Consider the following 57,671-nt stretch of genomic DNA (forward strand, 5'->3'; position numbering starts at 1 on the left):
GTCGGGCGCATCCGGCCGGTAACGGGCCCGCACCGGCCCGAGCACGACCGCAGCACCAGTTGCTTCCGCCGTCGCCACCAGTTCGGCAAGCCAGCCGGCGGTGGCCGTCTCGTCGTCGTCGATGAAAGCAACCAAATCCGATGCGCTGGCATCGAGGCAAGCGTTGCGGGCGATCGAGATGTTGCGGGCCGGGGCGTGTCGGTAGGTGACTGGCAGTTTCAACTCCCCAGCCAGGGTCGTCACCAGCGGTTCGGCCGTCGGCGTATCGTCGTTGTCGGCAATGATGATACCGACGTCGAATCCCGCAGGCATATCCATGGCCGCTATGGAGCGAAGCGTGTCGGCAAGCTCCGGCCGGCGAAATGTGCAGACGCAGATATCGATGTTTCGATTTTTCTTGACCGGGTCCATCACGCTACCCCGCGCTGCGGTCGCGGTGCGAGCAGTTGCAGCCAGAAACCGACCGACCAGCCGAAATGCATGACCATCGCCGAGATCCCGGCAAGCGCAATGTCGGGTTTTCGCTGGCTGACGGCGGTCCAGAGGCCGTAGAAGAGGCAGACCGACGCCCACAGCAGAAGCGGCACGGCCGCCAGCCAGTGGACGAAGGAGAAGGCGGCGAGAAGAACCACGGGAAACACTAGAAGCGGCACCATCTGCCGGATCTTCGGGATCATGCGGTGCTTGAGAACGTTCTTTGCCCGACCACGGCCATAGCCAAGATATTGGAAATAGAGGCCCTTCAGCGAGGAGCGCGGATAGTAGACCATTTGCGTCTTGCCGGTCAGCCGAATGCGGTAGCCGGCCTGGCGGAGCCGATAGTCGAGTTCGGCATCCTCATTGTGGCTGAACGTCTCGTCATAGCCGCCGACCGCCGTGAAGGCCGATATCCGCATCAGTGCATGATGGCCATGATCGACCCATTCCCCCGCCGAAAGGTGCCGGTGCTTGGAGCCGCCGGTGCCGAGCCTGGAGTTCTGCGCCGCTGCCGCCGCTTTCTGCACCATGCCGCTGCCGCTGGTCAGCATCGAGACGACGACCGAATCCGCGCCGGTGGCCTGCGCTTCTTCGACCAGCCGGTCGCAATAGTCCGTGGGATAGCCGCCATGCGCATCGATGCGAATGAGATAGTCGACGCCATCCCCGAATCTGGCGACGGCGAGATTGATCGCCGCGCTCTGCAAGCGCTTTTCATTGTGAAGCAGGATCACCTGCTGATCTTTTGCGGCGATGTCTGCGACGATCGTCCTGGTGCCGTCCGTGCTGCCGCCATCGGCAACGATGATCGCGGCGCCCAGTCTCTCGGCCGCAGGCCGAAGCTGCTGAAGCAACGCGCCGATATGGGCCGCTTCGTTCAGGCACGGAACGATGATCATACAGGATGGAAGGGTCTCGGTTTGCGTCATCGGCAGTCCTTCTATGCCAATGCTTCGGCAGCATATGGACCGGGTGCCGCGGCCAGGCCGCGGAGCTTTTCGACGAACGCCCGGCAATCGGCGCGATCGTGGTTCCAGGTGCGCGGATTGCGGGCGAGAACGCGCGCCCTCAATGTTTCGAACCGATGCTGCTGCATCGTGCCGACGGCAGCTTCGAGCGCCTCGGGCGTGGCTTCGGCCAAAAGAACGCCGATGCCTTGCCGGTCGAGGAACCGGCCGGTTTCGGTGTTGTCCATCGAAATCGGAACGGCTCCGAAGCGGCAGCCCTCATATAGCCGGTTGGGCAGCAGCCATTCGGAGTTCAGGCCTTGCTCAAAAAAGTCGATGGCCCAGGAAAAGTGAACCTGGCGGTAGATCGCCGCCATATCCTCGGGATTGCGGTAGGGCCCGCCAAACGAGAGCCAGGGTTCGGACTCGACGAAACCGTGGAAATCGGGAAATTCGGACAGGGCCGGCCGGCCCCTGAGGACGATTTCGAAGCGGCCGTCGAGACGGCGCGAAAATGCGGCCAGAAGCTCCAGGGATCGGCGGCAGCGGAGCGCCCCGAACCAGCCGATCCGCCAAGGCGGCGCAACGGGATTCTCCGCCGTCATGCGGTCATCCAGCGAAGCCGCGGCTGGCTCGAAATACTTGTTTTCGAGCAGCTCGACCGGCGCGGCAATCTGCCCGAACGGCTTGAAATAGTTGGCGATGAAAGCCGGCGAGCTGGTCACCAGAAGCTTCACATCTCTGGCCAGGAAGCGTTCCGCACCGCGCATCGCCCAGCCCAGCGGGTCATCGCGAAGCAGCAGGCGATGGATGTCGAGGCACTCGTAGACGATCGGCACCGTAGCCTGGAAAGCCGACGTGGCGCGCCGGGCAAGCGCCAGCATTTCCAGGTTGCGCGCGATAATGAGGTCCGGCCGTTGCATCGAGCCCAGCTTCGAGCCAGTCGAGACTGCTGCCTTCACGACCGCCGCCAGGCGCTGGCCGAACCGGCCATCACGCGTCGGGCCGAGATCGATCGGCCGCAAGCCCTCCACCTCAGCGACCGGGCTCGCGGTTCGACGAAAGCCCGCCAGCGTAACCTGGGCGCCGCCTGCCTTGAGCATTATGATCCGCCGGCGCACTGCCGGGTCGGAGACGTCGTGTACCAAGTACAAGACATGCAGCATGAAAACTCGACCGCTGTTGGCCCGCCCGTGACAATGCTAGTACAGCTCTTGCTGCATCGCAACATTTTTGGTTGCAGCGTAGCAAAGATCCACATTTTTTGTTGCGCTGCAAAATCGATAGGTTAATCTCGCTCTGCTTGGGCCGCATGGACCGCGCGTTGCCTACCAATGGGCTGCGCGTCAATAATCATGACGCGAGGACCATCCTTGGCGTGCAGCATTTTCGGCCAATCCGCCCGCAATCCGCCCCCTTTGGCACCCGTCGATGGAATCACGGGACCTACTCACGAAATGAGGTCATTCCATGAAGATCGCGGTTGAAAACACTGTCTGCCTGAATACCGGGGATGCAGCGATTCTCCTGGCGATCCGCCATGTTTTCAAGACGATCGTGCAAGACGATATCCAGTTCTACGTCTTCGACAGCCAGCCGGAGGTGGCGGCAAGGCTCTACACGAAGAAAGAGTATCCTGATCTCGAATTCCACAAGCTGCTGTCGGAATCGCTGTTCCGCTACAAATACGGCAGCGGGCTGAAGAACCTGTTCAAGCCGATCTACAATCGGCTCGTACTCAATGCCCTGCGCCGGTTCGGCACCGGCGGCGTTCTCCGGAGTTTTTTCAGCTCAAGCAATCGCCGTGGTCTCGAGATCTACAAAGACGCCGACCTCGTGGTCACGACAGGCGGAACCTATCTCGTCGAGACCTACAATCTGGAGCGGCGGCTCAATCAATTCCGGATCGACGCGATTCTGGGCAAGGACCCGGTCTTCTTCACGCAATCGCTTGGCCCGTTCAACAAAAGTTACAATCGCCAGGAGTTGAGCCCGATCTTCGACCGGAGCCCGCTCATCCTGCTGCGCGACGAGCGTTCGAGAGGTCACATTGTGGACATGGTGAAAGACCCCGGCAAATGCCACGTCGTGGCCGACGCCGTCTTTGCCCTGGCCGATACCGACAGGATCGGAAATTTTCTGGCCTCCGGCCAGTCGGCGGCGGTCACCGGCCGCGTCGCCATTTCCGTCCGTCACTGGAACTATGTCAGCGACGGCGAGGGCGGTATGCGCCGCTATATCGACTCAATCCGCGAGATCGCGACTATCCTCGTCAGGGACCACGCCAAGGAGGTCACCTTCGTCTCCACCTGCCAGGGAGTGCCGGAATACGCCCACGACGATTCCAAGACGGCGCGAGCGATCGTTGCCGAGCTCGATCCGGAGATCGCCAAGCACGTCAGCGTGGACGCTTCGTTCCACACGCCGGAGCAACTGATGGCGCTGGTGAAAGGCTTCGACTTCGTCGTCGCAACGCGCATGCACATGATGATCATGTCGCTCTGCGTCGGCACGCCGGTGTTGCCGATCGCCTATGAATTCAAGACCAAGGAACTCGCCAAGCGGATCGGCGTCGCCGACCTGCTGCTCGATATCGACACGGTGACGCCTGAGGAAGCGAGCGAGAAGCTCGGCAGACTTACCGCGAATCTCGACCTCTATCGCAGGACGAGCCTTCAGGCAGTGCTTGAGGAGCATGCGTCGGCGATGTCGGCAGGTGAGCTTTTGAGACCGGTGCTCGCTCGCCTAGCGGGCGTTGCGCATGGCGCTGGAAAGCGTGGTGAACAGGGCGCTGCGCGACTGGCGAAGGGCAAGCATGAGGATCAGGCCGATCGAATAGTTGAGGGCAACCGCCAAGACCACCGCGAGCAGGTCTGACTGGCCGGTCAGCGATGCCGGCAGCCACCGGTACACGGACCAGGCAAGCAGCGACGACACGATGAAAAGCCCCTGCATGATCAGGAAGTCGGCTGCGGTCACCGGGCCGACCCGGTGGACCAGGACGGCAAGCACCGGGACGCGCAGCACGTAGCCGCTGATTGCATAGGCCGCCGCAACGCCGACGGCGCCCCAGTGCAATCCGATGATGAAGGCGGCGACCGTCGTCAGCGACGAGTAGATGCCCCAGTGGAACATGGTCTTCGTCTTGCCCTGGCAGATGAAGATCCATCCGGTGGTGCTTGAGACGGACTGGATCAGGCTGGCGATGCCCAGCCAGGCGAAAATCGGCGCCACCGCTGTCCAGCGCTCGCCGAAGAGAAGCCCCACCACCTGGTCCGACGTCAGTGTCAGCGCCGCGATGCCGGGCATGGTGACGGCCGCCAGCATCCAGTTGGTTCGCACATAGATGGCGCGAAACCGCGCCTTGTCCTCATGGATGCGGCTCAGCAGCGGCACCATCACGCGTGTCAGCGGCTGGTTGATGTTCTGCAGCGGGAACAGCAGGAGCTTGTAAGCGCGGTCATAATAACCGAGCTCGATCGGGCCCGAATATTTTCCGATCAGGATGTTGTCGAGATTGCGCGAGAAGAAGTTGGCCAGGTTGAAGCCGGTCAGATTGGCGCCGAAGGACAATATGTCGGTATCGACCTTCAGGTCCGGCCGCGACGGCGTCCAGCGCGCCACCTGCCATGCCGCCGCCAGCGCGACAACGGCAGAAACCGCCGGGCCGATGACCAGCGACCAATAGCCCAGCCCCGCATAGGCTGCGACTGCGGTAGTCGCAAGTCCGGCTGCGGCGGTAATCACGTCGTTCAGCGCGAGCTGGCCAAAGCGCAAATGACGGTTCATCAACGCCAGCGGCACCGCGGCGAGGCTACCAAGAAGCAGCGGCAAGGCAGAGCCGATGGTAATCCCGACCATACGTTGATCGCCATAGAAGGCAGCGATGGCGGGCGCCAGGCATGCCACCACCACGGCACTGCCCAGCCCAACCAACGCACTGATCCAGAATACCTGGTTGAGCTGCTCTGCGCTGATATCCTTGCGCTGGACCACAGCCTGCTGGAGGCCAAGGTTCTGAAGCAGCCCGACAAAGGCCACGATCGGCCCGACGGAAGCCACCAGACCGAAATCCTCGGGGACGAGCAGACGGGCAAGCAGGATCACCGAGAGAAACTGGATCGCCATCTTGAAGCCTTGCGCGCCGATCGTCACCACGCCGCCGCGCAGGGCGACGCGACCGAACTGGGGGGGCGGGTTGGCGTTCATGCAGGGTGCCTGGCTTCGGCCAGCTGCGCGACGATCTGCGCAAAACGTTCGTTAAGCGCGTCCGCGTTGAAATCCTGCTCGATCTTGCGCCGCGCCGCACGTGCGATGCGCTCGCATTTCTCCGGGTTCTCGGCCACCCAGACAAGCTTGCGGGCCAACGCCGCAACGTCTCGCTCCGGTGCGAGGAAGCCTGTCTCCTGATCCTCGATCAGCTCGGGGATGCCCGAGTGATAGGTGCTGACCACGATCAGCCCGGCGGCCATAGCTTCCATCAGCGCCACCGGAATACCCTCGAGATCGCCGTCCTGCGCAGCAACGCTGGGCAGCAGGAATACATGGGCATCGCGCAGGCGCTGCTTGACCTCGGCGTGCGGGCGCGGCCCGAGGAAAGTCACCCGGTCGGCAATGCCGAGATTTAAGGCGAGCTTCTTCAACTCCTCCAGCAATTCGCCGCCGCCAATCACCGTATAGACCCAGTCGCGCCGCGGCAGGTTGGCGAGCGCGCGAAGGGCGAATTCGATGCCCTTCTTTTCGGTCAGCCGACAGACGGAGATGAAGGACAGCCCGTCCCGGTCCCAGGAGCGCCAGTGGTAGTCGATCTCACCCGGCCGCACGCCCATATGGTGGACCCTAACCTGCGCGGGCGGCGCGCCGACCCCGATCAGGGCGTCGCGGAAAAACGCATTCACCGGCAGCTGGAGAACGCCCTTTTCGAAGACGACCTTGTAGCGCGTGAGCGTGTTGTCATGCAGCGGTTCGCCGACATCGCGGCCGTGGAATATGGTCACCAGCGGAGCTGAAATCCTGCCTCGTTTCATGGCGCGGGCGACGCGCATGCCATTATTGCCGAAATGCGCGATGATCACGTCGGCGTTCTGCAATTTGCGCGCGAAGGCGATGTCGATGGCGGTCGAGAGTTTATCCCAGAACCTGCCGGACCATCTCCTGAGCGTCGGGCGAAAGCGCCCTAGTCCGCCCCACCAGCAGACGACCTTCCCAGGCAGCGCCTGCCAGCGGTGATCGTCGATGTTGCGATCCTTGCCGAAGGACGTCTCGTTGCAGACGACGCCCACTTGCATCCCGCGCTCGAGGCACCCGGCTATCTGGTCGAGGACGAAGGTCTCCGACAATGACGGAAACTTATCAACTACGAAGCAAATCTTCATCGAGGGGACGATCTTTCGTGGCCGGTCAGAGATCTGCTCGCGCGGATAGAGATTGAAGCCCGTCGCCGTCGTGCGAGGCGCTTCAAGCGTCTGCTGTTGTGCGTGTCGTTGTCCCAAAGCCGCTCGCACCCCTGGGTCAGGCGCAAAGGCAGGCATTTGGGCGACATGCATGCTCTTGGGCGAAATGCATCAGGCGGCATGCTCCAGCGCGCCTTGCCTGGCGTTGTCGAGAACGCCGAGGAAGGTCGCGAACTGAATGTCGGGGTTCATCTGCGGCCGCTCCGAAAACAGCTGCGCCGCCGCCGACAGCCGGTCGTACTCGGCCTTGTCGCTCCATAGCCGCCTGACCGCGGCGACCCAGTCGTCGAGCGGTGCGTCATAATCGAGGACCACGCCGCCGGCGCCAATCGCTTCCGGCAGGCCGCCGCGCCGGGACCCGACGACCGGAATGCCGCTGCAATGGGCCTCGGATGCCACCCGCCCCCAGGCCTCTTCCCATTTGCTGGGCGCCAGCAGGATTTTGGTGCGGCCATAGACCGTCTTCATATCGCTGGTGCGGCTTTCCAGCCTGACGTTGCGCAGCGGCGCGATAACCTGTTCGATCTGCGCCCGGTGGTCGTCGTCGAGCTTCCAGCTTTCGACGAACAGGAACGGAATTTCGGGGCATTGGCCGGCGATGCGCACGGCGAGTTCGAACCCTTTTTCATTGTAAGGATTGATCAGTGTGACGAATTCACCGGTCGTCGGCGTGCTGTAGAGCCCGGGATTGATGGTCGGCGGGATTACGGTCGAATCGATGCCGAACTTTTCCTTATAGGTGCGCGCGGTGAATTCGGAGTTGGCGATATAGAGCGCAGAATGCAATTCGCGCAGGTCACCGGCCAATTCGTGGAATTCGACATTCCGCAGGTAGACCACCAGCGGCACGCCGAGCGCCTGCAGCGCTTTTCCGATCGGCACCGATTTGTGGCACTGCACGACAGCGACATCGGGATCGAGCCGTTCGACCGCGAAGCGCGCCGCCTCCCAGGGAAACCATGCCCGCACGACCGGATAGCCGGGATAGCTGTCGATGACCGCACGCTGGCGAAGCAGCTTCATCTTGGCGCGCGCCTTGAAACCGAACATGCCATCACCGAACAGCGCCGCCAGAACGGAGGCGTCATGACCGTGCTCGCGCAGCTGCTCGACCAGATGGTGCGTGCTCGACTGAACGCCACCGCTGAACTGCGGCGTGTAGCCGTTGCCGCCTGCAAACAGAACTTTCATGGACCTGGCTCCTTGCTGGACCGCCCTATCGTCACGCCGCCATTCTGCCGATGCTGTGGTATTCGATGCCGTGGCGGGCGATGACCTTGGGGTCGTAGATGTTGCGGCCGTCGAAGATGACGGGCGTGGTCAGCGCGTCCTTCAACGCATCGAAGGACGGCGCGCTGAAGCTCTTCCACTCGGTCACGATCAAGAGCGCGTCGGCTCCTCGTACCGCAGCCTCCTTGGTCCCGCACAGCTGCAGGTCGTCGCGCAACCCGTAGATCGCTTGGCATTCCTGCATCGCCTCCGGATCGTAGGCCTGCACATTGGCACCGGCGGCCCAGAGCGCTTCCATCAGCGTACGGGCCGGGGCCTCGCGCATGTCGTCGGTATTGGGCTTGAAGGCCAGGCCCCACAGCGCAAAGGTCTTGCCCTTGAGATTGCCCTTGAAATAGCTATCCACCTTCTCGAACAGGACCGACTTCTGCTGGTTGTTGCGCTCCTCGACAGCGCGCAGCAGCTTGGCGTCGAATTTGACGGCTTCGGCGGCCCTGATCAGGGCGCGCACGTCCTTCGGGAAGCACGAGCCGCCATAGCCGAGGCCCGGATAGATGAAGTGGTAGCCGATGCGCGGGTCGCTGCCGATGCCCTTGCGGACCTCCTCGATGTCGGCGCCCAGCTGCTCGGCCAGATTGGCCATTTCGTTCATGAAGCTGATCTTGGTCGCCAGCATGCAATTGGCCGCGTATTTGGTGAACTCGGCACTGCGCACGTCCATCACGATCATCTTTTCGTGGTTGCGGTTGAACGGGGCGTAGAGCTCGCGCATCACCGCCTCGGTGTCCTCGTTGCTGGTGCCGACGATGATGCGGTCGGGCTTCATGCAGTCGCTCACAGCGGACCCTTCCTTGAGGAATTCCGGATTGGAGGCGACGTCGAAAGCCAGATCCTCGCGCCCGCGCGCCTTCAGCGTCTCGGCGATCCTGGCCTTTATCCTTTCGCAGGTGCCGACCGGCACGGTCGACTTGCCGACGACGATCTTGGGCGCGTCCATCTCACGACCGATGGCCTCGGCGACGGCCAGCACATATTTGAGGTCAGCCGAACCATCCTCGCCAGGAGGCGTGCCAACGGCGATCATCTGGATCTGGCCATGCCTGATCGCCGCGGCGGCGTCGGTGGTGAACGTGATGCGGCCGGCGGCATGGTTCTCCTTGACCATGTTTTCGAGCCCGGGCTCGAAGATCGGGATATGGCCCTGGTTGAGCCGCTCGACCTTTTTCGCATCGATATCGACGCAGACCACCTGATGGCCGACTTCGGCAAGCACCGCCGCCTGTACAAGACCGACATAGCCAATTCCAAAGACAGTCAAATTCATTCGATTTCATTCCTGTTCAAAGCTTCGGACCGCCTTCGGCTCGGCCGGTTCAGATGCGTTTTTAGTTCGTCTTGCATGCCAGCGATTCCGGGAACTGGCAGGGCTGGCCAAGTGCGGTGAATGCGACGCGGTCCACCTGCATGGTGAGCTTGCGGCCCGGATCCGAGAACGGCCCCATCCAGCCCTTCAGCGTATCGGTGCCCCACAGGCTGAAATAGATTCTTTGCGAATGAGTGGGCAGCTTCGCGGGATCGGTGATCTCGTGGACAAGCTTGCCGTTGACGTACCAGCGCAGCCGGTCCTTTTCCCAAACGAAGGCGTAGTCGTTGAAGGCCTTGTCGGTGCCGCCGGCGACGTCGACCAGCTTCTCGTTCTTGCCCTTGCCGGCTATGTAGGCGTTGACCTGGACCTTGGACGTGTCCTTGGTCAGCACCTCGAAGTCGATCTCATCATGCGGCTGTTTGTCGGCATCGCCGACGAAGCTGAAGAATGCCGCGTTGACGCCTGAGCCCGTGTCGGTCTTCATCCGCGCCTCGTAGGTGCCGTAGCCGAAGCGCTGCTTGGTCTGGATCTCGGCGCAGGCGAATTCGCGATCCTTCAGCTTGCGCTTCTCGAAACCGAGCGTCAGCATGCCGTCGGAAAGCCCGATCAGGCTCTTGGACCAGGTGCAGTTCTGATGCTTGCCATTCGTCCAGCCGTCGGAAATATACCAGCGCGCGCGACTGATGCTGGTGAAATCATCGACAAAAGACGGCGCGGTCGGGAGATCCTGGGAACGGGCGGGCGCCAAGCCCACAATCAGGCTGCCGAGAACGACCAGCAGAAACGCCCTGTCTGGACAGAGTCGCCGCAGTTTGCCTCGCATCTGGCGTGTGAACGAGGTGCCGCTGGTTGGCGGGGTGGACGTGCTTTTAGGATCTGCGTTCATATCAAACTCACCTTTGTGCTGTGCACCCCCAAAGCGATCGTTCGAACCATTGCGAAACAAGCTGATCTTGACCTCTGTCGCCCCTAAGCTCCTTGTCGCGTGCCCAAAACCATTGCGTATGGCGCCGACCCAGGATGTTCGCTCAACCTGTGCCGGGACCGGCGGGTTTGGCAAAATCGATCCTTATGTTTGGAGCGTTCTGCCGATTCTCATCGAAGATTGCATCCAGCGAATGACGGAGCTCGTTCATCATCTGCTTCTGGCGCGAGAGCGCCGCGATGCGCCGCTCGCAATTCAAGATCGACTTGGTCAGTTCGCCGACTTCGGAGGACCTGCGGGAGGAGACCGCTCCGTTCTCCATTGCCTCGACCAGGAAGGCGGCATTCGTGGCCGTTGTCCTGTAGCGGTTCTCTAGTCCGCTCTTCTCCGCCTCGACCTCGGCGGCGATCTGGTCGAGCAGCTTTGCCAGACGATCAAGGCGCGAGGTGTCGGTCTGCCTGTCGCGCGCCGGATCTCTCGATTTGAAGCCGAAGATCGAGGCCATGTAGTCAGCGCCCCTTCATCGTCGAGCTGGTGACCGGCCTTGGCGCCCGTCCACGTTCAAAAGACATTTCTTGCATCGTCCAGCTCCTCTGACAGGGGATGTGTCTGGCCCGTTCGGTTGGCCGTCCAAAATTGCTGCACCGCAACATAGATTGCCATTCCCCGAGCGCATAGGCAACCACCTAGATCGTAAACTCATAAATCTCGTCGAAATGGGGCGAGCCGACCGAAGGGTAAGGGCATGGCTACCGGGATCGCCACGTTGACGAGCCTAGCGTTCGCTGGCCGTGCTGCTTCCGGCCATGAGGAAGCGCAGCGGCGGCACATGCTGACGCTTCGCGGCTAGGCCGGCGCGGCGAAACAACGCATCCAGCTTGTCGGCGGCAACGCCGCGGACGACGGCCATGAGGTTGGACGGACCGGCCAAGGCGTAGGCCGCAGCCGGTGCCAGCCCGCGCTCGGCCTTCACATCGAGGAATTTCCGCAACCGGTATTTGTCGCGTATGTGCCGCTCGTGCCGTTTCAGCGCAGCCTTCGATCCCTCCGGCAAACTGTCGATCGCAAGTAGTGCCAGATCCGCATCGGCCAGATGCTTCAGGTCCTGGGTCTTGTGCCGTCCACTCAGCGAATCGGCGCGCACGATCGCGCCGTAGCCACAGGATTTGATGACCTTGAAGCGCGCGCCATGCGCAACCGCACGCGCGTAGAGTTCGTAGTCTTCACCTAGGCGCAGCTTCTCGTCGTAGCGCAGCCCATGCCGATCGAGGAAGGCGCGGCTGATCACGGGTTTGAGGAAGCCCAGTTCCCCTCGTTGCACACGGCGCCTGGAGATGTTGGCGTCGATGAAACCTTCGAAATCGAGGAATTCCGGCTCGGGCGAAAACGGTGGAGCGACGATTTTCGAGACGTCGGTTGCCGCGTCATCCCTGACAAGCATGATGTTGTCTGCCGCGAAATCCCAATCGGTGCTGGCGAACAGTCTGTGAAACCTGCCTTCGAAAAAGAAATCATCAGCGTCCAGAATGCTGATGAACGGCGACCTGGAGCCGGCTATCGCGGCGTTGCGGGCAAAGGAGGGGCCGCGATTGACGTCGAAGCGGATGACCGAAAGGCGGCCCGTGCCGTCGTCGGCTGCGTGGGCGACTTTCGCGGTATCGTCGGTGGACGCGTCGTCGACGACGACGACTTCCGCAACCTCCGGCTCGCGCAAGGCCGATGCAATGGCAGCCGGGATTGTCCGCGCCGCATTGCGGGCGGCGATGATCACGCAGACCTGGGATGATGTCATGGACATGCCTCTCGATTGCAGAAGTCGTTGCGGATTTCTTCGCCCTCCCCGCTCAATGCCTCACCACCCGTCTGACATGCATCGGCCAAATGCCTATGCTGCAAGTGCGAAGCAAGCATCGCCAAAATCATCGGCGCCGTCCAGTTTTTCATTTGCTGGGTGTCATGGCGCGGTTGGGCAGGCGGCGAGCCTCAATCGGGATGGCTCCCGAAATGCGCCGCTTGGCAGAGCCGTTCCTACACGCTCCATCAGAGCGCTCGACCGGCGGGAACCAGTTGCTGATCCTCGCCGACTGGACGGCGGCGACGGAGAGCGAGCGCGTCGAGGCCCGGAGTATCAAGGAATTGAAAGAACAGGGATGCCGACGCCGGTGTTGTTGAGGCGAGCAGTTCGTCAGAGGGCTGGCCAGCGTAACCGCAGGTTACATCGACATCGCTGACCGCGGCCAAGGCCCGAAATCAGTGAAGGCCTCTCCTGGCGCTGAATTTCTCGCCTTCGGCCGCTTCGTTCGAACTCAGCTTTCGTTCTGCGTCGCGAATTTTGTCGGCCGGGGTCGGGGCATTTCTTGCGACCATGGCAAAGATCAGCAGAAAATAACCGAGTTGGATGACTATGGCGCAGCCGATGACGCGAAAAAGCGTCGTGCCGAGCGAGGCGCCGCCCAAATAGGACCAGACGACCACGATCGCCAGTGCAAAAACCATGCCGATAATGAACTTTGGCAGTGACATACCCGATAGCCCGTCAACCGGCTCGGGAAAAATTGTCGATAAGCCCACCCCGAGCACCTCCCTTAAACTCTGCGAGCTTATTAAGGTTGCCCGCTTGTGGCCGGTTGCTTCCGACCTTGCCCAATCTGTCCATACTCCGACAGAAACAATTTGCAACTCTATTAAGGTGTGCAATAGGCGGCAAGGGCAGCCACGAATAATTTTAAGCGAATCCTCGGGATCGACTCCGCCATGGTGCAATGCACACATAGCTGTCACCAATGATTGCCGGATATGGACTCGCTCCAGTAAGATTAATAGTATTATCTAGTATTTTACCATAATGTCAGGCCATATCGGGCGATTCTAAATGACGTCAAAGCTCGATAACAGGGTCTCAAGAGCGAATCGCCTAAAAGGCGCCTCAAAAATGGACTAGTTTTTTCAAAGTTGCCCATCGTCGGTCTCTTTTGTGACATAAAGGCGAAATTTTGTGCAGGATGCGTTTATTATTTAGTCAGTTCATGACGCGACTATTACAGCCGGCTGGGAAATTGTGTGTTGCGCTGCAACATTTTTTTGGTATCGTGCGGTAAACCATCCGTTCAACGTATGGAGTTTACGCATGAGGGACGTAGCCAAGCCGGCCGACGCGGATTTTTCGCAGGCCGGCATCGATTTTCCGCCACCGATCGGCGGCCTGCTCAAACGCAGCTTCGATATTGCCGGTTCACTGATCGGTCTGGTTGCTCTCAGCCCGCTGTTCGTGATGATAGCGCTGCTTGTCAGGTTTTCCGATGGCGGGCCGATTTTCTATGGTCATAGCCGGATCGGCCGCGGAGGACGGATTTTCCCGTGCCTCAAGTTCCGCACCATGGTTCCGGACGGCGAGCGGGTGCTTGCTGCCTATCTTGCCGCGAATCCGGAGGCCAACGCCGAATGGATGGCGACCCGCAAGTTGAAGAACGATCCGCGGATCACGCGCGTCGGAGCGGTGCTGAGGAAGCTCAGCCTCGATGAGTTGCCGCAGATCATCAACATCCTGCAGGGAGATATGAGCCTGGTCGGGCCTCGTCCCGTGGTGCGTGATGAGCTGGAGATCTATGGCAGTTCGGCTGTCTATTACCTGAAATCGCGCCCCGGCCTGACCGGACTCTGGCAGGTCAGCGGACGCAACGATGTTTCCTACGACAGCCGCGTCGCGTTCGATCGGCACTATGTCGAGAACTGGTCGATGTTCGAAGACATTCGCATCATCATCAAGACAGTACCTGCGGTCTGGATGTCGCGAGGCTGCTACTGACGGCCGCATGCCGGCCATGGATCGAGGAGCGACTGTCCAGAATTCAGGCCCCGAACTCGGGTTTCAAGCATCGGCAGCTCATCGGGCGGGGCAAATCGGATCGGAACCGTTCATTGAAAGCAGACACCTTCGAAATCTCTCGCACCAGCTTTCTCACCAGACGCACGCGCCGCGTGCGGCTTCTAGCGACGTGCTTCGCGCTGTCGCTGGCCCTGCCCCAGTTTGCCGCCGCCGACGACTATCGGCTTGGCTCACAGGACAAGCTGACCATCCGCGTGGCGGAATGGCAGACCGTCGAAGGCACGTTCCGTGACTGGTCGGCCATCAATGGAGAATACACGGTCGGGCCGGCAGGAACCTTGTCGGTGCCCTTCGTCGGCGAGATGCCCGCATCCGGCAAGACGACTTCGGAGATCGCGGCATCGCTCGGCGAGGCGCTGCAGCGCAAGCTCGCTCTGGCCGACAGGCCGGAGGCTTCCGTCGAAATGGCGCAGTACCGGCCGTTCTACATTTCCGGCGAGGTGCAATCGCCCGGCCAGTATCCTTGCGTGCCTGGGCTGACCGTGCTGAAGGCGATGAGCATTGCCGGCGGAGCCCGGCGGAACCCGGATAGCGGCCAGCGCTTCGACCGCGACCTGATCAATGCCAAGGGCGATTTCGATGTGCTTCAGGACCAGCAGGTCCGGCTGATCGTCAGGCGCGCGCGCATCGAAGCGGAACTGGCGGACAAACCGGCATTCGACGTGCCGAAGGAAGTTGCCGACGATCCGAAGCTGCCGGGCATCGTTGCCGACGAGATGGCAATCCTGGCGGCCGACCAGAAAAAGCTCAAGCTGCGCCTGCAGGCGCTCGATGATTTGAAGACGCTGCTGCAGAGCGAGATCGATTCGCTGCAGAAAAAGATCGTCAACCAGCAGAAGCAGGTCGATCTGGCGAAGGAACAGCTCAACGGCATCGGCTCGCTGGCGCAAAAGGGCCTGGTCGTCAACACGCGGGTTTTGAACTCGCAGCAAACGATCGCCGACCTCGAAGGCCAGATCCTGGATTACGACACGGCTATCCTCACGGCCAAGCAGTCGATCAGCAAGGCTACCCAGGACGCCATCGACCTGGAGAACACCCAGAATGCCGGCCTCGCGACCGACCGGCAACAGACAGAGGCCGATCTCAACCAAACGACGCTAAAGCTGAATATGGAAAAGGGCTTGATGTCCGAAGCCCTGTCGGGCAACCCCATGCCGCAACTCTATGGCAACAACGAACCACCCGCCATGTCGTTTTCCCTGGTGCGGGTGGTCGACGGCAAGACCAGCGAAATCACCGCCGGCGAAGACACGCCGGTGCTGCCAGGGGACGTAATCAAGGTCAAACCGGCGCCTTTGGCCATTCAGTAGCTTTCTTCCACGGAGTGAAGCACCCACCTCGCAGACAGCGGTCTGCGGGGTTTTGGGCTTGGTCTTTATGGATCAGAAAACAAGACAGCCTTCGGGCAACGAACAGCTCGGATCGGCTCTAGCTTCGCACGGCGTCCGGCTCCTCGAGATGGTTTACCGCGGCCCACCGGGAACGGGCGACGGCCGGCACCTTAACCAGCTTGAAGTAGCTGTAATACAGCAGGAACGATCCCATGATGTAGGGATTGAGGGTCTCGACCTCGACGAAGGACCGTATGAATAGAAGCACCATCACGCCGGCGAGAATCACCGACTCGGCTTGCCATGTCCTGAATATCAGCGCCGAGACGTGACCCCAGAGCGTACGCAGGATGATCAGCGAAAGCAGTGTCGCACCGACGAAGCCGAGTTCCACCAAGGTCTCGATGTAGGTGTTGTGGAAGTGGAAGCCGCTTCGTGCGGCGATATAGAATTCGTTCCATAGGCGCTCGGCTTCGGAGAAACCCTGCACCCAATAGGCTGCGTAGCCCACACCGAGGATGGGCGATTGCTGCGCGGCGTTCCAGCCCTGCTGCCAGAGGTAGGTCCGTCCGGTGAGCGTCGAATCCTTGCCGAAGAGGCCAAGGACGAAATCCATGAGCCCGAGATTCAGGGCAATCACAGTGCAGGCGACCAGCCCGCCCGCACCGATCACGAAAATCACCCGCCGGTGGCGAAGCGAAAGCAGCTTGCCGATGGAAAGCAGGGCGACCAGAGCGAGGACTGCCGGGGTCGATGCCATTGACGTGGCCGAATGCGACACGACCAGCAAATAGCCCGAGAGAAGGACGATCGGTACGATCAATAAAAAGCTTATGCGGCCGCGCCTGAGAAAAGCCAGGTAGACAACGCAGAAGTAGATGCCAAGCGATGCGACAAAGCCGATCTGGTTCTTGGAGCTGAATGCACCGACGAAATTATATGTCCCGTCGAGAACGTCGTAGGAATAACTCGCGACCTTGAGCGAGTAGAGCAGGACGACAAAGATCCCGATCAGGGCGCCTATGGTCAAGGTCCGGACGCTGACGGTGCGCGCGGCAATGTAGGCGCAGGCGATATGGGAGCAATATTGGATGGCCGTCCTTGCCGTGGTGCCGGGAGCTGCCGACCAGAACACCGAGAAGCAGACATAGGTCGCAAACGCCAGTGGAAGCCAGGCGCTGGAAGCGTGCCTTAATATCTTCCGGTAGTCGACCAGGATGAGCGGCAGCCAGACCGCATAATAGGCCAGGATCATGGTCTGGCCGAAAATGGTCGAGTAGGAGAACGCCCAGATCGAGACGGCAACGGCAAAGCTGCCATAGGCCGTGTTCTTGTCCGGATCGATCAACAGAGATTTTGGGATCTTCATCTCGGTAGCGGTTTTCCGTCCTTGTAGTTCCACGCAGTCGTGGACGCGCCATACGCGAGCGATTATTGTGCAGCGCAATATAACCCAACTCTCGCCATTTGTCACCCAAAGACGGCGTCGACCGCGTGCCATGCCGGCCGGCTGACAGGTGGCGCCCAGGGCTTGCCAACAGCGGACGGAAAGAGAAATAATTTGCAGACGCTGGTCACATGGCGGAGGGGACACGGATGGACAAACCTCGAATCTTCCTGGGTTCGTCAGGAAAGCAGAAGAAACTGCTGCAGGCGCTGACTCGCGGCCTCGAAGACATCGCGAACGTGGAGCCCTGGACGACGTCCTTCAATCCCGGGACAACCACCCTGGAGCGCCTCCTCGAGCTTACGCGGGAAGTCGACTTCGCCGCTTTTGTGTTCGCTCAGGACGACTGGACCAGTGCGAGCCAGCCGGCTTCGCCTGCTGCGGCGTCAGCTCAAGCTTCACCGCGAGACAATGTGGTCTTCGAAGCCGGCCTTTTTGGCGGAGTTCTCGGAATGCGCCGGACGTTTATCCTCCATGCCAATGGCTCCAAGCTTCCAAGCGATCTGCTCGGCCTCACCTCTGTACGGTACGGCGAAGCGACGACCGGCGCGGAGATGAGAGCGGTCAACCAAAAGCTGCGGAAAGCCATCGAGAATGAGCGTCGCGTCGCCCGCATCGAGGGCCTTTGGTGGCAGTTTTCCCTGACGGAGCGCAGCGTGAGGGAGCCTTCCGCCGTGAGCCTCTTGCGGATTTCGCGAGACCGCGATGGTGCGCTGGAGCTAGCCGGCCGCTCATGGCAAGAGAATGGCAGCCTATCGGCCAGATACTGGAGCGAAGCGGTGAAGGAGAGAAAGGAGCCTCCCGGCATCTTCTACTTTTGGAATGGAGAACGGCCCTTGGACGCGAACGCGTCGCAGTTGTTCGGGACAGGAGAGATCCGGCTGGAGTCCGCCGATCGCGCGTCCGGGTACTTCACCACGCGAGCGGACACGCCGCCAAAACTGAACGCGCGCACCTCCGGTGTTTACTTGCGCGCCGATCCGGAGGATCTGAGCATCCTGGACGGGCGCGACAATCAGCGGCGCGTGGAGTTGATCGCGGAGCGACTGAGCCATTGGAAATCGATCAAGAACGTCTGAACCCGGTGCGCATGGAAGTCGCTCCGATCCGTCCGGTGCTTGACCCTGCGACGCCTTTAAACCGCTCCTTCTGGCCCACTATGAACCCGCTCGGAGGCTCCAGATGTCGACTTGCACTTGTCCGCCGTTGACTTCACATTCCCGCCGATGGCGACCGGCCAACGCCTAACCGGATAAGCCAGCAAGGAAAGATCACATGCCGATGAGTTTCGCGGGACGATTTGCCGGACGATCTGCTGTTATTACCGGCGGCGCCTCAGGCATCGGCCTACCCATCGCGCGAAGGATCGTTGACGAAGGCGGGCGTGTTTCGGTCTGGGATCGCGATGCCGCCCAGATCGAGCAGGCCAAGGCCATTCTTCCAGGTTTGCACAGCGTGACCCTCGACGTCGCCGACCCCGTAGCGGTCGAAGCCGCCGCCGGAGAGACGATCGAAGTGCTTGGCGCGGTCGATATCCTTGTCACCAGTGCTGCCATCACGGGGCCGAACATGACGACCTGGGAGTATTCCGTGGAGGATTGGCGCCGGGTCATCGACATCAACATCAACGGCGTCTTCTTCTGCAACAGGGCGCTGGTCCCGCATATGCTCGAACGCAATTACGGCAGGATCGTCAACATCGCCTCGATTGCCGGCAAGGAAGGTAACCCGAACGCCTCGGCCTATAGTACCTCCAAGGCGGCGGTGATCGGCATGACTAAATCGCTCGGCAAGGAACTGGCCAAGACCAAGGTGACGGTGAACTGCGTCACGCCGGCAGCCGTGCGCACCGCGATCTTCCAGCAGATGAGCCAGCAGCACATCGACTTCATGCTATCGAAAATACCAATGGCGCGGTTCGGCGAGGTCGAGGAGGTGGCGGCGCTGATTTGCTGGATCGCGTCCGAGGAATGCTCGTTCACGACGGCTGCCGTCTTCGACGTCTCCGGCGGCCGGGCGACCTACTGAGGCGAGCGGCAAGGCAAGCCGCTCCCGGGCGCGAAGCCTCAGTCGTGAAGCTCACGCGAGATCGGCGGGCCGATCGAAAAATCGCTGAATGTGACCTCGAAGCCCTCGCGCTGCGGCGAGCAGCACATCATGCCGACATCGACCGTTTTCGATGGCGGGAAATAGGCAAGCCGCACCAGCTTCCACTGCTTGTCGGACGCGTCCAGATACTGGACGCGGATCGTCTCGGCGTGACGGGTCAAGCGGATCCTGACGCCGTCCGGATCGGCGGGAATGTTGGCCAGCGACCAGTCGGAGGCATCGTTGGTGACGACGACGGAAAAATACATCAGCCCGTCGGTGTATTCGATGCCGGCCTTGATCCAGTGCGTTTCGCTCAATCGCACCATCAACCCGGCCTGATCGTAGAGCACTTCATAGCGCCCGTTGACGGTGACTTCGGCGCTGAAATCGCCCTCGACCTCACGATAGAGGAAATGGCCGTTGTCGCGCCAGAAGCCGTAGAACGTCTCGCGCCAGAAGTCGGTCTCCTTGCCGGTCCGCACATGCACTGTACTGTCGCCGAATTCGTGATGCGGCGGCGGATTGAGCCAGGTCAGGTCCGTATTCTCAGATGTCATCGACTTGCTCGCCTGCCTGGCTGATCCCGGGTGAGTGCCGCCTTGATTAGCCGGCAAACGTGTAAGCGGTCTTCACCGTGGTGTAGAATTCCGCGGCGTAGCGGCCCTGCTCGCGCGGGCCGTAGCTCGATCCCTTGCGCCCGCCGAAAGGCACGTGGAAGTCGACGCCCGCCGTCGGCAGGTTGACCATGACCATGCCGGCTTCCGAATTGCGCTTAAAATGCGTGGCATGCTTGAGGCTGGATGTGCAGATGCCCGACGTCAGCCCGAACGGCGTGTCGTTGGCCACCGCCAGCGCCTCGTCATAGTCTTTGACGCGGATGACGTTGGCGACCGGTCCGAAGATCTCTTCGCGTGAAATGCGCATGGCGTTGGTGGTTTCGGTGAACAGCGCCGGTTGCAGATAGAAGCCGCGGGTTTCGCGATCGAGCCGCTCGCCGCCGAAGGCCAGATCGGCACCTTCCTGGCGGCCGATGGCGATATAATCTTCATCCTGTTTCAACTGACTCTGATCGACAACCGGCCCGATCTGGGTCTTCGCGTCGAGAGCATCGCCGACGACCAGCTTGGCCAGGCGATCCTTGAGCGCCTCGACGAAGCGGTCATGGATGCCGTCCGTGACCACCAGGCGGGACGACGCCGTGCAGCGCTGGCCGGTCGAGAAGTAGGCACCGTTGATGGCGCAATCGACGGCGACGGCAAGGTCGGCATCGTCGAGCACAACAAACGGGTTCTTGCCGCCCATTTCGAGCTGAAACTTGCGCATGTGCTCGACGCTGGCGGCAGCGACGCGCTTGCCGGTGCCGACCGAGCCGGTGAAGGTGATAGCGTTGAGGTCAGGGCTGTCGAGCATGGCCTGGCCGACCACCGAACCCTTGCCCATGACCAGATTGAGCACGCCCTTAGGCAGGCCGGCGCGGTGCAGGATGTCGACAATGGTCCAAGCGCTCTCCGGAACGAGTTCCGCCGGCTTGAAGACGATGGTGTTGCCGTAGGCCAGCGCCGGAGCAATTTTCCAGGCCGGGATGGCGATCGGGAAATTCCATGGCGTGATGATGCCGACCACACCGACCGCTTCGCGGGTGATCTCGACGCCGACGCCGGGCCGCACGCTCGGAACCAGTTCGCCCGAAAGGCGCAGCGTCTCGCCTGCAAAGAAGTCGAATATCTGGGCTGCCCGGACGGTCTCGCCGATGCCCTCGACCAGCGTCTTGCCTTCCTCGCGCGCCAACGCCCGGCCGATTTCATCCTTCCGCGCGATGATCTCGTCCGACGCCTTCCTCAGCACAGCATGGCGTGCCAGCAGACCCGATCGAGACCACGCCGGAAATGCCGCTTTCGCCGCCGCGATGGCCTGCCGAGCCTGCTCGGCGCCCCCCGACGCATATTCGCCGACCACGTCGTCGAGATTGGACGGGTTGATGTTGCGGGAGCCGGCATCGCCCACCCACTCGCCATCGATGAGGTTCTTTCGAAACGGGATCATGTCGCTGTCTTCCTTGTCGTCCTTCGATCGCCGCCTATCTGGACCACCGACCGCCACACCGCAAGGCCGAAGGCGGGCAAACTTCTCCTCCTCGACAGGCATGTGATAGATGTCGAGGCGGGAGAAGATGATTCTAATGTGCTGCGACGCGGATCGCACGGGAGGAAAAATGTCATGTCCGACAACGCCTTGCCGCTGGTGATCAGCGCACCGGAGCCACGCACACTCGACCTGATCTTCACGCCGGCTGCGCTGGCGAAATTTCGATCGAAATACCGCATCGTCGAAACATCGTCCGAAGGTGTCACAGCCTTGCCGGCTGATGTGCTTGCCGAGACCCGCTACATCGTCGGCCAGCCGCCGATCACGCCGGAGACGCTGGAGAAAATGAAGGCGCTGCGCTGCGTCTTCAATGTCGAGAGCAACCTCATCAAGAACATGCCGTATGAGACGCTGTTTTCGCGCGGCATCCATGTCGTCACCACCGGCCTGGTGTTTGCCGAGCCGGTGGCCGAGCTCGGCCTTGCCATGGCGCTCAACCTCGCCCGCGACATCGTCGACGCCGACCTCGCTTTCCGTCAGGGCAAGGAGCTGTGGGGCGGCGACGGCAACCGGACGGCGCGGCTTCTTTCCGGCGCGGATGTCGGCATTATCGGCTTCGGCGATCTTGGCCGTGCGCTCAACCGGCTGCTGTCGGGCTTTCGCACGCAGACGAAAGTCTTCGATCCGTGGCTGCCGCCGTCGATCCTGATCGACAACGGCGTCGAGCCGGCCTCGCTCGACGACGTTCTGTCGAACAGCGATTTCGTCTTCGTCGTCGCTTCGGTGACCAGCGAAAACCAGGGTTTCCTCGGCGCCGAGGCGTTCGCGAAGATGCGCAAGGGAGCCGCTTTCATCCTGCTCAGCCGGGCCGGCGTCGTCGATTTTCCGGCGCTGATGAATGCGGTCCGCAGCGGCCATATCGTCGCCGCCAGCGATGTCTTCCCGGAGGAGCCGCTGGCCCGGGACCACCCGGTCCGCACATTGCCGGGGTTCCTGCGCTCCGCCCACCGGGCCGGCGCGCTCGACATCGCCTTCAAGCGCATGGGCGACATGGTGCTGGAGGACATGGACCTGATCGATCGCGGCCTGCCGCCGATGCGTTCGAAACGGGCCGAGCGTGAGACCGTTTCGCGGATGCGTTCAAAGCCGGTCGACAAGAATTAAGCCGTCTGTCCCGATGGTCGCACATGCTCAGACCGTGAAGGACCAAAACAAACAGGCCAGTGTCGCTGCGGCGAAGACGACGAAGAACAGGCTTCTCAACAGGATGTTGCGCCGCAGCTCGTTGATGAAGAGATGGCATCCGACGACGGCTGCGACAAACAGGAAGCGCCAGTTCAGCAGTGCCGAGAGCACATCGCGTTGACCGAAAGCAAATCTGGCGGCGAGACATCCAATGATGACCGCGAACAACACGATCACCGCCCAGAAGATCGCATCGGCGGCATGCGTCAGGACGATGCCGGCAAGCCTGATCGGCAGAACCATCATCAGCAGTGCGCTGAAAAAGTAGACCGCCGCGAGCGGAATGAACGTCCCCGCATCGACGACGTCGCTCAGGCGCTTGGCGCCGATCGCGCCATAGGGATAGCCATGCCTGGCCACGACCAGGCTGAGCGCCATCAGCATGGCCGTCAGCACGGCGACCAGCGCGAATGAGGTCAGGGCTTTGCTCATGAGGCTCCCGTTCCGAACGAATCGAAGTCAGGACGTTGGTAGCCCATGGTTTGTAAATTGCTAGTAAGCATCATGCAGCGGCGCGGCAGAGTTCCTCGGCGCATTCACTCCGCAGCTTGAAGACGCCGGCCGTCGATGATGGTCTTGATCTCGGCGCGGCAGGAGCCGCAATTGGTGCCGGCGTGAAGGACGGTGCCGATTGCCGCGACGCTGGTGCAGCCGCCGCGCACCGCTTCCGCGATCTGATTGGCGCCGACCCCGAAACAGGCGCAGACGATGGCGCCGCGGTCAACGCTGTTGCCGCCCGGCCGTCCGGCGACAATCGCCAGCCGCGCCTGCCGATCGGCGTGGTCCGTGCCGAGCTGCTCCACTGCCCAGCCGCGCGACACCGCCACCGGGGTGGGCGCAAGATAGAGCGCGCCGACCAGCCGACTGCCCGCGAAACGGGCGAAGCGATGGTGCCCGCCGGCGATGTCGTGATAGGCGAGCGTTTCCCCTTCCGGGCCGAACAGCGCGGCGGCAAACCCGGTCCAGTCGCGGCCGGACTGCAGCGCAATTTCGAGGCGCCAGCCGGCGGGGCAGCGGGCGAGGCTCCAATACTCGGCGTCGATGGAGGCGGGCCGTTCGGCAAGCACGGCGAAACCGAAGGCCGTGGCGGCGAACCGCTCGATCCGGCCAGCAATATTCTTGGAGGCCGGCTGGCCTGAAATCGCATCGGTGATGGGCGCGACCAGTGCATCGATACGCGCACGGGCGGAAAATTGGTCCGTCCAGTGCATCGGCACGAACACAGAGCCTTGGCGTTGGCGCACTGTCACCAGCGCGCGGACCAGCACCTCGCCATAAGCCGACGATACGCGGACGATGTCGGCATCACCGATGCCGAAGTGCTGCGCATCCGCCGGGTGAATTTCGACGAAAGGCTCGGCCATATGCTGCGACAGGCGCGGGCTCTTGCCGGTCCGCGTCATGGTGTGCCAGTGGTCGCGCACGCGCCCGGTGTTGAGCACCAGGGGATAGTCCGGGCTGGTGCGGGTTTGTGCGGTTGGGCGGATGGCAATGAAGCGTGCCTTGCGGTCGGGCGTGTAGTAGCCGCCGTTGGCGAAGAAGCGGGTGCTGGCTGAGCTATGTTCAGCTTGAACGCCACCCTCTAGTTGACGTCCAGCTTTGTCGGCACGACTGGACTCCACCTCGTTGAGGCGGCTCTGAGAGGTCGAGACTTCACCACCGACCCCACCCCGTCCCGCTTGTTTCGCTTCGCTCAACGCGCGCGCCGACCCTCCCCTCAAGGGGGAGGGTGAGGCCGGCGCTGGCCACTGGAACGGAGCAAGCACTTCATAGGCATTTCCGTCGACACCTGCATAGGTGCCGATATCGAAGTCGCGGGCGCCGCCATTCTCGAATGTCGAGAGCGCGGCGTGTTCGGCGAAGATATCGGCCGGCGACGTATGCGAAAACGCCTCGCCGAACCCCATCCGACTCGCCACTTCGCCGATGATCCACCAGTCGGGCTTCGCCTCGCCGGGCGTCGCCAAAAAAGCCCGCTGGCGCGAGATGCGGCGCTCCGAATTGGTGACGGTGCCGTCCTTCTCGCCCCATGCCGCCGCCGGCAGCCGGACATGAGCGTGGCGTACCGTGTCGGTCTCGCCCAGCACGTCCGAGACAACGACGAACGGGCAGGCCTTGATCGCCGCTTCGACGGCATAGGCATCCGGCATCGAATCGACCGGATTGGTGGCCATGATCCACAGCGCCTTGATGCGTCCGTCGGCCACCGCTTGGAACATCTCGACCGCCTTCAGGCCGGGTTTTTCGGCGACGGTTGGGGCGTTCCAGAAGCGCTGCACGCGGTCGCGGTGCTCGGAGTTTTCGATCTCCATATGGGCGGCCAGCATGTTGGCCATGCCGCCGACCTCGCGGCCGCCCATGGCGTTTGGCTGGCCGGTCACCGAAAACGGCCCGGCGCCGGGCTGGCCGATGCGGCCGGTAGCAAGATGGCAGTTGATGATGGCGTTGACCTTGTCGGTGCCCGAAGACGACTGGTTCACGCCCTGGCTGTAGACGGTGACCGTCTTCGCCGTCGCGGCAAACAGGCTGTAGAAGCGGGCCAGTTCATCCTCACCAAGGCCGGTGGCCGCGGCGATGCCGGCAAGGTCGAGCGCCGAGGCGGCGAAAAGAGCTTGCCCGAAGCCGGTCGTGTGCGCCGTGATATAGGTGCGGTCCAGTGCGTTGTGCTGGCCGAGGTAGGCGAGCAGCCCTGTGAACAAAGCAACGTCGCCATCGGGCGCGATCGCCAGATGCATGTCGGCGATATCTGATGTCATGGTGCGCCGTGGGTCGATCAGCACCACCTTCATCTCGGGCCGCTTTTCCCGGGCCGCGGCAATGCGCTGGTAGAGCACCGGATGGCACCAGGCGAGATTGGAGCCGACCAGCACGATCAGGTCGGCAAGCTCCAGATCCTCGTAACTGCCCGGTACCGTGTCGGAGCCGAAGGCGCGGCGGTGGCCGGCGACCGACGAGGCCATGCACAGGCGCGAATTGGTGTCGATATTGGCCGAGCCGACAAACCCCTTCATCAGCTTGTTGGCGACGTAATAGTCCTCGGTCAGCAACTGGCCGGAGACGTAGAAGGCGACCGCATCGGGGCCGTGCTCGGTGATGGTTTGCGAGAAGGTCGACGCGACCAGGTCGAGCGCCTCGTCCCAGTCGGTGCGGCGACCGTGGATTTCCGGATGGAGCAGCCTGCCGTCGAGGTCGATGGTCTCGGCCAGCGCCGAACCCTTCGAGCAGAGCCGGCCGAAATTGGCCGGATGGTCCGGGTCGCCGCGAACGGTTATCTCGCCGTCCGCAGCGACCTTCGCCAGCACGCCGCAGCCCACCCCGCAATAGGGGCAGGTGGTCCTCACCTCGCGCGCTTCATCAATCTCCATGGCTCAGGCTGCGCGGCTGGCGAGCGCTTCCAGCGCAATGAACAGACGCTCGCCGTCGATCCGCAGCGGAATGGTGCGCACCACGCCCTCGTCGGCGCCTAGCGCCTTGCCGGTTTCCAGCGAGATCACCCAATTGTGTAACGGACACGTCACCGCCGTGCCATGGACGATGCCTTGGCTGAGTGGCCCACCCTTGTGCGGGCAATGGTCGTCGATGGCGAAGACCTGATCGTCGGCCGTGCGGAAGACGGCTATCTTGCCTTCCGGCGTGGCAACGCAGCGCGCGCCGCGACGCGGGATGTCCGAGAGCGTGCCGATTGATACCCAGTTCATCTGTCTCATCCTTTGCGCGTGTTCTTGACCGAAAACCGGTTTCCACTTTTCGGGAACACGCGCCTACTCCGCCGCCTGCGCAAAACCGACCGAAGCCATCGGCCGGAATTCATGCTTGTCCTTGCCGGAAGCGCGTTCCGACCACGGGTCGACCTGAGCGAATTTCTGCGAAAAGACGAAGCGGTCGAAATAGGCCTTACGCTTCTCGCCATCGTCCATGATCTGGCGCTTGACCTCGGCGATGCCAACGCGCTTGGCCCATTTGTAGATGCGCTCGAGATAGCGGCCCTGCTCGCGATACATCTGCGTCAGCGCCACGATATGCTCCAGCGCCTCGTCCTCAGTCTTGACCAGGCCGAGCACCTCGGTGCCCTTGATGTCGAGACCGGCGGCACCGGCGAAATGGATCTCGTAGCCGCTATCGACGCAGATGACGCCGACATCCTTGCAGGTCGCCTCGGCGCAGTTTCGGGGACAGCCCGATACCGCCATCTTAACCTTGGCCGGGGTCCACGAGCCCCACATGAATTTCTCGATGCGGATGCCCAAGCCGGTCGAATCCTGCGTGCCGAAGCGGCACCAATCCGAGCCGACGCAGGTCTTTACCGTGCGCAGCCCCTTGGCATAGGCGTGGCCGGAGACGAAGCCGGCTTGGCCGAGATCGGCCCACACTGCCGGCAGGTCTTCTTTGCGGATGCCGAGCATGTCGATGCGCTGACCACCGGTGACCTTGACCATCGGGATATCGAACTTGTCGACGACGTCGGCGATGGCGCGCAATTCGGCGGCATTGGTGACGCCGCCCCACATGCGCGGCACCACCGAATAGGTGCCGTTCTTCTGGATGTTGGCGTGGACGCGCTCGTTGATGAAGCGGGACTGGTAGTCGTCGGCGTATTCGTCGGGCCAGTCGCAGACGAGATAATAGTTGAGCGCCGGCCGGCATTTGGCGCAGCCGCAGGAGGTCTTCCATTCCAGCTCCTGCATGACGGCCGGAATGGTCTTCAGGCTCTTGGCCTTGATCAGCCGGCGGACCTCGTCATGGCCAAGCGTGGTGCAGCCGCACATCGGCTGGACCGCCGCCGGGTTGTACTTGTCGCCGATGGTCAGCACCATCAGCTTTTCGACCAGCCCGGTGCAGGAACCGCAGGACGCCGACGCCTTGGTGTGGGCGCGCACGTCGTCGAGCGAGGTCAGGCCCTTGGCCGTGATCGCGCCGGTGATCTTTCCCTTGCATACGCCGTTGCAACCGCAGATTTCCGCATCATCCGGCAAGGCTGCAACGGCCGCCATAGGGTCCAGCGGGGCGCCTCCCTGGTAGGACTGGCCGAAGATGAGCGTGTCGCGCATTTCAGATATGTCAGTCTGCTTCTTTTTGAGGTCGTTGAACCAGGCGCCGTCCGCCGTCTCGCCATAGAGCACGGTGCCGATGATGCGGTCATCCCTAAGCACCAGGCGCTTGTAGACGCCGGCAGCGGCATCGCGCAGCACGATCTCCTGGCGGTCGTCGCCCTCGGCGAAGTCGCCGAGCGAGAACAGGTCGATGCCGGTGACCTTGAGCTTGGTCGGCGTGTCCGAATGGACGAAGGCGGCAGCCTCGTCGCCGGCCAGCTGGCTGGCAGCGACGCGCGCCATTTCGTAAAGGGGCGCGACCAACCCATAGACCTGGCCGTTGACCTCGGCGCATTCGCCGATTGCGTAGATGTCGGGGTCGTTGCTGCGCATGCCGGCGTCGACGACGATGCCGCGATTGACGGCAATGCCGGCTTCTTTTGCCAGGGCCGCGTTCGGCCTGATGCCCACCGCCATGACGACGAGCGTTGCGGGAATGACAGTGCCGTCGGCAAGTTCCACCCGCTCGACCTTGCCGTTGCCGGTGATCGTCTGGGTGTTGGCCTTGGTGATGACCTTGATGCCGCGCTGCTCGACGGCACGCTGCAGGAGATAGCCGGCGGCCGGATCGAGCTGACGCTCCATCAGCGTCGGCATGACATGCAGCACGGTGACGTCCATGCCTTGCGAATTCAAGCCCGCGGCCGCCTCGAGCCCGAGCAGGCCGCCGCCGATGACCACGGCCTTGGCCCGCGACTGGGCGGCAAGCAGCATGGCCTGGACGTCGTCGAGATCGCGATAAGTGAGCACGCCCGGCAGATCGTGGCCGGGCACCGGAATGATGAACGGCACCGAGCCCGTGGCGATGACGACCTTGTCATAAGGCTCGGTGACGCCGTGGTCGGAGGTGACGGTCTTTGCCGTCCGGTCGATGGCGACGATCTTGTGGCCCTTGTAAAGCGTAATGCCATTGGCGATGTACCAGCCGTCGCCATGGATGATGATTTCCTCATAGGCCTTCTCGCCGGATAGAACCGGCGACAGCATGATGCGGTCGTAATTGACCCGCGGCTCGGCGTTGAAGATGGTGACCTGGTAGTGGTCCGGCGCCTGTTCGAAGAGGTGCTCCAGCATCCGCCCAGGGGCCATGCCGTTGCCGATGATGACGAGTTTCTCGGTCATGTCCTGATCCACTCCGGTCTCACTCAGCCGCGTAGGAAAGGCCTGAAGCTTCGGCAGACGCCGTGCGCTCCATCCGCCGGATGGAAAAATGCATCCAGGCAAAGCAGGTGGCGACGATGACGAAGAGCAGCATGAAGCAGCTCGACCAGACGCCGGTGAGGTCGTTGAGCGCGCCGAAGGCGATTGGCAGGATAAAGCCGCCGAGCCCGCCAATCATGCCGACAACGCCGCCGACCGCGCCGACACTCTGCGGATAGTAAGCCGGGATGTGCTTGTAGACGGCGGCCTTGCCAAGGCTCATGAAGAAGCCGAGCACACAGGCAACGGCTATGAAGGCGAGCGGGCCGATCTCGAAATGGAAGGTGATCGGCCCGCTGATACCGCGCACGACGTAGTCTGCCGAGGGGAGAGACAGAACGAGAGTCGCGACGGCACTGACAGCGAAGGTCCAGTAGAGCACGGTGCGGGCGCCGATCCGGTCGGAAAGCACGCCGCCATAGGCGCGGAAAATACTTGCCGGAATTGAATAGGCCGCGCCGATCATGCCGGCGGTCGCAAGCCCGAAGCCGTAGACGCCGATCAGGTAGCGGGGCAGCCACAGCGACAGCGCCACGAATGCACCGAAGGCGAAGAAATAATAGAAGGCAAAACGCCAGACCTGCAGGTTCTTGAGCGGCGCGAATTCCTGCAAGAAGCTTCTCGCGGGTGCAGCCTTGCCGTCGCGGCGCTCGCGGATGACCGGATCGTCGCCGGTCGTGAACCAGAAGACGGCGGCCATGACGACGAGTGCTGCCGCCCAGATCAGCGCGACCGACTGCCAGCCCCAGGAGAGAAGCACGAACGGTGCCAGGAACTTGGTGACCGCGGCGCCGACATTGCCGACACCGAAAATGCCAAGCGCCGTACCCTGCTTGCCGGCCGGGAAGAAGCGCGAGACATAGGCGACACCGACGGCGAAGGAACCGCCGGCGAGCCCAACGCCTAGCGCAGCGACCAGCATCTGCCCGTAGGTGTGCGCAAAAGCGAGCAGGAAGGTCGCGACCGCCGCCGCAAGCATGGTCGCGGTGTATACCAGCCGTCCGCCAAAACGGTCGGTCCAGACACCGAGCACCATACGCACGAGCGAGCCGGTGAGGATCGGCGTGCCGACGAGCAGGCCGAACTCCGTCTCGTTCAGCCCCAGCTCCTGCTTTATGCGCACGCCGATGATTGAAAAGATCGTCCACACCGCGAAGCAGACGGTGAAGGCGATGGTGGACATCACAAGCGCCTGCCGGGGAGCACTGTCCTGGCTGGGCGCGGCTGGGAGATTTGCGGTCATTTTCTGGCTCCGGTTTGCGGCGTGGGAGTCACCGCCCTTGTCTGTTCGTTCGCGACTGTCAGCGGCGCGGCATCGGCGAACTGGTTGAAACCGATCTTTGCGCCGTCACTTCGAGACCCTTGCCGTCAGTCTTGGCGCCAGCGGGAAAGAGAAGGAGCGCGGCGGTGAACAGCGCCGCCGTCAGCGCGCTGCTGGCCAGAAAATCGCGGCGTGTGAAGTCCGCGAGGGACGCGCCAGTTCCGATCCGTTTCGTCATCGTCGTCTCCGGTTGGGCGCCGCTTGGGACCAGCGCCGTCGATTGCGTCAAAACAAAAAAGCCGCCGGCCAGGTCTTCGCGTCCGGGGTTCCGGGAGCGCGTGTGGACCTGAGCGGCAGCTTTGCCTGGGGCGCCCGCCATTGGACGCCATGTCACTTGGCCCTTGCGGACCTACATTCTGAAAAGCAGGAAGCGTGCCAATTCGACAGCGCTCTGAATTATCGAATGAAATCAATGTTAACCGCAGCCGCGCGACTTTTGACCAAGCCCGGCAGCGGATCAAAGATTAGTCAGAATGCCTTGCACAGCAGCATAATATTTGTGCAATGCGGTAGACTGCCAATTGCCGATGCAGATTGCCAATTGCCGATGATGACGAGTTTTCCGGTTATGGCCTTACTCCGCAGCTTCGACGAAGCGGTGGCGTTCGTAGAGGAACTTCAGCACCGCCTCGCGGCAACGCAGGAAGGTGCGGTCGGAGGAAAGCTCGATGCGCCGGCGCGGCCGGGCGAGCGGCACGGCAAGCACCTCGCCGATGGTCGCTGCCGGACCGTTGGTCATCATGACGATGCGGTCGGAGAGCAGCACCGCCTCATCGACATCATGGGTGATCATGATCGTCGTCGAGCCAAGCCTGGAATGGATGTCCATCACCGCATCCTGCAGATGCGCACGGGTCAGCGCGTCGAGCGCGCCGAACGGCTCGTCGAGCAAAAGAATCTTCGGCTCCATGGCGAGCGCGCGCGCAATGCCGACACGCTGCTTCATGCCGCCGGAAATCTCGGCCGGGCGCTTGTCCCTGGCATGCGCCATCTGCACGAGATCGAGATTGCGCATGATCCAGTCATGCCGTTCGGCCCGGCTCTTTGTGCCGCCGAAGACCTTGGATACCGCGAGGTTGATGTTCTCGTAGACGGTGAGCCAGGGCAGCAGCGAGTGATTCTGGAAGACCACGGCGCGTTCCGAGCCGGGACTATCGACCTCCTTGTCTTCGAGCAGGACGGCGCCGGCCGAGACCTTGGTCAGCCCGGCGATCAGGTTGAGCAAGGTCGACTTGCCGCAGCCGGAATGGCCGATGATGGAGACGAATTCACCCTTGTCGATGGTCAGCCGGATGTCCTTCAGGACGTCGCTGACATGGCCGCCACGGGCGAAGGATTTGTCGATGTGGTCGAGCTTCAGATAGGCCGTCATGGCGCTTTCCTCACTTTGCCGTTGTGCCGCGGGTGACGAAGGCGCCGACTGCCGCGACCAGGCGGTCGAGGCAAAAGCCGGTGACGCCGATATACGCGAGCGCGACGATGATGTCGGGCAGCCGCGACGAGTTCCACGCGTCCCATATGAAGAAGCCGATGCCGACGCCGCCGGTCAGCATTTCGGCGGCGACGATGGCGAGCCACGACAGCCCGATGCCGATCCGCAAGCCGGTGAAGATGTAAGGCGCGGCTGCCGGCACCATGATCTTTACGAAAAATTCGAACTGGTTCAGCCGGAGAATGCGGGCGACGTTGCGATAATCCTCGGGGATGTTGCGGACACCGACGGCGGTGTTGATGATCACCGGCCAGATCGAGGTGATGAAGATGACGAAGATCGCCGATGGGCTGGAATCGCGGAACGCGGCCAGCGACAGCGGCAGCCAGGCGAGCGGCGGCACGGTGCGCAGGATCTGGAACACCGGATCGAGGCCGCGCATGGCCCAGATCGACTGGCCGACCAGCGCGCCGAGCGCCACCCCGACGATTGCCGCCAGACCGAAGCCGATGGCAACGCGCTGCAGCGAGATCAGCACCCGCCAGGCGAGCCCGATATCCTGCGGGCCATTGTCGAAAAATGGGTGCGCGATCAGGTCATAGGCCTCGTTCCATACTTGGCTTGGGGGCGGCAGGCTGGCGGTCGGCGACGAACAGGCGACCTGCCAGATGACGAGCATGATGGCGATAACGATGACCGGTGGCACCAGCGTGCTGGCCAGCTTGCCGGCGATCGCGGCCGGGTCGAAGCGACGCCGCGCCTTGGCGGTGAAGGCGAGGATTTCGGCGGGCTTCGCCGGCGCGGGGAACGGCTTCACCTTGCGGTCCTCGATGGCTTGGATAGACATTTCTCGAAAACTCCTTGGCGGCACGTGCACAACCGGCGGCGTTGCCAACGCCTGTCGCGCATCTATGTCGGGCTCAGGCCGACGCCTTGATCTTCAGGCTGTCGAGATAGGCGGACGGGTTCTCCGGATCGAAGACCTTGCCGTCGAAGAAGGTCTCGGTGCCGCGCGATGACGAGGCCGGGATATCGGCCGCAGCGACGCCAAGATCCTTGGCCGCCTCGCGCCACAGATCCTCGCGATTGACCTGGGCGACCAGCGCCTTGATGTCGGTGGTCGGCGCGAACTTGCCCCAGCGGATGTTTTCGGCGAGGAACCAGCTGTCGTGGCTCTTGAAGGGATAGGACACGCCGCCCTTCCAGAACTTCATGTAGAGATCGGTGCCGGTGGCGACGCGGCCATTGCCGTAGTTGATGTCGCCCTTGAGGCGGCCGATAATGTCGACTGCCGGCACGTTCATCCACTGCCGCTTGCCGATGATGGCGGCCATCTCGTCCTTGTTTTCCTTGGCCTCGCACCATTGCTGGGCTTCCATGACGGCCATCAGGATCGCCTTGGTGGCGTTCGGGTACTTGTCGATGAATTCGGCGCGCAGGCCGAGCGCCTTTTCCGGATGGCCCTTCCATAGCTCGCCAGTGGTGGCGGCGGTGAAGCCGACGCCCTGGTGGACGAGCTGCTCGTTCCACGGCTCGCCGACACAGAACACGTCCATGTTGCCGACCTTCATATTGGCGACCATCTGCGGCGGCGGCACGACGATGGTCGAGACGTCCTTGTCGGGATCGATGCCGCCGGCGGCCAGCCAGTAGCGCAGCCAAAGATCGTGCGTGCCGCCCGGGAAGGTCATGGCGGCCTTCACCTCCTTGCCTGCGGCCTTCTTCGCAGCGAAGGCGTCCTTCAACTTGGAGGCGTCGAGGTCGACGCCGGTGCCGGCATATTCCTGGGCGACGGAAATGCCCTGGCAGTCGTAGTTGAGCCGCGCCACGATCGCCATCGGCAGCGGCTGCTTGTTTTGCGTCACCTTGCCAGTGTGCATCAGATAAGGCATCGGGGTCAGGATATGGGCGCCGTCAATGCCGTTGGCCTCGCCGCCGAGCACCAGATTGTCGCGCGTCGCGCCCCACGAGGCCTGCTTGAGCACCTCGACATCGGGCATGCCGAATTTCTCGAACAGGCCTTTCTCCTTGGCGATCATCAACGGTGCTGCATCGGTCAGCGCAATGAAGCCGAGCTTAGCGCCGGTGACTTCCGGCGCGGCCGCCGCGGCGTAGGCGCCGGAGGGCAGCAGCGCACGCGCCGCCGCCAGCGTTGTCGCGGTGGCAGCGCTGATCCTCAGGAAATCGCGGCGGCTGATCGCCGTTTGGGCGGAATGGCTCTTAATGCGTTTCGTCATCGTCGTCTCCGGTTGGGCACTGCTTGGGATCAGCGCCGTCGATTGCGTGTTCGGTCAAAACAAAAAGCCGCCGGCCAGGCCGCGCGCGTCCGTCCATCCGGGATCGCGTGTTGACCTGAGCGGCAGCTTTGCCTGTAGCGCCCGCCATTGGACGCCTATTCCGTGACCCGAGAAGAGTCTGCCTATTGCAAAGCAGGAACCGTGCCAGTTTCTGAATGGATGACAAACATCAATGAGATCAATGACATGCCACAATCGTCGGCGCGCCGGCCCGCTGGGCGAGCAAGCCAAAGATTGTTCATTAGCGCAGTTGCACGCACATTTTTTGTGCAGTGCACAAGAATGGCGCGGAAATAATCAGGCTTCGGCGCGCGCCAATTTCTGGCCGGCAATGTAGGCGTCGATCTCGTCGGGATCGAAGATCTGGCCATCGAAGAAACCGTCGGGTCCGAGCACCAGGCTTGCCCCCGCCGAACCGACCGGAGTCGCGGCCTTCAGCGCGCCCTCGACCTTGGCATTGGCACCGGGAAGCGCCACGCCAAGCGGCTTCAACGCCGAGCGGTAGAGATCGGGGCGGTAGCAGTCGCGGGCAATAGCGAGGTTTTCCGGCGTGTGCGCGACATGCCCCCAGCGCACCATCTGCGTATAGAACCACAGCGCATGACTCTTCCACGGGAAGTTCGCCGCCTTGTTGAAGGGCAGAAAGAAGTCGCCGACGCTCAGTTCGGCGCCGCCGCCGAGCGCAAGATGTCCGCTGAGGATCGGCATCTGCAGCGCCGGCGCAAGCCCGAGGAAGGCCGGCTGCGCCATCAAGGCCGCGAGTTCGCCGCGGTTTGCCGGATCCTGGCACCAGCGCGCCGCGTGATGAAGCGCGCGTAGCAGGGCCGAAAGTGCGGCCGGCTGTTTTTCCGCCCACGCCTTGCGCACGCCGACGACTTTCTCCGGGCTGGTCTTCCAGATGGCCGCCTTGACCGTGGCGATGTGGCCGGTGCCGGCGACGACGGAGGCGCTGTTCCAGGGTTCGCCGACGCAGTAGCCGTCGATCCTGCCGGCGGCGAGCGCGTCCGCCATAAAGGGCGGCGGCACGATGACGATTTCGATTTCACGCGACGGGTCGATGCCGCAGGCCGCGAGCCAGTAGCGCAGTTCGTAATTGTGCCCGGAATGCGGATGGACGACGGCGAAGCGCAGCGGATCGCGGCCGGCGTTCGCCCGTTCGCGGATCAATGCTCCCAAGGCCTTGCCGGCCCGCGCCGGATCAAGGTCGGGTCGGGCGCCGTGCGCGGCCATGCCCACCCAGACCGCGTTCGAAACCGTCACGCAGTTGCCGCCGAGGCCGAGCGAGAACGGCACGACCGTATCGGAGGCGAGCGGCGTCAGCCCCAGATTGCAGGCGATCGGCATCGGTCCCAGCATATGCGCCAGATCGAAATGGCCGATGGCGATGCGGTCGCGGATGTTGGCCCAGGACGTTTCCCGGTTGAGCGTCAGGTCGATGCCTTCACGCAGGGCGAAGCCGATTTCCTTCGCTGCGACAAGGACAGCGCTGTCGAAGAGCGGCATGAAGCCAGCATTGATCCGGTGCTCAGCGGCCATCGTCAACTCTCCTCGGGATCCAGAAGGCCTGCCGCCGTCACCAGGCTCTGCGCGATTTCGCCGATCTTCCGGTTCTGGTTCATGGCGGTCTTGCGCAGCAGCGTGTAGGCCGCGTCCTCCGACAGGCCGCGCGACTTCATCAGGATGCCCTTGGCGCGATCGATCACCTTGCGGCTCTCCAACTCGCTGCGGGCTTCTTCCAGTTCGCGCGCCATGCGCGAGAACGCATTGAAGCGGCTGATCGCCATGTCGAGGATCGGCTTGACCCGCTCCTGACGCAGGCCGTCGACGACGTAGGCGGAGACTCCCGCTTCCACCGCGGCTTCGATCGAGGCCTGGTCCGAGCGGTCGACGAACATGGCGATCGGCCGCTTCACCACGCGCGAGAGCTGGAACATGTTTTCGAGCATATCGCGGTTGGGATTTTCGAGATCGATGACGATCACGTCGGGTTCGATCTCGGCGATCCGTCGCGCTATGCCGGCGACGTCATGGATGACCGTGACCTGCTGATGCCCAGCCTCCCGCAGTCCTGCTTCGATTATGGAAGCGCGGATGTGGTTTTCATCGATCACCAGGACAGTGAGGGATTTGCGGATCATGCCGCATTTTGCGCAGGCGACGCGATTGTGCAATGCGGCATGGCGAGATTCACGGAAACAAAGCCGGCGTCCACGCGCCGCCCGAGGAATTGGAAGCGACGGCCGCCGCGACGAACTTGACGCCGCGGGCGCCGTCGATGACGTCGGGCACTTGGGCAGCACGTGCCGGATCGATCGCGACGCCCGAGCGGTGGGCGCGAATGATGTCGGCGGCGTCGCAATAGAGATTGGCGAAGGCCTCGATATAGCCTTCCGGGTGGGCTGCCGGCATGCGCGACACGCGCCGGCTTTCCGCGGATGCGCCATGGCCGCCGCGCACCAGCGTGCGCGTTTCCTCGCCATAGGGTGAAAAGCGCAACTCTTCCGGCCGCGTGCCGGACCATTCGAGCCCGGCCTTGTCGCCATAGATGCGGACGCAGAGGTCGTTGTAGTGGCCGGGCGAGGTTTGGCTTGCCAAGATCGTGCCGCGCGCGCCGCCCGACCAGCGAACAAGCACATGGGCGTTGTCATCGAGCCGGCGTCCGGGCACGGCGGTGAAGAGATCGGCCGAAACTTCCTCGGCCTGGCATCCCGAGATAAAGCTCGCCAGGTTGAACGCGTGCACGCCGATATCGGCGAGCACAGCCGACTGCCCGGCGCGTGCCGGATCGGTGCGCCATTCGGCCTGCTTCTGCCCTTCCGCGTCGATCGGCAAGGTCAGCCAGTCCTGGATATAGGCGGCATGCACGGAGACGATCCGCCCGAGTTCGCCGGCCGCCACCATTTCGCGCGCCTGCCGGACCATGGCGTAGCCGGTGTTGTTAAGCGTGACGATGAATTTGCGGTTTTTGGCGCGCGCCAGGCTCACCAGCGCCTCGGCGTCGGCCAGCGTCGTCGACAGCGGCTTGTCGCAGATGACGTCGATGCCGGCGTCGAGGAAGGCGGTCGCGATCGGCGCGTGCAGATAATTTGGCGTGACGATGACGACGGCTTCGATGCCGTCGGGACGGGCGCCTTCCGCGCGCGCCATCTCCCGGTAGTCGGCATAGCTGCGCTCAGGCGCGATGCCGATCTCGGCAGCGGACGCGGCCGCGTTTTCGGGATCCGAGGACAGCGCGCCGGCAACCAGCGCGATCTGGTCGTCGAGGCGCATGGCCAGCCGGTGCACGGCACCGATGAAAGCGTTGCGGCCGCCACCCACCATGCCGACCCGCAAGCGTTGGCGTGTCGACCCGTCGGCAATTGCGTAGACCATGAGTTGAGAACTCCCTCCCGTGGAAACGGTCTTTTTTGCGGGGTGCGCCGGCCCATAGGAACCCGTCACCGTTTTCGAACATTATTTCCAATTTTCGTTTTGTAAAACGATCATGGCGGGCTAGCGTGAAAACGATTTGAACTGGAGGAGGTTCGGATGACGAAGCAGCGCATGGTCGCAATCGCCTTCCCGTTCGTACCATGAGCGGAGCACGCAGCTCACCGGGTCGTGCTGAGATCGTCGGCCGCAACGAGACCATGGCGAAGAAACAGGGCCGCTCGCTTGCCGCGCTCGGCTACACCAAGCCGCAGACCTATGAGGAATTGCGTGCCGTGCTTTCGGCCGGCACGGTGCATTTCCCGAAGCGCCTGCGCCAGGTCGCCATCTTCCTGTGGCAGCATCCGAGCGACGTCGCGCTCGGCACGATCGTTCAGGTCGCCGAGCAGGCCGGTGTGCAGCCTTCGACCTTGGTGCGTTTCGCGCAGATCTTCGGCTATGCCGGCTTCTCCGACTTCCAGGGCCTGTTCAAGGACCATGTCAAAGCATCCTGGCCCGAGGGACGGGCGCGCGACGGGCAGGAGCGGGCAGCGGCTGAGCCCAACGCCAATCTGCATTTTCTCAACGGCATGGTCGGCGCCTCGCAGGCCTCGCTCGGCCGCATCGACAATGGCTTCGACGTCGAGAGTTTCGAAAAGATGGTCGACCTTTTGGCTTCGGCCGACCTGATCTATGTGATCGGCAGCAAGCGGGCCTTCCCCGTCACCACCTATCTGTCGCTCACTTTGTCGCAGCAGGGCGTGCGCAATGTGCTGGTCGACAATGTCGGCTCGACCGCCTTGGACCAGGTCGGCTGCATCGGCGAGCGCGATGCTGTGCTGGCGGTGTCGTTCAGCCCCTACAACTCGATCACCCCCGATCTTGTCGCCGTGGCGCATGAGCGGAAGGCGGACATCGTCACCATCACTGACAGCACGTTCAGCCCGCTGGTCGAGCTGTCGGACACCTGGCTGGAGGTGGTTGAGTCAGATTTTGCCGGCTTCCGCTCGCTTGCCGCGTCGCTGGCGGTCGGCATGGCGCTCGTCCACGGCGTCGTCGCGCGCCGCACGGGCGATTGACTATCGGGAATTGGCATTTCATATTCGGAAAAATAGAAACTTTGTTCCGGGAGGAGGAATGGAGATTCGGCTCGACGGCAAGGTGGTGCTGGTCACCGGCGCGACGCAAGGCATCGGCCGGGCGATCGCCGAGACGCTGGCGCGTTCCGGTGCCGGCGGCCTGCTGGTCACCGGCCGCGAGCCGGTGCGCGGCAACGAAGTGGCGGCGTCGCTCTCCGGCATGGGCACGCCGGCGGCCTTCATCGCCGCCGATCTGGCCGACGCCACGGCGCCGGCGCGACTGGTCGAAGAATGCGTCAGCCGTTTCGGCCGCATCGACGCGCTGGTCAATGCCGCCGGCCTGACGGACCGGGCCTCGTTCCTCGACGCAAGCCTCGACGACTGGGCGGCTCTCTTTGCGGTCAACGCCCGCGCCCCGTTCTTCCTGATGCAGGCGGCAATCGCGCAGATGCGCAAGCAAGGTGAGGGCGGCGCCATCGTCAACATCCTGTCGATCAACGCGCATTGCGGCTCGCCCGAACTCGCCGTCTATTCCGCCACCAAGGGCGCGCTGGCGACACTGACCCGCAACGCCGCCAACGCACACCGCTTCGACCGCATCCGTGTCAACGGCATCAATGTCGGCTGGACCGACACGCCGGCCGAACGCGTCATGCAGGCTGCGACGCTGGGGCACGGTCCAGGCTGGATCGACGCGGCCAACGCCTCGCAGCCTTTCGGCCGGCTGTTGGCGGCGGAAGAAGTGGCGAACTTTGCCGTGTTCCTGCTCTCCGACGCCGCAGGGCCGATGACCGGCGCGCTGATCGACCAGGAGCAGTGGGTCGTCGGGACGAACCGGTGAAGGCTGGTTCCGCATCGCACGAGACGCTCGGCCCGGCACTGCTTAGCCGGCTCCCTTCCGCCGTCCAAAAACCGTCCTACGACCGGACAGCACTCACCCCAGGCATGGCGCATATCGGCGTCGGCGCCTTCCATCGCTGCCATCAGGCCGAATACACCGACGATCTCTTGTCGCACCGTTTCGATCGCTGGGGCGTGGTCGGTCTCAACATCCGCCCGCCAAACCTGTCGGAGACGCTGGGCCGGCAAGGCGGGCTGTACACGCGCCTGATCCGCGAGGACGACAAGGTCGAAGCGCGCGTCATCGGCAGCATCGTCTCGGTGGTCGACAGCCAGGAAAGTTCGGCCCCCGCGCTCGACGTACTGGCCTCCGCCGGCATCGAGATGGTCACGCTGACGGTCACCGAGAAAGGCTATTGCCACATTCCGTCCAATGGCGAGCTGGATGTGGCTCACCCGGACATCGTCCACGACCTCGTCAATCGGCAAACGCCGCGCAGCGTGCCGGGCATTCTGGCGCGGGCGCTCGAACTGCGCATGGCCTCGCATGGACGGCCGGTGACGCTGCTCTCCTGCGACAACATCCCGACCAACGGCGTCATCCTGGCGAACGTCGTGCAGGCTATCGCAGCACGGCGCGGCGATGGCCTGGCGGACTGGATCGCCGCCAACGTCGCCTTCCCGTCGGCCATGGTCGACCGCATCGCGCCCGCGACGTCTGAAGCCGACATCGAGACGGTCGAGCAGCGTTTCGGCTACCGCGATGCCGCCGTCGTGGTCGGCGAGCCGTTCCGGCAATGGGTGATCGAGCAAAAGTTCGCCGGCAGGGTGCCGCGCTGGGATCTGGTCGGCGCAAGCTTCGTCGACGACGTCACGCCCTTCGAGCATCTCAAGATGCGGGTGCTCAACGGCGCCCAGACGACGCTTGCTACTCTCGGCGTGCTGGCCGGCCACGAGCACACGTCGGACGCCATCGCCGATCCGTTGCTCGGGACTTTCGTTCGCCGCATGCTGGTGGAGGAGACGCTGCCGACCCTGGCGCCGGTGCCCGGTGTGTCGCCACAGGCCTATGTCGAGCAGAGCCTCGGCCGGCTCAGAAATACGGCAATCCGTCATCGCAATCACCAGATCGCCACCGATGGCTCGCAGAAGATCGTGCAGCGCCTGCTCAACCCGATCCGCGAGCGTTTGCGGCGGGGTGAAAGCATCGCCCTATTGTCGATTCCGGTCGCCGGCTGGATGGCCTATCTGATTAAGGCCTCGGCGAGGTTCGGCAGAAGCTGGGAAGTATCGGACCCTTACGCCGATAAGGTCGCTCAAATTGCCGACGCGGTCGGCGCCGATGCAAAAGCCCTAGCGGACGGCATTCTCGCCATCGACACCATCTTCGACCCCGGCCTCGCCGCGAACGAGAATTTCCGCACAACCATTGTCACCGCGCTCGACGGCCTGCTGTCGAACGACCCGATGGGCTTTGTCGGCCATGCCTGCGCATTGCCGGCGTCCGCGCGGTTGAAGCAGCCGGCACAATCGGCATAGTGGGAGAAGGGAGGCAGGATGAAGCTAGGACTGCTCACCGCACCGTTTGCGGACACCGCCCTCGGCGAGGTTGCCGACTGGGCAAGCTCGGCCGGTTTCGAGGCGCTGGAGATCGCCTGCTGGCCGAAATTCTCGGGCGCCGCCCGGCGCTATGCCGGCACCAGCCATATCGACGCCGCTTCGACTTCGGCCTCGCAGGCCAGGGAAATCGCGGCAGGACTGGCGGAGAAGAACCTGTCGATCTCCGGCCTCGGCTACTACCCCAATCCGCTGCATCCCGACGCCGGGCACCGCAACACCGTCATCGATCATTTGAAGAATGTGATCGTGCTGGCGAGCCATATGGGCGTGCCGGTGGTCAACACTTTCTGCGGCGGCGATGCTTCAAAAACCATCGACGCCAACTGGGAAGAGGCGCTCAAAGTGTGGCCCGCCATCATCGCCCACGCGCGCGACAACGGCGTCAAGCTGGCCTTCGAGAACTGCCCGATGATCTTCAGCTACGACGAGTGGCCGGGCGGGCACAACATCGCCTATTCGCCCTATATCTGGCGCCGCATTCTCGAGGCCTGGGGCGGCGATGTCGGCATGAATTTCGACCCGTCGCATCTGGTCTGGCAGATGATCGACCAGGCGCGCTTTGTCCGAGAATTCGGCCCGCATATGCTGCATGCGCATGCCAAGGACCTGATGATCGACCGCGACGGCCTTTATGAGCGCGGCATCCTTTCGGCCGGCATAGGCTGGCAGGTGCCGCGTATGCCGGGGCTCGGCGATGTCGATTGGAATATCATCTTTTCCGGGCTCTACCGGGCCGGATATGACGGGCCTGTCATCATCGAGCATGAGGACCGGCGCTTTGAAGGGAGCGACGACAACGTCAAGCGAGGCTTTCTGCTGGCCCGCGACGTGCTGCGCCCCTTTGTGAAATGACGCCCCTTCTGATGACCAGAAACGATTTTCGAACTGAACCTAAAGTCAATGTGGAGGAAGACTTACATGCGTAACAAGAAATATCTGGCAATGGTTCCGGTGCTTGCCGGCGCGGCTTTCATGGCCGCGGTGGGCGTCTCGTCCGCCGAAGGCAAATACACGATCGGCATTTCCAACACCGTGCAAGGCAATGGTTGGCGCGAAGAGATGATCTGCGCGATCAAGGCACAGGCGCTTGCCTCCGGCGAGGTGACCAAGCTGAACATCGCCCATCGCAACACCGACGCGGCAGGCCAGCTCGAGGACATCCGCAACCTGATCAGCGCCAAGGTCAACGCCATCGTCGTCAACCCGGCCGATCCGGCCGGCATCAAGGCGGCCCTGGAGGAGGCCACCAAGGCCGGCATCGTCGTCGTCGCCGTCGATCAGGCGGTCACCGAGCCGTCGGCCTACATCATCTCCAACAACCAGGAGCAATACGCCTATCTCGGCGCCAAGTGGCTGTTCGGACAGATGGGCGGCAAGGGCGATGTCGTCTATATGCGCGGCGCTGCCGGCGCCTCCGCCGACAGCGACCGCGACAAGGGTTTTAAGAAGGCGCTGGCCGAATTTCCGGATGTGAAGGTCGTGCACGAGGTCTTCACCGGCTGGCAGCAGGACCAGGGCAAGCAGCAGATCCTCGACTTCATCGCCACCGGAACGCCGTTCAACGGCATCTGGACCTCCGGCATCGACAATGTGATCGTCGATGCGCTGGTCGAGTCGCAGACGCCGCTGGTGCCGGTGGTCGGTGCCGACAATGCCGGCTTCGTCGGCCAGCTGAACTCGGTCAAGGGCCTTGTCGGTGCAGCCGTGACTAACCCGGGCTCGATCGGCGGCGCCGGCGTGACGCTCGCTCTGCAGATCCTCGACGGCAAGAAGCCGGCGGAGCAGACCGTGCTGGTCGAGCCGCAGCTCTGGGAAAATGCCACCGAAGAGGGCAAGGCCAAGCTCAAGGGAGCCGCCGATCCGTCGCTCAGCCCGGAATGGCCGGTCTCGATCTCGATCCCGGAATGGACCACCTACAGCAAGGACCAGATCGTCGCCTGCAAGGGTCCGGGCGAATAATCGGGCTTTCGCTGCAGACCATGACCGTTTCCCACTTGTGCGGAGACGGCCAATTGTCGAAGTCGGCGCCGCCCCTCATCGCCCTGCCGGGCACTTCTCCCCGTATAGTGACGGGGAGAAGGGGGGCTGGCCGCAACTTCGGCGCCCTTCCTGCGACGGTGACGATTGGCGAAACCGGCGATCACAGCCCCCCTCTCCCCGTCTCTATGCGGGGAGAGGAGCCGGCAGGCAGGTGAGGGGCGGCGCCAGCGCGGAATGATTTGAGCCACATGAATCGAGAACCACGCAGTTTGACCACCAATCCCCTCCTGGACGCCACCGGCGTCGTGAAGAATTACGGCGCCGTGGCGGCGCTGCGCAATGCCTCGCTGTCGGTCCTGCCCGGCGAGGTTCACGCGCTGATGGGCGCCAATGGCGCCGGCAAGTCGACGCTGGTCAAGATCCTGACCGGCGCCATCCGCGCCGATGCCGGCCGTATCCTGATCCGCGGCGAGACGCGCGACGTGCGCTCGCCCGCCGATGCGCGCCGCACCGGGCTGCTTCCGGTCTATCAGGAGCCGTCGCTCATCCCCGATCTCGACGTTGCCTCCAACCTTCGCCTGACCGGCACGCCGGTCGAGCCGTTCCGGGCCTGGGTGCGCGAGCTCGGCATTCCCGACCTCGACATACGCGACACCGCGCGCGACATCCCGCTTGCCGTGCTGCGGGTGCTCGATCTGGCGCGCGCACTTGCCGTCGAGCCCGACGTGCTGCTGCTCGACGAGATGACCGCTGCTTTGCCGGCTAACCTTGCCGAACGCGTGCTCGAGGTCGTCCGCCGCCAAGGCGACAGCGGCCGCTCGGTGATCTTCATTTCGCACCGCTTCGTCGAGATATCGGCACTTTGCGACCGCGCCACGGTGCTGCGCGACGGCGAGACTGTCGGCGTCGTCGATATCGTGCCGGGCGTCGAGGAGCAGATCGTCGAGCTGATGCTCGGCGCCAGGATCGAAAAGAGCCGCGTCGCGGCGCGTCAGGCGAACCAGGCCGCTTCGCCGGCAGCCAGCCGGCCGCGCCTTGGCGTCCGCAACCTTCGTGTCGGCACCAAGCTCAACGACGTGTCGTTCGATCTCAGGAATGGCGAGGTCGCGGGCGTTGTCGCGCTGGAGGGCCAAGGCCAGGACGAGCTTTTCGCAGCACTTGCCGGCTCCATCCGCCCCTCCGGCGGGACGATCGAAGTGGACGGGCAGCCAGTCAAGTTCGCGCATCCGGCGGATGCCATCGGCGCCGGCCTCGCCTATGTGCCCGGCGACCGGGCCGAGGCGTTGGCGATGCAGCGCTCGGTGCGCGAAAACATCGCGCTGCCCTTCAGCGCCGCCTTGCGCAATTGGGGGCCAATCAACATGCGGCAGGAGCGCTCCAGGGTGGTCAAGGCGATCGAGCGGCTGCAGATCGATACGCGCGCCCAGCGGGAGGTGCAGCGGCTGTCCGGCGGCAACCAGCAGAAGGTGACGATCGCCCGCTGGATCGCCGCCGAAGCACGAACCATCCTGTGCTTCGATCCGACGCGCGGCATCGATGTCGGCACCAAGCAGGAGATCTACAAGCTGCTACGCGAGCTCGCAGACCAGGGCAAGTCGGTGCTGTTCTACACATCCGAGCTCGAAGAAGTGCAGCGCGTCTGCGACCGTGTCATCGTCATTTTTGGCGGACGCGTCGTCGATGTCTTCGCAGCCGAGCTCGCCGACGAGCCGGCGCTGATGCGCGCCGCCTATGGCCTGCCGCGCGACGCCAAGCAGGATGTCGGCATCCTCGCCGATGTCCGTTCTAGCCCGGCGGTGACGCCTTGATCCGCTTCATCCGCCACCAGGGCTGGGTTGCCGGCCTGCTCGCCCTGTTCGTCTTGCTGTTCGTGATCACCAAGCTCATACAGCCGGGCTACGGCAGCGGCGATTTCGGCTCGCTGGTGCGCGCGGTGTTGCCCTACGCCTTCGCCGTCGCGGCCCAGACCGTGGTCGTCATCGCCGGCGGCATTGACCTTTCGGTCGGCGCCATGATGGCGCTGACCAGCGTCACCGCCGCTTCGATGATGGACGGCGCCAGCGAGGAATATGCGCTGTTCGTCGTGCCGTTCGTGCTGGCCATGGGGCTGGTGCTGGGCGCCGTCAACGGAATGCTGATCGTCGTCACCCGGGTGCCCGACATCGTCGTCACGCTGGCCACCCTCTTCGTCCTGCAGGGTGCTGCCTTGCTCGTCCTCCAGGCACCGGGCGGCGCTGTCGCCGAATGGCTACGGGCGGCCATCGTCGGCACGGTCCCGATTCCGGCATTGCCTGAGATCTCTGCCTGGATACCGAAAGCGCTGGTCCTCCTTGTCGTTTGCCTGTGCATCATCTGGATACCGCTCAGGCGCTCGAAGCTCGGCCTGTCCATCTATGCCATCGGCAGCAGCGAACTCGCGGCTTTTCGCAGCGGCGTAGCCGTCGCGCGCACCAGGATCATCGCCTACGCCCTGTCGGGGCTTTTCGCCGCCATGGGCGGGCTGGCACTGACCATGAGCACCGGCATAGGCGCTCCCATCCCCGGTCCCTATCTGCTCGCCAGCGTCGCGGCGGTGGTGCTCGGCGGCGTCGCCCTCGGCGGCGGCAAGGGCGGAATGCTCGGCCCGATCGTTGCCGTCTTCGTGCTGCGCCTGGTGCGCACCGACCTGACGCTCATGGCAATCGACCCCAACGTCACCGCGATCGTCGAGGGCGCCATCATGGTCGCCGTCGTCATGTTCGGAGCCTTCATCATCATGCGGAGCCGCGCATCATGAGCAGCAGTGCAACGATGACCCCGCAAGTTTCCTTCGGCCGCCGCGTCAAGCGCTTCATGGGCGACCGGCCGCTGATCCCGCTGATCATCCTGTTGATTTTGCTGGTCGTGGTTCTGCAAATCCTGCGCCCCGGCATCGTCAACGAGCGCTGGCTCGCCAACACCGTCAAGTTTGCCATACCGCTGGCGATCCTTGCCGGCTGCCAGACCATGACGATGCTGACCGGCGGCATCGATCTTTCCGTCGGAACCGTGGCGACGATGAGCGCCTTCATCATGGCGACGCAGGTCGTCAATCATGACCCGGCGGTGGCTATTCTGATCGCGCTGGTGCCGGCGGTGCTGATCGGTTTCGTCAACGGCATCGGCGTCGGCGTCTTTCGCGTGCACCCGCTGATCATGACGCTCGGCACCAGCCTGATCGGCACCGGCTGCCTGCAGGTCTATCAGCGCACCGTGATCGCCTCCGGCGCCAAGATCCCGCCCTTCCTGGCCTGGCTCGGCACCGGCCTGACCTATGGCGTGCCCAATGCGCTGCTGCTGTTCGTGCCGGTGGCGGCGCTGATCGTCTTCACCTTGAGCCGGACCGGCTTTGGCCGCCTTCTCTATGCCGTCGGCGACAACGAACGGGCAACGCGCCTGTCCGGCGTCCGCTACTGGCAGGTGATCACCGCGCTCTACGTCATTTCGAGCGTGCTCGCCGGGATCACCGGGCTGCTTTACATCGGCTTGATCAAGGCGCCGTCGCTGTCGCTCGCCGAACCGCTGGTGCTGCCTTCGGTGGCCGCTGCCGTCGTCGGCGGAACCTCGATCTTCGGCGGCCGCGGCGGCTATACTGGCACTATCATCGGGGCGCTGATCCTCACGGTGCTGACGACGCTGCTGACGATTTTGCAGATGCCGGAGGGTGCGCGGCGGATGCTGTTCGGGCTGATCGTGCTGTTTGTGACGGCGGCGTATCTGCGGATTGTGGAGGAGAGGTAGGGGGAAGGCAGGCGGGAACGGCGGCTTTGATCCCCAAGCAGACACAGATCGAATGTGAGGAATGCGCCAGGAGCGGTCATTCGATGTTCTGCCGTTGAACGGCTTCATTCGCCAGTTTAGCGGAAATTGGGCGACAGCATGATTGCCTCAACAGAGAAGTTCGAAACCCTCTTGGTCCGCGAATCCCGCTGATTGCACGCTGCGGCGCGATATTCTGCAAGATAGCCACCCAACCACCGCCGATAGCCGCATTGCTCTCGACAAGAGCACTCCTGCCGCAGACCACCTAGCTGGCAGACACTTGGCTGATCCCGGCATCGACCCAGGCACGCGTCTGCTCAAGCACTTCATCCGAAAGCACGGGATCATCGATCGCCCGGGCGAGGATTACTGCCCCCACCATCGCTGCCCAGCTTCCGATCGCTGCGCGGCGTCTGTCTGCCGGATCCAACTCCGGGAGGGCCTTGCCGATACGGTCGATCTGCGATCGTAGGCCTTCCGTCATGGCCGAGCGTGCAGCAGGGGTCTGATGGCGGATGGCTGCGGCAAGGCCCGCCGTCGGGCAACCGCCGGCGCAGTTGTCGCGATGCCGGGGCGAAAGATAGGAACCTACATATGTGCGAAGATCGCCCCCTCCGCCTGAGTCCGCGGCGAGGACGTGGGCAAGGGTCTGCGCGATCAGGTCGTCCTTCGAACTGAAATGACCATAGAAACCGCCATGGGTGAGCCCGGCGGCTTTCATCACTTCCGCCACGCTGACCGCGTCGAACCCCTTCTCGCGAAACAGCCGGCTGGCCGCATCCAATATCCGGTGACGGTTCTCCGCCATCTGCTCTCGACTGACCTTCATTTCAAAATTCTCCGTCGGCCCCGTTGACATTTACATGATGCCCATCATATTTAGCCGCAATCATGATGATCGTCATGAATATAGGTTCCATCAGAGAAAAGAGCAATGCCATGACCACCATTCCATCAGTCCTCATCACCGGCGCCTCCACGGGCATCGGAGCTTCCTATGCCGAACGGTTCGCCCGCCGCGGACACGACCTGGTGCTGGTTGCCCGTGACGTGGCACGAATGGAGGCACTGGGAGCCCGGCTCCGTCAGGAAACTGGCGTTGCGATCGACATCATCCAGGCTGATCTTACGCAGCCTGCCGAGCTTGCAACGGTAGAGACGAGGCTGCGCGATGACGCCCGCATCGGGATTCTCGTCAACAATGCCGGAACAGCCATCGGCGGAAGCTTCATCGAGCAGAGTACCAATGACGTCGCCCGGCTCGTTGCGCTCAACACGACCGCGCTTCTGCGGCTTGCCAGCGCCATCGCCCCGCGACTTGCGAAGGCGGGTGCAGGGGCGATCGTCAACATCGGTTCCGTGGTCGGGCTGGCGCCCGAGTTCGGCATGACGGTTTACGGCGCGACCAAGGCCTTCGTGCTGTTTCTGTCGCAGGGGCTCAGCCTCGAGCTTGAGCCGAAGGGCGTCTACGTCCAAGCCGTGCTGCCCGCCACGACGCGAACCGAGATCTGGGGCCACGTCGGCGCCGACGTCAACGCGCTCTCCAACGTCATGGAGGTGGACGATCTGGTTGATGCGGCGCTGGTCGGCTTCGACCGCCGCGAACCGGTGACCATCCCGCCGCTTCCCGATGCCGGGCAGTGGGACGCGCTTCAGGCCGCGCGCCAGGCCATGCTTCCGAACTATCGGAACGAACATCCCGCCGAGCGGTACCGCACGGTCGCCTGAGCACCAACCAAGCCATTTCGATAAACGACCCCGCCGCGGCGGGGACAGACAAAGGTGACCCATGACCAACAAAACGCTGTTCCAGCCCTATACCCTCGGCTCGCTGATCCTCTCCAATCGTATCCTCATGGCGCCCCTGACGCGCAATCGCGCCGGCCCGGGCTTCGTTCCAGGCGATCTCGCCGCGGAGTACTACGGCCAGCGCGCATCGGCAGGCCTGCTGATTTCCGAGGCCACGCAGATCTCGCAGCAGGGGCAGGGCTACCAGGACACGCCCGGCATCTACTCCCAGGACCAGATCGACGGCTGGCGCAAGGTCACGACCGCCGTGCACGTCAAGGGCGGGCGGATTTTCCTGCAGCTCTGGCATGTCGGCCGCGTCTCGCACGTCGATCTGCAGGTGAACGGCGCCGCGCCCGTGGCGCCCTCGGCAATCCGGGCCGCGACCAAGACGTTCGTGAACAACGGCTTTGTCGAGGTTTCGGAGCCCCGCGCGCTGGCGCTCGACGAGCTTCCCGGGATCGTCAACGATTTCCGGCAAGCAGCCGCGAACGCCATTGAGGCCGGCTTCGACGGCGTCGAGATTCACGGCGCCAACGGCTATCTGCTGGACCAGTTCGCCAAGGACGGTGCCAATGTCCGCACGGATGCTTATGGCGGATCGGTCGAGAACCGCGCCCGGCTGATGCTGGAGGTTACCGCTGCGGTGATCGAGGAGATCGGTGCCGAGCGCACCGGCATCCGGATTTCGCCCGTCTCGCCCGCCAACGGCGTCTCGAGCAGCGCCCCCCAGGCGCAGTTCGACTATATCGTCGATCAACTCGACGCTTTGGGCATCGTCTACATCCACGTCGTCGAGGGCGCCACGGGCGGATCGCGCGATGTCGCGCCGTTCGACTTCGGATCGCTCCGCCGGCGCTTCAACAACACCTATATCGCCAATAACGGCTACGACCTCGAACTCGCGGCGTCGCGGCTCGCCGAGGGCAAGGCGGATCTGTTCGCTTTCGGCCGACCGTTCATCGCCAATCCCGACCTTGTGGAACGGCTGAGGACGCGCGCGCCGCTGACGGAGTTCAACTCGGCGACGCTCTATGGCGGCGGCTCCGCTGGCTATACCGACTATCCCGCGATCGCCGCCTCAAGCCGCCCATGAGCTATCGGAGGGCGGCGCCTGCGAGGCAGCCATCCCACGTGACAGCAGCGCCTCAGGGCATCTCTCTGGCGCTCCGCTCGAACTGGCGTCCAAACCTAGGGATTCAGGAGGGCCGTGGAGGGCTATAGCATAGACGTTAGTTCCTCTGGTTCGCCCAGGGCCAGCCAGACGAGATTCGTAGCACGATTTTGCGTCGTACGTTCGCTTTACAGGCGCAAGCGGACCCATTCACCGTGATTTCGACTGTCGTGAATGGGTCATAAGCCGACATAGCTCGACGGCGCCTCTGAGCCAAAGCGCACCGCCCCCCCTCACACCGCCAAACTCCCCTGCTCCGCTTCCTCGGCATTAGGGTCGCCCGGCGCAGTCGCCCAGGCGAGCTCCACCAGCGTCACCGTCCGCCTTCCGACCCCGTCGAGCTGGCAGACGATGAGGCCTTGCTCCTCGATATAGGTCAGCAGGCGCCGGGCGCGGCGCAGCGAGTGTGAGCCGTAGGCGCGGGCGATCGCCGCGTCGCTCGGGCAGGGCCAGCCCTCCTTGGCCGCGCGGGCGATCATCATGAACACACCTTGCATGTCCTCGGGCAGCAGCGAGGCGCGGACCGAGACATCCTGCCATGCGTCATCCCCTGCCATATCGGAGCCGAGGCCGGCGCGGGCGCGCGTCAGCATGCGGCGGAACTCCGGCAGGTCCGGCACGACCGAGGCGAGGCCCTCTATGCGGCAGCGGACCACGAACTCCTGATAGAGCACGCCGATGACGCGGAACCCCGCATCAGGTTGCGCCATCACGGCGCGCAGAACCCGGTCGACGCGCTCCCGCCGCTGCGCCAGATCCTCGGCGCTGATCGGCGGTTCCACCGGTTCGGGGCGGATTTCCAGCGCCGCCGACTTCGCCGCCATCAGCTGATCGAGCAGGTCCGGCGACGACCGGCGCTGCGGCCGGACAGTTTCGGGCGGCGGGGCCGCCAGGATGATGGCGCGCGCGTCCTCCAGTGCCGATTCCGGCAGCGGCATCAGGCGCGGGGTCGCATTGCGCGGACTTGTATCGGTCGGGCCGATGCGCAAGCCGAGCGGACGGCGCGACAGCGCCGGGCCGAGCGCCATGAATTGCCCGCGCTCGAGGTGGCGAAAGGCCTCCGCCTGGCGCCGCTCCATGCCGAGAAGGTCGGCGGCGCGCGCCATGTCGATATCGAGAAAAGTCCGGCCCATGAGGAAATTGGAAGCCTCGGCGGCGACGTTCTTGGCGAGCTTGGCCAGCCGCTGGGTGGCGATGATGCCGGCAAGCCCGCGTTTGCGGCCACGGCACATCAGGTTTGTCATGGCGCCGAGCGAGAGCTTGCGCGCCTCATCCGAAACCTCGCCCGCGACTGCCGGCGCGAACAGCTGCGCCTCGTCCACCACCACCAGCATCGGGTACCAGTGGTCGCGGGCGACTTCGAACAGCCCGCCGAGGAAGGCGGCGGCGCGCCGCATCTGGTTCTCGGCGTCGAGCCCCTCGAGATTGAGCACCGTGGAGACGCGATGGATGCGCGCCCGCTCGCCGGCGCTCTGCAGGCCGCGCTCGGTATGCTCCTCGGCATCGATCACCAGGTGGCCAAAACGGTCGCCAAGCGTCACGAAGTCGCCTTCGGGGTCGATGATGGTCTGCTGCACCCAAGGCGCGCTCTGCTCCAGCAGCCGGCGCAGCAGATGGGATTTGCCGGAGCCCGAATTACCCTGCACCAAAAGGCGCGTCGCCAGCAGCTCCTCGAGGTCCAGTGCCGCCGGGGCGCCTGCGGTCGTCTGGCCTATCTCGATCGCAACGGTCATGTCTCGACTCTCCTTGTGGAGAGGGCTTATCAACCGCATCAGAGCCCGTCGAGCGCCCGTGGCCGACCGCTCGGGTGTTGCGCACAGCTGGATGCCGCTGGCGGTCGAGGATTGCTGAGCACAGCAATGAAACGCACCGTTTCGATTCGATATGGCTTGTCTGCGTGGCTCTACTCCGCCAGATCGACATGATGGGCGCCGTGCGGCCGCGGTACGCGGCCGAGCCGTTCGAGCGATGGCCGTTCGCCGTTGACGACGCGGAAAACTTCGAGCCCGGCGCCGAGATCCGAGCCCTCATGTCCCTGGAACACGGTGGCGAGGAAGTGATCTCCGGTCCGATCGAAGGCGCCGCCCTCCGGCAACACCGCTTCAAAGGGATAATCGGCGATCTTGGCGATGGCACCCGTTGCCGGATCGAAGCTCAGAAGGCTGACGCTGGCCTCCCTATCGAAACGGAGCGTTCCGGGCAGGAATGCCGTGCCGCGCATGTTGACGGTTGCCACAAGCCGGCCGTCCGGGCTGACCGCGATGCCCTCGGCCGAAAGATCGGTCTCGGCGCCGGCGACAAGGTCATGGCGGGCGGCTGCGGCCGGTGTCGCGGGGTCGGCCAGCCGCACCACGCTGATGCTCGAGCGCGTCTGCGGGATACGGCCCTCGAGGTTGGCCGCGGTGAAGTTTCGGCCCCAGTTGGAGGTCAGATAATGGCGCCCGTCCCGCGTGAAGCGGCCGACAAAGGGATCCGCGCCGACATCGACGATATTGCCCCAGGGACGCAAGCCGGGCCTGCCGGCATTGCCGATCACCTCGAAGAAGGCGACCCGGTTCTGGGTGTTGATGTTGACCGCGATGAAGCGGCCGCTCGGATGCCAATGAATATTGGTCGCGGTCACGCCGCCGCGTGGCGTGGAGGCTGACCCCGTGACCCCCAGCCCGGCGAGATCGAACCGCGCGACCGGGCCGAAGCGGTCATCGCCATAGCCGACGATCTGGACGAAACTTGCCTCGGGCGTGTTGGACACCACGGAAACGCGGCCTCCGTCCGGGCTGACCGACAAGGCTTCGGGGAAAGTGGCGATTTCGGCGGTGTCCGCTAGGCGAGGTGCGGCGCTGTCGGACAGATCGACAGCGAAAAGGCGCCACCCCGGCGGCAGGTCGCGAACAGTGTCGCCCTCTCGGGGACGCTCACCCAGCCTTTCGGTGACAAAGGCGGTGCGCCCGTCTTCGCTCAGCTGCAGGACTTCCGGTGCCGAGGTCACCGAATTGGAGAGCGGCATCGTGCCGGTCACGAGTTTGCCATCGACGGTGGACAGCACTGTCAGCACATCGCGATGGCCCGCCTCGCGTGGCGCAAGTTGCCCCGTGGCATAGGTCTGGGCGACGAAATCACCGTCGGAGACGACCGCTATCCGGCCTGCCGAAATCCGGCCGACAAGATCCGATGGCTGTGTCGTCACTGTGGACGGTGCGCCGATGCTCAGCGCGATGGCGAGCGCAGAAGAGCTTAGCCTGATCATGATTTCGTTCCTTTGCTGGTCCCACCAAACCCTTGCATTGGCGGAAAATATCTTCGACGCTGATTGCATTCCAATCGGAATGTCGGCGCCTGTGATAGGCGTTCTGCATAAGGAGGCGATGTTGGATATTCGCACGCTCGCCTGTTTCGTGGCCGTTGCCGAAGACCTGCATTTTCGCCGCGCGGCGGAGCGGATGAACCTGACCCAGCCGTCGCTCAGCCGGCGCATCCGCGCCCTGGAACTTGAGATCGGCGCCGATCTGTTCGAGCGGGATCGCCGCAGCGTGGCGCTCACGCCGGCCGGAGCCGCCTTTCTCGACCCGGCCCGCAAGGCGGTGCAGCACGCCAACGCCGCAAAGACGCAGGCGCTAAGGGCGGTTCGCGGCGAGGTCGGGCGCTTGCGGCTCGGCTTCACCGTCATTGCTTTCTATGGGGTCCTGCCGGAAGCGGTGCGGATGTTCCGCACCCGTTATCCGGATGTCGAGGTGGATCTCATCGAGATGAACTCGCCATTGCTGGAAAGAGCGCTCGCGGCCGGCGAGATCGATCTGGGCGTGCTGCATCCACCGCTCTCGACGCCGGAGCTGATCGTCCATGGTCTGCCCGACGAACCGCTGGTGCTGGCGCTTCCGGCAACACACCGGCTCGCGGCACAAGCAACGATCCGCGTGAGCGACCTTGACGGCGAACCGTTCCTGCTTGCGCCGCGCGTCATTGGCCCAAGCATCTATGACCGGGTGATTGCCCTGTTTCGAGGCGAGGGCATCAGCCCGCGCATCGTCCAGGAGGTGACGCCGATGACGACACTGGCTGGCCTGGTCGCCGCGGGTGCCGGCCTGGGCTTCGTCACCGCGGGCATCGCACGGGTGGCGCGGCCCGGCGTGGCGTACCGTCCGGTTAGCCCGCAGCCGCCATCCTTGCCGATGGCCGCAGCGTGGCGCGAGCCGGTCTTGGCCGCGAGTGGTCGACGTTTCCTGGAAATGGTTGCGACGCTGGTTGCACAGAGGACGCCTTGAACCGAGATCGCGGTGAGATTGCCTGCGAACGCCCATGGTCCGATCGGCCCGCCTCTCACCCGCTGGCCTGTTTGGTGCCTCGCGACCCGGCGCGCGCAGCCACCAGGAAAATGCTCTCCATCAGATCCTTTTCGCGCAGTGGCTTGCCGAGCAGCGGCACGTCAGAGGGCCGGTCGGCGATCGCACCCGCATCGGCATATCCGGTTATGATCACCGCGGGCCAATCGGACCGCAGATTGCGTGCAAACCGAATGACCTCCAGGCCCGAGACGAGCGGCATGGCAAAATCGGTGACGATGACGTCGAAATCGTACGGCGCCCGCTCGATCATCGCCAGCGCTTCCGCACCTCCGCCGGCGCAGGTCACCGCAAAGCCATGTTGCCGAAGCGATTGCGCCGTCAGTTCCCGCAGCACATTGCTGTCGTCGATCAGAAGGACCGATGGATATTCCTCGCCGGCATTCACGACGGTGTGGTCGGCATCGGACTTCTCGGCGATTTCGACGGCACGCTCGATTGAACGCGGCAGCCAGAGCTGGACGGCAGTACCACGATCGACGACGCTGTCGATGCGAAGCGTGCCGCCGGATTGCTTGACGAAGCCATGGACCGTGCTCAGACCCAGACCCGTGCCTTTGCCGACGGGTTTTGTCGTGAAAAACGGTTCGACGACCTTGGCGAGAATGTCGGCCGGTATGCCCGATCCCGTGTCCTTGACAGTGACCAGGACATAATCACCCGACGAAATATCCTCGGCTGCACTGCTTAGCATTCGGTTTTGCGCATCCACAATTATCGTCCCGCCGGACGGCATGGCATCGCGCGCGTTGAAGACCAGGTTCATCAGCGCGAGCTCCAGCTGGCTGGCATCGACATGCGCCGGCCAGACAGTGTCGTCGACCAGCCAATCGAAGCGGATCAGCCCTCCCAGGACCGGAGCCACCAACCCGTTCATGGTGTCGCCGAGCGCGGCGAGGCGCACGGCCTGCGGCTTCAGCGTCTGGCGGCGCGAGAAGGCAAGCATGCGGTTGACGAGCTCGGCGCCTTGTTTTGCCGACCGGCGTGTCAGTTCCAGAACCTGCCTGGCCTGTCCGTCGAACTCGGCGTGGCGCTCGAGCAATCCCAATCCGCTGAGAATTGCGGCAAGCAGATTGTTGAAATCATGCGCCAGGCCGCCGGTAAGCTTGCCGATCGCGTCGAGGCGCTGCGATTGCAGCAGCTGGTTCTCCAGCTCGCGCCGCTCGGTGATGTCCAGCAATGTGCCCAGGATCTCAGGCCTCTGGCCGTCGGCGCCGTTCGACAAGACGCCCTGGTCGAGAAAAATCCGGTAGTTGCCGTCGGCGCATAGCCAGCGGAATTCGCAAGTGTAGGAGCCAGCAGTCTTGGCTGCGAGCAGGGCTTGCCTCACTCTCGGCAGATCGTCGGGATGAACCCGGCTCAGGCCGAAGCCTGGATCGGACGTCAGCCGTTCGGGAGGAAAGCCAGTCAAGCGTTCGACCCCTTCGGTGACGAAGCTGGCGCCGAACGGCGGCTCCGCCGCCCTTGCGTGGAAGCAGACCGGAAGAGAGCTCAAAATGGCATGCTGCCGCTCCTGGGCGCTACGCAGCGCCCGCTCGGCCTCGAGCTTTTCCTTCTGCGCCTGCAGTGCCTGGGCCAGCAGCCCCTGCTCGACAGCCGCCTTTTGCTGGATTTCGAGCGTCTTTTCATGAAGCTCGACGAACACGGCGACCTTGGAACGCAGCATGCCCGGGTCGAAAGGCTTAAACACGTAATCCACCGCGCCGGCGTCGTAGCCGCGCAGCATGTGTGCGTCTTCCTTGTTGATAGCGGTGAGAAAAATTATCGGCGTTCGCCTGGATTGCTCGCGTTGGCGGATCAGTCCCGCGGTCTCGTAGCCGTCCAGTCCAGGCATCAGCACATCCAGCAGGATGACTGCGAAATCCTCCTTCAGCAGAGCGCGCAGCGCCTCTTCGCCCGACTGCGCGCAGACGACTTCGCCGATAGGGGCAAGAACCTCGCCGATCGCCAGCAGATTGCGCTCGTCGTCATCCACGGCCAGGATGCGCGCCCTTGCCGGCCCCTCCGCCGGGGCCATAACCTCTAGCTTCCTTGCTCCGTTCCTCGACAGCTTTTGCATCGAGCGGCCGTCAGTTCACTGCCATGAGCGTCTTTTCCGGACCATGCACGCGGGATCGCGAGCGGCCGATCCAGACACGCAGCAGCGCCAGCAGCAGGTCGAGGTCGACAGGCTTGGCGATATAGTCGGAAGCACCCGCGTCGAGACATTTTTGCCGGTCGCCCTTCATTGCCTTGGCGGTGACCGAGATCAACGGGATATGGGCGATCGCCGGCATGCCGCGGATCTGCCGCATCGTCTCGTAGCCATCCATCTCCGGCATCATGATGTCGATCAGTGCGGCGTCGATGTCCGGGCTCTGCTCGAGAAGCACGATACCTTCCCGACCGCGTTCCGCGTGCAACACCTGGATATCATAGGTTTCGAGAACGCTGGTGAGCGAATAGATGTTGCGAATATCATCATCGACGATGAGAACCTTTGCGCCGCCGAGGTCGAATTTGCCCGGCTGTTCGGCTGCCGCACCGTTGTTTTCGTGGCCTCGCCCTGGGAGCGTCGCGGATATCAGGAGAGCCAGCTGCGCGAAATTCTCCGCCCGCGAAACATCCGCCAATGCCGGATGCAAGGCGAGCGACTGTTCCAGTGCTTCCGGATAAGGTGCAAAGAACAACAGCCGCGACACGGATTGTCCGAACAGGACGGCAATCTCATCCAGCATCTGGGCGTTGTCCTTGGCCGAGCGGCCAAAGCCGAGCACAACGGCATCATACGCGGCGATGCCGATGTCGTCCGCATTCGCCGCGACGCGGCCGATCGCCGTGACCGAGGTGACACCGTCGCGGATCGCCTCGATCAATGAGAGGCGGCGCTCGGGATCGATATCGGCAATCAGAACGCGGCGCTGGACGCGGAGCTTTCTGGAGTGAATGTCCTGGAAGACCTTCATCAGTTCGTCCGACGATACGGGCTTGGTTGAAATGCTGGATGCACCCTTGCGGGCAAGGACCTCGATGTCTTCGGCGCCCGAGATGACATGGACGGGAATGTCCTTGGTTTTCGGGTCGTGGCGAAGCAGATCGAACAACACCCAGCCGTCGATATCCGACAGTCCGAGATCGAGCGTGATCGCGTCAGGAACCAGCTTGCGTGCCAAAGCCAGCGTGCCGGAGCCCGCGGTCGACAGGACGCCTTTCAGCCCGGCCGCACGTGCGAGGCCGAGCAGCAAACCGCCGAAGGTCGGGTTGTCCTCGACGATCAGCACGACCCGGTCATCCGGTGAGATGGTATCGCGGTCATCGAGCAGTTCAGAGGATGGCGGGCTCGGCTGCGCGGTCGTTGCGGCCACCTCCGTCGCCGGCAGCAGCGCCGCTTGCGGTGCCAAGGCCATCCGGGGTCCGTCGAACGGGATGACCAGCGTAAACGTCGAACCCTTGCCCGGCGTGCTCTCGACCCGCAATTCGCCGCCGATCAGCCGGGCAATTTCCCGGCTGATCGAGAGCCCAAGGCCGGTCCCGCCATATTTGCGGCTGGTGGTGCCGTCGGCCTGCTGGAAGGCTTCGAAAATCAGCTTCTGCTTTTCTTGCGGAATACCGATGCCCGTATCGGTGACCGCGATCGCGAGCGCTTCCATCGGTTGCACCGAGCCGTTGTGACGGCCTGTCTTTTCGGCCCGAAAATTTAAGCTGACCTCGCCTTCGGAGGTGAACTTGAACGCGTTCGACAAAAGATTGAGCACGATCTGCTGCAACCGCTTCTCGTCCGTGCGGACGGTCTCCGGAAGCTCAGGGGCGACATTGATGGTGAAGCCAAGTCCCTTGTCGGTCGCCAGCTGCCGGAA

General features: G+C 63.4%; 47 protein-coding genes and 3 pseudogenes (2 of these 50 cut by a window edge). 18 read left to right on the forward strand and 32 right to left on the reverse strand.

What is annotated here, in order from left to right:
- The 3 genes in view from NKI85_RS05140 to NKI85_RS05150 are tightly spaced (at most 11 nt apart) and all read right to left on the reverse strand, a layout consistent with a single transcriptional unit that may run on beyond the window.
- Positions 1-411: the start of a glycosyltransferase family 2 protein gene (locus tag NKI85_RS05140; RefSeq protein ID WP_352522578.1), read on the reverse strand. 540 nt of this gene lie to the left of the window's left edge; the window shows 411 of its 951 coding nt (coding positions 1-411); it begins with the start codon at positions 409-411; its stop codon lies off the left edge, out of view.
- Complete coding sequence (locus tag NKI85_RS05145) at positions 411-1,406, reverse strand: glycosyltransferase family 2 protein (RefSeq protein ID WP_352776294.1); 996 nt, start codon at positions 1,404-1,406, stop codon at positions 411-413. Before NKI85_RS05145 ends, NKI85_RS05140 begins: the two co-directional genes overlap by 1 nt.
- An 11-nt stretch (positions 1,407-1,417) precedes the next feature.
- Complete coding sequence (locus NKI85_RS05150; protein WP_352522576.1) at positions 1,418-2,590, reverse strand: glycosyltransferase family protein; 1,173 nt, start codon at positions 2,588-2,590, stop codon at positions 1,418-1,420.
- 304 nt (positions 2,591-2,894) lie between these two features.
- Here NKI85_RS05150 and NKI85_RS05155 point away from each other — a divergent pair.
- Positions 2,895-3,947: pseudogene (locus NKI85_RS05155) on the forward strand (polysaccharide pyruvyl transferase family protein); the annotation flags it as partial.
- A 222-nt stretch (positions 3,948-4,169) separates the two neighbouring features.
- Here the strand turns inward: NKI85_RS05155 and NKI85_RS05160 are convergent.
- From NKI85_RS05160 to NKI85_RS05195, 8 genes are all read right to left on the reverse strand, one after another.
- The gene (locus NKI85_RS05160; protein WP_352776296.1) at positions 4,170-5,633 is read right to left on the reverse strand and encodes a lipopolysaccharide biosynthesis protein; all 1,464 of its coding nucleotides are present in this window, start codon (positions 5,631-5,633) and stop codon (positions 4,170-4,172) included.
- Positions 5,630-6,799: a glycosyltransferase gene (locus tag NKI85_RS05165; RefSeq protein ID WP_352522770.1), complete on the reverse strand. Its 1,170-nt coding sequence runs from the start codon at positions 6,797-6,799 to the stop codon at positions 5,630-5,632. The genes NKI85_RS05160 and NKI85_RS05165 overlap by 4 nt, the downstream gene beginning before the upstream one ends.
- Positions 6,800-6,988: 189 nt before the next feature.
- Positions 6,989-8,068, reverse strand: coding sequence for a glycosyltransferase (locus NKI85_RS05170; RefSeq protein ID WP_352522574.1), 1,080 nt, complete (start codon positions 8,066-8,068; stop codon positions 6,989-6,991).
- 31 nt (positions 8,069-8,099) lie between these two features.
- Positions 8,100-9,431 (reverse strand): UDP-glucose dehydrogenase family protein, encoded by a 1,332-nt coding sequence (locus NKI85_RS05175; protein ID WP_352776298.1) that lies wholly within the window; start codon positions 9,429-9,431, stop codon positions 8,100-8,102.
- A gap of 61 nt (positions 9,432-9,492) precedes the next feature.
- Positions 9,493-10,359 carry an endo-1,3-1,4-beta-glycanase ExoK gene (exoK, locus tag NKI85_RS05180; RefSeq protein ID WP_352522572.1) on the reverse strand — a complete coding sequence of 289 codons (867 nt, stop codon included), beginning with the start codon at positions 10,357-10,359 and terminating at the stop codon, positions 9,493-9,495.
- A gap of 142 nt (positions 10,360-10,501) precedes the next feature.
- Positions 10,502-10,903 (reverse strand): hypothetical protein, encoded by a 402-nt coding sequence (locus NKI85_RS05185; protein ID WP_352522571.1) that lies wholly within the window; start codon positions 10,901-10,903, stop codon positions 10,502-10,504.
- A 270-nt stretch (positions 10,904-11,173) separates the two neighbouring features.
- The gene (locus NKI85_RS05190; RefSeq protein WP_352522570.1) at positions 11,174-12,196 is read right to left on the reverse strand and encodes a glycosyltransferase family 2 protein; all 1,023 of its coding nucleotides are present in this window, start codon (positions 12,194-12,196) and stop codon (positions 11,174-11,176) included.
- Positions 12,197-12,648: 452 nt separating this feature from the next.
- Complete coding sequence (locus NKI85_RS05195) at positions 12,649-13,170, reverse strand: exopolysaccharide production repressor protein (protein WP_352522569.1); 522 nt, start codon at positions 13,168-13,170, stop codon at positions 12,649-12,651.
- A 355-nt stretch (positions 13,171-13,525) separates the two neighbouring features.
- Here NKI85_RS05195 and NKI85_RS05200 point away from each other — a divergent pair, with 355 nt between their 5' ends.
- Together NKI85_RS05200 and NKI85_RS05205 are read left to right on the forward strand one after the other, a co-directional pair.
- Entirely contained in the window at positions 13,526-14,203 is a 678-nt protein-coding gene (locus tag NKI85_RS05200; RefSeq protein ID WP_352522568.1) for a sugar transferase, read from the forward strand.
- Between the two features lie 113 nt (positions 14,204-14,316).
- Positions 14,317-15,597 (forward strand): polysaccharide biosynthesis/export family protein, encoded by a 1,281-nt coding sequence (locus tag NKI85_RS05205; RefSeq protein ID WP_502895987.1) that lies wholly within the window; start codon positions 14,317-14,319, stop codon positions 15,595-15,597.
- A 118-nt stretch (positions 15,598-15,715) separates the two neighbouring features.
- Here the strand turns inward: NKI85_RS05205 and NKI85_RS05210 are convergent, their stop codons facing one another.
- Positions 15,716-16,987, reverse strand: a complete 1,272-nt coding sequence (locus tag NKI85_RS05210; protein WP_352522567.1) for an O-antigen ligase family protein — start codon at positions 16,985-16,987, stop codon at positions 15,716-15,718.
- A gap of 227 nt (positions 16,988-17,214) precedes the next feature.
- Between NKI85_RS05210 and NKI85_RS05215 the strand changes: the two genes are divergently transcribed.
- Both NKI85_RS05215 and NKI85_RS05220 read left to right on the forward strand, forming a co-directional pair.
- Positions 17,215-18,144 carry a TIR domain-containing protein gene (locus tag NKI85_RS05215; protein ID WP_352522566.1) on the forward strand — a complete coding sequence of 310 codons (930 nt, stop codon included), beginning with the start codon at positions 17,215-17,217 and terminating at the stop codon, positions 18,142-18,144.
- A gap of 196 nt (positions 18,145-18,340) precedes the next feature.
- Positions 18,341-19,093, forward strand: coding sequence for an SDR family NAD(P)-dependent oxidoreductase (locus tag NKI85_RS05220; RefSeq protein ID WP_352522565.1), 753 nt, complete (start codon positions 18,341-18,343; stop codon positions 19,091-19,093).
- A 38-nt stretch (positions 19,094-19,131) separates the two neighbouring features.
- Here NKI85_RS05220 and NKI85_RS05225 read toward each other — a convergent pair whose 3' ends face one another.
- Both NKI85_RS05225 and NKI85_RS05230 read right to left on the reverse strand, forming a co-directional pair.
- Positions 19,132-19,713: a DUF1349 domain-containing protein gene (locus tag NKI85_RS05225; protein WP_352522564.1), complete on the reverse strand. Its 582-nt coding sequence runs from the start codon at positions 19,711-19,713 to the stop codon at positions 19,132-19,134.
- Between the two features lie 46 nt (positions 19,714-19,759).
- On the reverse strand, positions 19,760-21,196 hold the full coding sequence (locus tag NKI85_RS05230; RefSeq protein WP_352522768.1) for an aldehyde dehydrogenase family protein: 1,437 nt from the start codon (positions 21,194-21,196) through the stop codon (positions 19,760-19,762).
- Between the two features lie 177 nt (positions 21,197-21,373).
- On the opposite strand from NKI85_RS05230, the gene NKI85_RS05235 reads away from it, so the two are divergent.
- Positions 21,374-22,405 carry a hydroxyacid dehydrogenase gene (locus NKI85_RS05235; RefSeq protein ID WP_352522563.1) on the forward strand — a complete coding sequence of 344 codons (1,032 nt, stop codon included), beginning with the start codon at positions 21,374-21,376 and terminating at the stop codon, positions 22,403-22,405.
- 27 nt (positions 22,406-22,432) lie between these two features.
- On the opposite strand, the gene NKI85_RS05240 is transcribed toward NKI85_RS05235, so the two are convergent.
- The 12 genes from NKI85_RS05240 to NKI85_RS05295 form a co-directional block, all read right to left on the reverse strand.
- Positions 22,433-22,918 carry a hypothetical protein gene (locus tag NKI85_RS05240; RefSeq protein ID WP_352522562.1) on the reverse strand — a complete coding sequence of 162 codons (486 nt, stop codon included), beginning with the start codon at positions 22,916-22,918 and terminating at the stop codon, positions 22,433-22,435.
- A gap of 104 nt (positions 22,919-23,022) precedes the next feature.
- Entirely contained in the window at positions 23,023-25,851 is a 2,829-nt protein-coding gene (locus NKI85_RS05245) for a nitrate reductase (protein WP_352776303.1), read from the reverse strand.
- A 3-nt stretch (positions 25,852-25,854) separates the two neighbouring features.
- Positions 25,855-26,184: a nitrite reductase small subunit NirD gene (gene nirD / locus NKI85_RS05250; RefSeq protein WP_352522560.1), complete on the reverse strand. Its 330-nt coding sequence runs from the start codon at positions 26,182-26,184 to the stop codon at positions 25,855-25,857.
- A gap of 63 nt (positions 26,185-26,247) precedes the next feature.
- Positions 26,248-28,698: a nitrite reductase large subunit NirB gene (nirB, locus tag NKI85_RS05255; RefSeq protein ID WP_352776305.1), complete on the reverse strand. Its 2,451-nt coding sequence runs from the start codon at positions 28,696-28,698 to the stop codon at positions 26,248-26,250.
- A gap of 19 nt (positions 28,699-28,717) precedes the next feature.
- A complete protein-coding gene (locus NKI85_RS05260) occupies positions 28,718-30,019 on the reverse strand; it encodes an MFS transporter (protein WP_352522558.1) in 1,302 nt (433 codons plus the stop codon).
- A 58-nt stretch (positions 30,020-30,077) separates the two neighbouring features.
- Positions 30,078-30,275 (reverse strand): hypothetical protein, encoded by a 198-nt coding sequence (locus NKI85_RS05265; protein ID WP_352522557.1) that lies wholly within the window; start codon positions 30,273-30,275, stop codon positions 30,078-30,080.
- Positions 30,276-30,671: 396 nt separating this feature from the next.
- Positions 30,672-31,469, reverse strand: coding sequence for an ABC transporter ATP-binding protein (locus NKI85_RS05270; protein ID WP_352522556.1), 798 nt, complete (start codon positions 31,467-31,469; stop codon positions 30,672-30,674).
- 10 nt (positions 31,470-31,479) lie between these two features.
- On the reverse strand, positions 31,480-32,376 hold the full coding sequence (ntrB, locus tag NKI85_RS05275) for a nitrate ABC transporter permease (protein WP_352522555.1): 897 nt from the start codon (positions 32,374-32,376) through the stop codon (positions 31,480-31,482).
- A gap of 73 nt (positions 32,377-32,449) precedes the next feature.
- Positions 32,450-33,766 carry a CmpA/NrtA family ABC transporter substrate-binding protein gene (locus NKI85_RS05280; RefSeq protein ID WP_352522554.1) on the reverse strand — a complete coding sequence of 439 codons (1,317 nt, stop codon included), beginning with the start codon at positions 33,764-33,766 and terminating at the stop codon, positions 32,450-32,452.
- A 357-nt stretch (positions 33,767-34,123) separates the two neighbouring features.
- Positions 34,124-35,362: a CmpA/NrtA family ABC transporter substrate-binding protein gene (locus NKI85_RS05285; RefSeq protein ID WP_352522553.1), complete on the reverse strand. Its 1,239-nt coding sequence runs from the start codon at positions 35,360-35,362 to the stop codon at positions 34,124-34,126.
- A gap of 2 nt (positions 35,363-35,364) precedes the next feature.
- Positions 35,365-35,964, reverse strand: coding sequence for an ANTAR domain-containing response regulator (locus NKI85_RS05290; protein ID WP_352483956.1), 600 nt, complete (start codon positions 35,962-35,964; stop codon positions 35,365-35,367).
- 49 nt (positions 35,965-36,013) lie between these two features.
- Positions 36,014-37,198: a Gfo/Idh/MocA family protein gene (locus NKI85_RS05295; RefSeq protein WP_352522552.1), complete on the reverse strand. Its 1,185-nt coding sequence runs from the start codon at positions 37,196-37,198 to the stop codon at positions 36,014-36,016.
- Positions 37,199-37,398: 200 nt separating this feature from the next.
- Between NKI85_RS05295 and NKI85_RS05300 the strand changes: the two genes are divergently transcribed.
- The 8 genes from NKI85_RS05300 (at position 37,399) to NKI85_RS05335 (ending at position 46,512) form a co-directional block, all read left to right on the forward strand.
- Positions 37,399-38,313, forward strand: a complete 915-nt coding sequence (locus NKI85_RS05300; protein WP_352522551.1) for a MurR/RpiR family transcriptional regulator — start codon at positions 37,399-37,401, stop codon at positions 38,311-38,313.
- Between the two features lie 58 nt (positions 38,314-38,371).
- Positions 38,372-39,154 (forward strand): SDR family oxidoreductase, encoded by a 783-nt coding sequence (locus NKI85_RS05305; protein WP_352776308.1) that lies wholly within the window; start codon positions 38,372-38,374, stop codon positions 39,152-39,154.
- Positions 39,151-40,692 carry a mannitol dehydrogenase family protein gene (locus tag NKI85_RS05310; RefSeq protein WP_352522549.1) on the forward strand — a complete coding sequence of 514 codons (1,542 nt, stop codon included), beginning with the start codon at positions 39,151-39,153 and terminating at the stop codon, positions 40,690-40,692. The genes NKI85_RS05305 and NKI85_RS05310 overlap by 4 nt, the downstream gene beginning before the upstream one ends.
- 18 nt (positions 40,693-40,710) lie before the next feature.
- Entirely contained in the window at positions 40,711-41,625 is a 915-nt protein-coding gene (locus tag NKI85_RS05315) for a sugar phosphate isomerase/epimerase family protein (RefSeq protein WP_352522548.1), read from the forward strand.
- 48 nt (positions 41,626-41,673) lie between these two features.
- Complete coding sequence (locus NKI85_RS05320) at positions 41,674-42,732, forward strand: ABC transporter substrate-binding protein (RefSeq protein ID WP_352522547.1); 1,059 nt, start codon at positions 41,674-41,676, stop codon at positions 42,730-42,732.
- 290 nt (positions 42,733-43,022) lie between these two features.
- A complete protein-coding gene (locus NKI85_RS05325) occupies positions 43,023-44,561 on the forward strand; it encodes a sugar ABC transporter ATP-binding protein (RefSeq protein WP_352522767.1) in 1,539 nt (512 codons plus the stop codon).
- A complete protein-coding gene (locus NKI85_RS05330) occupies positions 44,558-45,529 on the forward strand; it encodes an ABC transporter permease (RefSeq protein WP_352522546.1) in 972 nt (323 codons plus the stop codon). Before NKI85_RS05325 ends, NKI85_RS05330 begins: the two co-directional genes overlap by 4 nt.
- The gene (locus NKI85_RS05335; protein ID WP_352522545.1) at positions 45,526-46,512 is read left to right on the forward strand and encodes an ABC transporter permease; all 987 of its coding nucleotides are present in this window, start codon (positions 45,526-45,528) and stop codon (positions 46,510-46,512) included. The genes NKI85_RS05330 and NKI85_RS05335 overlap by 4 nt, the downstream gene beginning before the upstream one ends.
- Before the next feature lie 286 nt (positions 46,513-46,798).
- Here NKI85_RS05335 and NKI85_RS05340 read toward each other — a convergent pair whose 3' ends face one another.
- On the reverse strand, positions 46,799-47,362 hold the full coding sequence (locus NKI85_RS05340) for a TetR/AcrR family transcriptional regulator (RefSeq protein ID WP_352522766.1): 564 nt from the start codon (positions 47,360-47,362) through the stop codon (positions 46,799-46,801).
- 110 nt (positions 47,363-47,472) lie between these two features.
- Between NKI85_RS05340 and NKI85_RS05345 the strand changes: the two genes are divergently transcribed.
- Complete coding sequence (locus NKI85_RS05345; protein WP_352776311.1) at positions 47,473-48,261, forward strand: SDR family NAD(P)-dependent oxidoreductase; 789 nt, start codon at positions 47,473-47,475, stop codon at positions 48,259-48,261.
- A gap of 61 nt (positions 48,262-48,322) precedes the next feature.
- The gene (locus tag NKI85_RS05350) at positions 48,323-49,417 is read left to right on the forward strand and encodes an alkene reductase (protein WP_352522543.1); all 1,095 of its coding nucleotides are present in this window, start codon (positions 48,323-48,325) and stop codon (positions 49,415-49,417) included.
- Positions 49,418-49,728: 311 nt separating this feature from the next.
- Here NKI85_RS05350 and NKI85_RS05355 read toward each other — a convergent pair whose 3' ends face one another.
- Together NKI85_RS05355 and NKI85_RS05360 are read right to left on the reverse strand one after the other, a co-directional pair.
- Positions 49,729-51,228: a helicase HerA domain-containing protein gene (locus NKI85_RS05355; protein WP_352522765.1), complete on the reverse strand. Its 1,500-nt coding sequence runs from the start codon at positions 51,226-51,228 to the stop codon at positions 49,729-49,731.
- Positions 51,229-51,398: 170 nt separating this feature from the next.
- On the reverse strand, positions 51,399-52,742 hold the full coding sequence (locus tag NKI85_RS05360; protein WP_352776314.1) for a lactonase family protein: 1,344 nt from the start codon (positions 52,740-52,742) through the stop codon (positions 51,399-51,401).
- Here NKI85_RS05360 and NKI85_RS05365 point away from each other — a divergent pair.
- A complete protein-coding gene (locus tag NKI85_RS05365) occupies positions 52,684-53,757 on the forward strand; it encodes a LysR family transcriptional regulator (RefSeq protein WP_352776315.1) in 1,074 nt (357 codons plus the stop codon). The genes NKI85_RS05360 and NKI85_RS05365 overlap by 59 nt on opposite strands.
- A gap of 55 nt (positions 53,758-53,812) precedes the next feature.
- Here the strand turns inward: NKI85_RS05365 and NKI85_RS05370 are convergent, their stop codons facing one another.
- Together NKI85_RS05370 and NKI85_RS37900 are read right to left on the reverse strand one after the other, a co-directional pair.
- Positions 53,813-55,852: a PAS domain-containing hybrid sensor histidine kinase/response regulator gene (locus NKI85_RS05370; protein WP_352522541.1), complete on the reverse strand. Its 2,040-nt coding sequence runs from the start codon at positions 55,850-55,852 to the stop codon at positions 53,813-53,815.
- Positions 55,853-55,904: 52 nt separating this feature from the next.
- Positions 55,905-57,095, reverse strand: coding sequence for a response regulator (locus NKI85_RS37900; protein WP_502895990.1), 1,191 nt, complete (start codon positions 57,093-57,095; stop codon positions 55,905-55,907).
- Between NKI85_RS37900 and NKI85_RS37905 the strand changes: the two are divergent.
- Positions 57,076-57,141 (forward strand): annotated as a pseudogene (locus NKI85_RS37905) (hypothetical protein); the annotation flags it as partial. The gene NKI85_RS37900 and the pseudogene NKI85_RS37905 sit on opposite strands and share 20 nt — an antisense overlap.
- 149 nt (positions 57,142-57,290) lie before the next feature.
- Here NKI85_RS37905 and NKI85_RS05375 read toward each other — a convergent pair.
- Positions 57,291-57,671 (reverse strand): annotated as a pseudogene (locus NKI85_RS05375) (HAMP domain-containing protein); its annotated part runs 3,654 nt beyond the window's last position; the annotation flags it as partial.

The organism is Mesorhizobium sp. M0571 (assembly GCF_040320985.1).
Taxonomy (GTDB): Bacteria; Pseudomonadota; Alphaproteobacteria; order Rhizobiales; family Rhizobiaceae; genus Mesorhizobium.

Excerpts from the sequence above, each read along its gene's own strand:
- NKI85_RS05280 (WP_352522554.1), bottom strand. The coding sequence starts at position 33,766 with ATGACGAAACGCATTAAGAGCCATTCCGCCCAAACGGCGATCAGCCGC.
- NKI85_RS05150 (WP_352522576.1), bottom strand. The coding sequence starts at position 2,590 with ATGCTGCATGTCTTGTACTTGGTACACGACGTCTCCGACCCGGCAGTG.
- NKI85_RS05185 (WP_352522571.1), bottom strand. The coding sequence starts at position 10,903 with ATGGCCTCGATCTTCGGCTTCAAATCGAGAGATCCGGCGCGCGACAGG.
- NKI85_RS05270 (WP_352522556.1), bottom strand. The coding sequence starts at position 31,469 with ATGACGGCCTATCTGAAGCTCGACCACATCGACAAATCCTTCGCCCGT.
- NKI85_RS05195 (WP_352522569.1), bottom strand. The coding sequence starts at position 13,170 with ATGTGTGCATTGCACCATGGCGGAGTCGATCCCGAGGATTCGCTTAAA.
- NKI85_RS05350 (WP_352522543.1), top strand. The coding sequence starts at position 48,323 with ATGACCAACAAAACGCTGTTCCAGCCCTATACCCTCGGCTCGCTGATC.
- NKI85_RS05210 (WP_352522567.1), bottom strand. The coding sequence starts at position 16,987 with ATGAAGATCCCAAAATCTCTGTTGATCGATCCGGACAAGAACACGGCC.
- NKI85_RS05160 (WP_352776296.1), bottom strand. The coding sequence starts at position 5,633 with ATGAACGCCAACCCGCCCCCCCAGTTCGGTCGCGTCGCCCTGCGCGGC.
- NKI85_RS05355 (WP_352522765.1), bottom strand. The coding sequence starts at position 51,228 with ATGACCGTTGCGATCGAGATAGGCCAGACGACCGCAGGCGCCCCGGCG.
- NKI85_RS05300 (WP_352522551.1), top strand. The coding sequence starts at position 37,399 with ATGAGCGGAGCACGCAGCTCACCGGGTCGTGCTGAGATCGTCGGCCGC.
- NKI85_RS05295 (WP_352522552.1), bottom strand. The coding sequence starts at position 37,198 with ATGGTCTACGCAATTGCCGACGGGTCGACACGCCAACGCTTGCGGGTC.
- NKI85_RS05245 (WP_352776303.1), bottom strand. The coding sequence starts at position 25,851 with ATGGAGATTGATGAAGCGCGCGAGGTGAGGACCACCTGCCCCTATTGC.
- nirD (WP_352522560.1), bottom strand. The coding sequence starts at position 26,184 with ATGAACTGGGTATCAATCGGCACGCTCTCGGACATCCCGCGTCGCGGC.
- NKI85_RS05345 (WP_352776311.1), top strand. The coding sequence starts at position 47,473 with ATGACCACCATTCCATCAGTCCTCATCACCGGCGCCTCCACGGGCATC.
- NKI85_RS05170 (WP_352522574.1), bottom strand. The coding sequence starts at position 8,068 with ATGAAAGTTCTGTTTGCAGGCGGCAACGGCTACACGCCGCAGTTCAGC.
- NKI85_RS05315 (WP_352522548.1), top strand. The coding sequence starts at position 40,711 with ATGAAGCTAGGACTGCTCACCGCACCGTTTGCGGACACCGCCCTCGGC.
- NKI85_RS05240 (WP_352522562.1), bottom strand. The coding sequence starts at position 22,918 with ATGAGCAAAGCCCTGACCTCATTCGCGCTGGTCGCCGTGCTGACGGCC.
- NKI85_RS05290 (WP_352483956.1), bottom strand. The coding sequence starts at position 35,964 with ATGATCCGCAAATCCCTCACTGTCCTGGTGATCGATGAAAACCACATC.
- NKI85_RS05235 (WP_352522563.1), top strand. The coding sequence starts at position 21,374 with ATGTCCGACAACGCCTTGCCGCTGGTGATCAGCGCACCGGAGCCACGC.
- exoK (WP_352522572.1), bottom strand. The coding sequence starts at position 10,359 with ATGAACGCAGATCCTAAAAGCACGTCCACCCCGCCAACCAGCGGCACC.
- NKI85_RS05285 (WP_352522553.1), bottom strand. The coding sequence starts at position 35,362 with ATGGCCGCTGAGCACCGGATCAATGCTGGCTTCATGCCGCTCTTCGAC.
- NKI85_RS05320 (WP_352522547.1), top strand. The coding sequence starts at position 41,674 with ATGTGGAGGAAGACTTACATGCGTAACAAGAAATATCTGGCAATGGTT.
- NKI85_RS05305 (WP_352776308.1), top strand. The coding sequence starts at position 38,372 with ATGGAGATTCGGCTCGACGGCAAGGTGGTGCTGGTCACCGGCGCGACG.
- NKI85_RS05370 (WP_352522541.1), bottom strand. The coding sequence starts at position 55,852 with ATGGCCCCGGCGGAGGGGCCGGCAAGGGCGCGCATCCTGGCCGTGGAT.
- NKI85_RS05360 (WP_352776314.1), bottom strand. The coding sequence starts at position 52,742 with ATGATCAGGCTAAGCTCTTCTGCGCTCGCCATCGCGCTGAGCATCGGC.
- NKI85_RS05165 (WP_352522770.1), bottom strand. The coding sequence starts at position 6,799 with ATGAAGATTTGCTTCGTAGTTGATAAGTTTCCGTCATTGTCGGAGACC.
- NKI85_RS05260 (WP_352522558.1), bottom strand. The coding sequence starts at position 30,019 with ATGACCGCAAATCTCCCAGCCGCGCCCAGCCAGGACAGTGCTCCCCGG.
- NKI85_RS05200 (WP_352522568.1), top strand. The coding sequence starts at position 13,526 with ATGAGGGACGTAGCCAAGCCGGCCGACGCGGATTTTTCGCAGGCCGGC.
- NKI85_RS05225 (WP_352522564.1), bottom strand. The coding sequence starts at position 19,713 with ATGACATCTGAGAATACGGACCTGACCTGGCTCAATCCGCCGCCGCAT.
- NKI85_RS05220 (WP_352522565.1), top strand. The coding sequence starts at position 18,341 with ATGCCGATGAGTTTCGCGGGACGATTTGCCGGACGATCTGCTGTTATT.
- NKI85_RS05145 (WP_352776294.1), bottom strand. The coding sequence starts at position 1,406 with ATGACGCAAACCGAGACCCTTCCATCCTGTATGATCATCGTTCCGTGC.
- NKI85_RS05190 (WP_352522570.1), bottom strand. The coding sequence starts at position 12,196 with ATGTCCATGACATCATCCCAGGTCTGCGTGATCATCGCCGCCCGCAAT.
- NKI85_RS05175 (WP_352776298.1), bottom strand. The coding sequence starts at position 9,431 with ATGAATTTGACTGTCTTTGGAATTGGCTATGTCGGTCTTGTACAGGCG.
- NKI85_RS05265 (WP_352522557.1), bottom strand. The coding sequence starts at position 30,275 with ATGACGAAACGGATCGGAACTGGCGCGTCCCTCGCGGACTTCACACGC.
- NKI85_RS05335 (WP_352522545.1), top strand. The coding sequence starts at position 45,526 with ATGAGCAGCAGTGCAACGATGACCCCGCAAGTTTCCTTCGGCCGCCGC.
- NKI85_RS05215 (WP_352522566.1), top strand. The coding sequence starts at position 17,215 with ATGGACAAACCTCGAATCTTCCTGGGTTCGTCAGGAAAGCAGAAGAAA.
- nirB (WP_352776305.1), bottom strand. The coding sequence starts at position 28,698 with ATGACCGAGAAACTCGTCATCATCGGCAACGGCATGGCCCCTGGGCGG.
- NKI85_RS05340 (WP_352522766.1), bottom strand. The coding sequence starts at position 47,362 with ATGAAGGTCAGTCGAGAGCAGATGGCGGAGAACCGTCACCGGATATTG.
- ntrB (WP_352522555.1), bottom strand. The coding sequence starts at position 32,376 with ATGTCTATCCAAGCCATCGAGGACCGCAAGGTGAAGCCGTTCCCCGCG.